Raw genomic sequence first — 55,698 nt, forward strand, 5'->3', positions numbered from 1 at the left:
GATCAAGGCGATTTCAGTAGTGGCCTCGCCGGATCCGGATCCGAGTCCCAGGGATTTGCTCAGATCGGTCAAACCTGGAATCGACGGCATCTTCGATTCCACCTGGATCACCGCGTCAGCCCGATAGATCGGAGCAGCAAGCAGGGCGTAGGCTGCGGCCACCGCAAAGAACAGCAGCGTGCTTGCCAGAATCCACCAGCGATGATCGAGAAGTGTTCCCAGAAGCTGTCGCAGATCGAGCTCGTCGCTTCCGTCTTCCTGGGTGGTGCGGGAATTGGTTTTCATTCTTTCTATTCAGTTATGCGATTTGCCGGACGGCGACACATACAGGTGCAGGCAGCAATCAAAGGTGACGCGCCCAGCTCTCCACACCCTCGGCCATCAACTTGTAGACGTGCTCGAACGCCGGGCGTTGCTGACGGTATGGATCGGGAATCTCCCGATCCTGCTGCCACTTGCCCAGCAGGAAGGTTTTTCCAGATGCCTGCGGCGCGATCTCGGCGATGCGACGCACGTGCTTGCGCTCCATGGTCAGCACCAGATCAGCGGCTCCCAGGATGGCGTCATCGATCTGGCGCGCGCGATGGGCCAGGCCATCCATGCCCTGCTCCACCAGCAACTCCTGCGCCGTGGCATCAATGCCATGCCCAACCAACGCACCGAGACCAGCGGAGGACACCTGGATCCCCTTGCCCTCGACTGCCTGGCGCAGCATCACTTCTGCGGAGGGACTGCGGCAGATGTTGCCGACACATACAAAAAGAACGTTCTTGAACACTGACCTGGATCCTGTGGCATTCCTTGCAGCGCACGCGACCAGAACATCCGGGGCCGGCGGCAGCCGCACAGCATACCTTACAAGCACACTACAGGCGATGAAATCGCCAACAGATTCATGGAATTACGTCGCAGTTCCAGAAATCGATCACCCTAGTACGCCGATTTCTGACCCAGCACCTTCAATGCTGTCAGCGCAATGATCCGCACGTCCAGCGTCGGGCTCCAGCGTCGGATGTAGTCGATGTCGTACTGCACGCGCTTCTTCATCGAGCGCAGCTCCGGGGTCTCGCCACGCAATCCGTGCACCTGCGCCCAGCCTGTGATTCCCGGCTTGACGTAGTGGCGGTGCATGTAGCGCTCGATCACCCGCTCGTAGTGGTTGTTGTGCTGGATCGCGTGCGGTCGCGGCCCCACCACGGACATGTTCCCACCCAGTACATTGAAGAACTGCGGCAGCTCGTCCAGGCTGCTGCGGCGCAGGAAGGCGCCAAACCGCGTCACGCGCGGATCACCGCGCGTTGCCTGGGTGATCTGCCCCGCGCCCTCTGCATGCACACGCATGGAGCGGAACTTGAGCATCCAGAATTCCTTGCCGCCCAGTCCGTGACGCTTCTGCCGGAAAAGCACCGGCCCCGGCGAACTCAGCTTCACGCCAATGGCCAGCACGGCAAACAACGGCGCCAGCAGGATCACCGCTGCACCCGCGACGACAATGTCCTCGACCCGCTTGAACACGCGGAATCGATGATCCACCAAGCCTTGACGTACGCCGATCATCGGCACATCACCCACCTGGTGCACGCCCGGATTAAGCGCCCCCAAACCCGTGGTATCGGGAATCAGGCGCACCGGCACCGGAAATCGCTCGATCTGCTTGAGCATGTCCTTGATCGCGGCCGCGTGCCCCATCGGCATCGACACCCAGACCTGGTCGAATTCGCCGCGGTGCTGATCCATGTACTGCGGAACGTCTTCCAGCCGCCCCAGCCGGCACGGCGCGTCCCCACCGCGACGGGTGGCGATATCGCCCGCACTGGCGAAATAGCCGATGACGTCCTTGCCAAGCTCTGGCTTTCCACGCAGCAGGCGATGCAACCTCAAAGCAGGGGCCCGCAGTCCGACCAGCAGGATCCGCTCATGGTCCATCCCGCGCGAGCGCAGGCGGTGCAACTGCACCCTCAGCAATACGCGCAATGCAGCCATTGAGCCCAGGCCAAAGGCATACCAGCCAATCAGCCAGGTAGAGGGGACCGCATCGGCAAGTCCGACCAGGACGACGTAGAGCGAGAACAACGCGAAGGTGGCAGACCACGCCAACAGCAGCAGCCAGAGATCGGCAAGCAACCCACGCATCCGCCAGTTCCGATACAGCGGCGCAACGGAGAAGCAGACGATGGCGCTGAGAATCACCGCGCCAAACACGATTCGCTGGGAAGAATCCGGCGCAGCCGCGCCATACAACACGATGTGGGAGAGCACCGCCATGCCCGGCAGCAGCAACAGATCGCCCAGGCGCAACCCCAACTCAAGGGCCGCCCGGGCTTCGACGCGGCGGCGGCCTGCCCGGGCCCGCGCTGCGGGGAGGTCTTCTACTGATCCATGTAGCAAAGCACTTCTCCATTCACGACTCGACCGAACGCTGAATTGTTCGTCTTCACGCGCATGGACTCCCCAGCCAGCACGTGATTGTCAAAGGTTTGTCAATCAGGCGTGACTGAATTGTGAATGATGTCTGGACCAAAAGATAGGAATTTCGACAGGGCAGACACCTGACCGTACGACCTTATCGGCATGTAAGTCATTGCAACTATTACGAATTTTAAATGTGTCAATCTGCATCAAAATGGGTCATTTCACGTCAAGCTTGAACCTTCCCAACGGGCTCAACGTCGGTTCTTTGACGTCCCACTCCACCCCGCACCGCACCAAAGCCCAGCGACCTCCCTCTGCTACCATCGGCGGTTCTGTTCATCGCGTCCCCCACCTGCCCGCGATGGCGCCAAACAACGTAACGAAACACAGGAGTCTGCATGTCTTCCGAGCTGCTCAAGTCCCTTGGCCTGGACGCGATCAACGCTGGCACGTACCTGGGCAACGGGGAGTGGTCGAGCACGACCGCTGGTGAGCTGATCACCCCGGTCAACCCGACCACTGGTGAGCCGATCGCACAGGTCCGCGCGACCACCGAGGCCGAGTACGAGACCGTCGTCGCCCGCGCCCAGGAAGCCTTCAAGGTCTGGCGCACCACGCCGGCCCCGCGCCGCGGTGAAGCCGTGCGCCTGTGCGGTGAAGCGCTGCGCAAGCACAAGGACGCCCTGGGCTCGCTGGTTGCGCTGGAAATGGGCAAGAGCAAGCCGGAAGGCGATGGCGAAGTGCAGGAGATGATCGACATCGCCGATTTCGCCGTCGGCCAGAGCCGCATGCTGTACGGCTACACCATGCATTCCGAGCGCCCCGGCCACCGCATGTATGAGCAGTACCACCCGCTGGGCCTGGTCGGCATCATCTCGGCCTTCAACTTCCCGGTCGCGGTGTGGAGCTGGAATTCGTTCCTGGCCGCCATCTGTGGCGACGTGTGCATCTGGAAGCCGTCCAACAAGACGCCGCTGACCGCCATCGCCTCGCTGAAGATCTGCAACGACGCCCTGCGCGAAGCCGGCTTCCCGGACATCTTCTTCCTGATCAACGATGCCGGCACCGCGCTGTCGGAGAAGTTGGTCGATGACCGTCGCGTGCCGCTGATCAGCTTCACCGGCTCGACCCAGGTCGGCCGCACCGTCAACGAGAAGGTCGCGCGCCGCCTCGGCCGCTGCCTGCTGGAGCTGGGTGGCAACAACGCCATCATCCTGGACGAAACCGCCGACCTGAAGCTGGCCGTGCCGGGCATCGTGTTCGGCGCCGTCGGCACCGCCGGCCAGCGCTGCACCACCACCCGCCGCCTGATCGTGCACAGCTCGATCTATGCCGACGTGCTGGCCACGCTGGTCAAGGCCTACAAGCAGGTCGAAGGCAAGATCGGCGACCCGACTGATGCCGCCAACCTGATGGGCCCGCTGAACAGCGATGGCGCCGTGCAGCAGTTCCTCGATGCCATCGCCCAGGCCAAGGCCGCCGGCGGCACCATCGAAACCGGCGGCACCCGCATCGACCGCGCAGGCAACTTCGTGCTGCCGGCGATCGTCTCGGGCCTGAAGAACAGCGACGCCGTGGTCCAGCATGAGACCTTCGCGCCGATCCTGTACGTGATGCCGTACGACAGCATCGACGAAGCCATCGACATGCAGAACGGCGTGCCGCAGGGCCTGTCGTCCTCGATCTTCACCCAGAACCTGAAGACCGCCGAGAAGTTCCTGTCGGCGGCCGGCAGCGACTGCGGCATCGCCAACATCAACATCGGCACGTCCGGTGCTGAGATCGGTGGTGCCTTCGGTGGCGAGAAGGACACCGGCGGTGGCCGCGAGTCCGGCTCGGATGCGTGGAAGGTCTACATGCGTCGCCAGACCAACACCATCAACTACTCGGATTCGCTGCCGCTGGCCCAGGGCATCAAGTTCGACCTGTGATGGCAACGGATCCGGCCACGTCCATGGGTCAGAGCCCCTCCGGGGATCTGATCCCAGAAAAGGGTCGGCCGCCCGCAGGGGCGCCGACCCTCGATTTCACCGGCCGCCGCGTGTTGATCGCCGGCGGCAGCAAGGGTATTGGCCGTGAAATGGCACTGGCGTTTGCCGGCGCCGGTGCGCAGGTCTCGGTCTGCGCGCGCGGCCAGGTGGGCCTGGATGGCCTGCGCGCCGATGCACGGGCGCAGGGCTTCGAACTGCACACGTTTTCCGCCGACCTGGCCGATCCCGGCCAGATCCAGGCGTGGCTGCAGGCCGCCGCCGACGCGCTCGGCGGCATCGATGTGCTGGTCAACAACGCCACCGGCTACGGCATGGCCGATGACGAGGACGGCTGGGCCGCCAGCCTGCAGGTCGACTTGATGGCGGCCGTGCGTGCATCGCGCCTGGCCCTGCCCTGGCTGCGCGCGTCCAGTGACGCCTGCATTCTCAATCTCTCTTCGATCGCCGCGCAGCAGCCGCGCCCCGGTGGCGCACCCTACGCCGCCGCCAAGGCCGCGCTTTCGCACTACACCACCTCGCAGGCCCTCGCGTTGGCCAAGGACCGGATCCGCGTCAACGCAATCGCACCGGGCTCGATCGAGTTCGATGACGGCCTCTGGGACCGCCGCCGCACCGAAGATCCCGCCCTGTACCACGGTACGCTGGCGAAGATTCCGTTCGGTCGCTTCGGCCACCCGCATGAGATCGCCGATGCCGCCCTGTTCCTGTGCTCGCCGCTGGCGCGCTGGATCACCGGCCATGTGCTCAACGTGGATGGCGGTCAGGTGTTGATGGGCTGACACCGGCACTCCGGTAGCTGCCAACCTTGGTTGGCATGCCTTTCGTCGACCAAGGTCGACGCCTACCCGGCTGAAATGCCGTTCGTCTACCAAGGTCGACGCCTGCCATCGTATCCGCCGGGCATGGGATTGCCCGGGCAGAGGCACTATCATGTGCACACTGCCAAGGAGGACCCCGATGAGCGTGGCACCCCGACAGACAAGCGCCCTGGCCGTGGTCAGCCTGGTCATGGGCATCGCCAGCTGGACCGTCCTGCCCTTCGTGGCCAGCATCGTGGCCATCATCACCGGCCACATGGCCCGCGCCGAGATCCGCCGCCGCCCGCATGAACTGGAAGGCGATGGCCTGGCCGTCACCGGTCTGGTACTGGGCTGGGTGATGGTCGGCGCCGTGATCGCCGCCATCCTGGTCTTCATCCTGTTCTTCGGCGGCCTGGCCTGGCTCGCTGCGATGTCGAACTGACTGCCATGACCACCTCCGACAGCACTGAACGCTTCAGCAGCCGCGTCGCCGATTACGTCCGCTACCGGCCCGATTACCCACCCGCACTGCTGGAATGGCTGCACGGCCCGATGGGCGTCAGCCGCGAGGCGCTGGTCGCCGACATCGGCGCCGGGACCGGTATTTCCAGTCGCCTGTTCCTGGCCAGCGGCCATCCGGTAGTCGCGGTTGAACCCAACGCCGCCATGCGGGGCGCGGCCGAGGAATGGCTGGCACCGCAGTACCCGCAGTTCCGTGCGGTGGACGGCCGCGCCGAGGCCACCGGCCTGGACGACGCCAGCATCGATCTGGTCAGTGCCGCGCAGGCCTTCCACTGGTTCGACACCGTGGCGGTGCGCGCCGAGTGGCAGCGCATCCTGCGCCCGGGTGGCCTGGCACTGATCTACTGGAATTCGCGCCTGCTCGATGCCAGTCCGTTCCTGGTCGGCTACGAACAGCTGCTGCTGGATTACGGCACCGACTACTCCGCCGTGGCCGAGCGCTACCAGGACGATGCCACCATGCAGGCCTGGTTCGGCCCCGGCCTGCGCGGCTTGGTAGAGCTGCCGAACGTACAGCATCTGGACTTCGATGCCCTGCGCGGGCGCCTGCTGTCCTCCTCCTATGCCCCGCAAGCCGGTCATCCGCGCCACGCGCCGATGATCGACGCTCTGCAGGACCTGTTCGCCACCCACGCGGTCGACGGCCAGGTTGCTTTTGAATATCGAACCCGAGCCTTCCTCGGCACGCTGGACTGAACCGACGCATGTATTCGCTTGCCCGCCCCTTCCTGTTCTCGCTCGACGCCGAGCGCGCCCACGGCCTCGGCCTGTCCGCACTGGACCTGGCCTATCGCACCGGCACCACGCCGCTGCTGGCCGCACGCATCGCGCCGATGCCCAGCACGGTGTTCGGGCTGACCTTCCCCAATCCGGTCGGCCTGGCCGCCGGCCTGGACAAGAATGGCGAGCACATCGATGCGCTGTTCGCGCTGGGTTTCGGCTTCGTCGAAATCGGCACCATCACCCCGCGCCCGCAGGCCGGCAATCCGCAGCCGCGCCTGTTCCGCCTGCCGGAACACAACGCGATCATCAACCGCATGGGCTTCAACAATGCGGGCGTGGACGCGCTGGTGCGCAACGTCGAGCGCGCGCGCAACCGCCGCGGCCTGCTCGGCATCAACATCGGCAAGAACAAGGACACCCCGAACGAACAGGCCGTGGACGATTACATCGCCTGCCTGGACAAGGTGTACCCGCTGGCCGACTACATCACTGTCAACATTTCCTCGCCCAACACCGCCGGCCTGCGTGAACTGCAGGAAGAAACCGCGCTGCGCCAGCTGGTCAGCCAGCTGCGCGACCGCCAGGAAGATCTCGTGGCCCGCCACGGTCGCCGCGTGCCGATGCTGGTCAAGGTGGCACCCGACCTCAGCGAGCGCGACATCGATGCCGCCGCCCGCGTACTGGGCGAACTGCAGGTGGACGGCGTGATCGCCACCAACACCACCATCGACCACAGCAAGGTGGCTGGCGACCCGCTGGCCAACGAGGCCGGTGGCCTGTCCGGCGCGCCGGTGCTGGAGCAGTCCACCCTGGTACTGCGCCGCCTGCGCTCGCGCCTGCCCGAATCGGTGCCGCTGATCGGCGTCGGCGGCATCCTGTCCGGCGCCGATGCCGTGGCCAAGATGGCTGCAGGCGCGGCACTGGTGCAGTGCTACAGCGGCCTGATCTTCCGTGGCCCGGCGCTGGTTTCCGAATGCGTGGAGGCGATCCGTCGCCGTCGCGAAGCGCCGAGCCGCGGCGCGGTGGCGCCGCTGTGAGCGCGCCCATGGATACCGTCGACGGCAACGCCCCGCTGCGCTGGACGCTCACCCGCAATGCGCCGCTGCAGGCCCTGAACACTTTCCATGTGCAGGCCAGCGCCGCTCAGCTGCTGGAACTGCACGATCCCGCGCTGCTGCCGGAGGTATTGGCACTGCCCGAGGTGGCCAGCGGCCCGCTGCTGGTGCTGGGTGCCGGCAGCAACGTGCTGATCGCCGAGGATCTGCCGGGCACCGTGCTGGTGTTCGGCAACCGTGACATCAGCTTCCTCGAGCATCGCGCCGACCACGCGGTGATCCGCGCCGGTGCCGGTGTGCCGTGGCACGGCCTGGTGATGTGGTCGTTGCAGGAAGGCCTGTCCGGCCTGGAAAACCTCGCCCTGATTCCCGGCACCGCCGGTGCCGCGCCGATCCAGAACATCGGCGCCTACGGCGCGCAGGTCGGTGAATTCATCCAGGCCGTTGAAGCCTGGGACTGCCACGAACAGGCCTGGGTACGGCTGGACAACGAACAATGTGGTTTCGCCTACCGCGACAGCGTGTTCAAGCAACAGCCCGATCGCTACCTGATCACCGCCATCGAACTGAAGCTGCCACTGCTGCATGACCTGCGCATGGACTACGCCGGCATCCGCGACGAACTGCAGGCACAGGGTGTGGAGCTGCCCAGTGCGGTCGACGTGGCCAATGCCGTGATCGCGATCCGCCGCCGCAAGTTGCCTGATCCGGATGTGCTCGGCAACGCCGGCAGCTTCTTCAAGAACCCGGTGCTGCCGCTGGAACAGGTCGACGTGCTGCTGCAGCACTTCCCCGACCTGCCCGTGTTCCTGGCCGAGCAGGACGACAAGCGCAAGGTCTCCGCGGCCTGGATGATCGAGTCCTGCGGCTGGAAGGGTTTCCGCGACGGCGATGCCGGCGTGGCCCCCAGCCATGCACTGGTACTGGTCAACCACGGCAACGCCACCGGCGCTGAACTGCTGGCGCTGGCGCGACGCATCTCTGCTTCCGTGCTGGAGAAGTTCGGCGTGCCGATCGAACCGGAGCCCCGCCTGCTCGGCGCACAGTGGTGAACACCCCCGCCCTCTCCCCCAGCGCCACCCCGATGCGGGCGGCGCTGCTGATGCTCGGCAGCACGATGGCATTCGGCCTGATGGCGGTGGCGATCCGCTATGCCACGCGCTACGTGCCAACCCAGGAAGTGGCGTTCTTCCGCAACGCCTTCGGCCTGCTGGCGTTGCTGCCGATGCTGCTGCGGCCAGGCCACGCGCCGCTGAAGACCCAACAGCTGCCACGCTATTTCGTACGTAGTGCGATCGGCCTGGGATCGATGCTGTGCGCGTTCTGGGCCCTGGGCCACCTGCCGTTGGCGCAGGCGGTGTCGCTCTCCTACTCCACGCCGCTGTTCGTCACCATTGCCGCCGTGCTGTGGCTGGGCGAGACCGTGCGCGTGCGCCGCTGGGCGGCGGTGGTGGTGGGCTTCATCGGCGTGCTGGTGATCGTGCGCCCCGGCACCGCCGGCTTCACCGCCGGCAGCCTGGTGGCCGTGGGTGCGGCCGTGCTGAGTTCGCTGGTGGCGATCCAGATCAAGCAGCTCACCCGCATCGACAGTGCCGATACCGTCGTGCTCTACACCTACGTGTTCTGGGTGCCATTGTCGTTGGTGCCGGCAGTGTTCGTATGGGTCTGGCCCACCGGCACCGCATGGCTGTGGCTGCTGGCCACCGGCGTGCTCGGCACCATCGGCCAACTGCTGTGGACACGTGCGCTGCGCCTGGGCGAAGTCTCGGCGCTGACGCCGATCAGCTTCCTGCAGTTGCCGCTGGTGACGCTGTTCGGCTGGCTGCTGTTCAACGAAAGCGTGGATCGCTGGACGATCATCGGTGCCGGCATCATCCTCGCCGCCAACGCCTACATCGCCCACCGCGAGGCCGTGTTGTCGCGTCGCGCCGCGAGCGCGGCGGCCTCGGCAGCGGCCAAGCCCGCCGAGTAGATCCGCGCCCTGCGCAGACACCGGGGAACCCTGTAGAGTCGAGCCATGCTCGACGCATCGCGCAGCGCGAGGATTCATCGTAGAAGATGCCATCCACGCATGGCGTGGATCTACAACGCCCGATACACCCGCTCCGCCGCATCGAACACATTGCCCGGTGCGAACTGCTCGCCCAGGTAGTGCAGTGACTGCCGGCGCAACTGCGGCGAACGCTCCTCCCCATCGCTGCCCAGCAGCACCTGCTGGAACTCGATCAGGTCCTGCAGGATGCGCCAATGCCGGTACCAGGTGATCCAGCGCGGATCCCCCAGGTCGCTGCCATAGCCTGCTGCGAAATCGAGCGGATTCTCGCGGCCCCAACGTCCGCCCACGGCACCACCGATGAACATCAGGTCACGCTCGCGCGGCGCCAGCGACAAGCCATCCCAGTCGATCAGGTGCAGGCCCCCGTCATTGCCCATCAGCAGGTTGCCAGCGTGCAGGTCGGTGTGGCACAGGTGCAGGTCCATCGGGGCATCCTGCAATGCAGCGTGCAGTTCCCGTGCCTGTGCATGCAGCGCTGTGATGCGCGCATGCTGCTGGTCCCATACCGAAACGAATGCGCGGCCCAGCCCGTCCTTCGCGGCCGCCAGGCCCTCGCCGGCCAACCACTGCCCGACGGTCTCCAGCGCCGCGGTTTCCAGCCGGACGATCGGCAGCGCCTGCTGCAGTTCCGCTGGCAGCTGCGCGCCGTGCAGGCGCCGCAGCACCTCACCCAGTCGTTTCCACTGGGTGCGGCTCAACGCCGCCTCGAACCCGGACTGGCCTTCCACGTAAGGGAACAGGGTGAACTGCAATCCCCAGCGCTGTACCGACGCACCACCGGTCAGTGCCGGCCACGGCGCGACGATCTCATCGATACCCAACGTGCCGCGCATCCAGTGCAGGCTGTCCCACACCGATGGGTCGACCTGGTAGGTGCGGCATTTCAACCACCACTGCCCGTGCCGCGCATCGACGCGATACACGCTGGCATTGGCGTCGGCGCCCACCGGGCGTGGCACCACGGCGGTGGGGGTGATGCCATAGGATTGTTGCAGGACTTCGCCGAGATGCTGCGCCGAAGCGAATGACATGGATGCAAGCGGAAAGTGTTACCTGCCGCCACTATCGCAGATGCGCTCGCCACGACACAGACATGTCCGTCACAACATCACCTCGGCACGACCAAAGCACTAGCCTGCAATACGGCGCATCACCGCCTCCAGCGGACCGCGCGCGAACTGCCATGACCACAGCCACGCCGCGCCGGTCGCCAGCATCAGGAACAGCAGCGCCCACAGCAGCACCGACGCAAGCGAGGCACTGCCATCAAGCAGGCCCAGGCTTTCCAGCGTGCCCATGCCCAGCAGGATGTGACCCACATACAGGGTCAAGGTCATGCGCCCGGCCGCGGTGAACGGCTCCAGCCAGTCGCCCGGTCGCACGCGCGTCAGCCACAGGCAGGCGGCGATGACACTGCAGGCCGCGCCCGCACCAGTAAGCACGTAGGCGGGTCCCGGCGGCATCGGCTGCGTTCCCAGCCACGCCTGCCAGAGCGTTCCCTGTGCGAGCTGCTGCACGCCATGTCCAGCCGCGATCAGCAACAGGCCCAGCACCAGCAATGCATGCTGCACCCGAGGCTGCGACAACTGAAGGCGCGCCAGCAGCATGCCCAGCAGGAAGAAGCACAGCCACGGCATCAACGGGTGGAAGCCATTGAACAGCAGGTTGCGGGCCGCGCCCGGCCATTGCCACAGACCGGCGTATTCCAGCGTCTGCCAGTTCCATCCCTGGCTGTAATCCCAATGCAGCAGCGCCCAGAACGAACAGGCGGCAATGGCGACGATGCTGGCCAGCAGCACGCGTGGCGAGGCACGCAGCCACAGCACCGCCAGCGCGAAATACACCGCGTAGTAGTGCAGGATGTCGGCCGGGAACAGGGTCAGGTTGAGCAGGCCCAGCACCAGCAGGAACGCCGCGCGGCGCCAGGTCTGCACACTGGCCGGCCACCACCCTTGCCGCTGCGTGGCCAGCACCAGGCCCAACCCGGCCAGCGTAACGAACGTCGCCGAAGCCTTGCCTTCCAGAAGGTGGAAGAAGCCTGCCAACCATCCTGTGCCTTCTGCTGGCACGGCCATCGCCAGGCGGAAATTGACCAGCACCATGCCGGCCAGTGCCAGGTAGCGGGCCAGATCCAGGCCATGCAACCGCCGGTCCACGACGCTCATGCGCGTGCCCCGAGCAGCAGCGCGAGCAGGCCAAGATCCAGCGATGCCTCATTGGTGCCCTCGGCTTCGCCCAGCCCCCGACGCAGTGCGTCGCTTTCGATGGCGTCCAGCAGCACCTGCGCCTGCAGTGCCGGCGCCAGTACGGGACGCCGACGTTCGCGCTGTGCCATCTGCTGCAGGGCTTCGGCCAGTGTCGCCTGCAATTGCCTGCGGTTGGCCGCGAAGGCCTCGGCCACGGCAGGGTTGCGTGCACTCTCGGCCAGCACCTCCACCGCAAGCGTTGCCCATTCCGGCTGCCTGCACAACGCGTGGAAGTCCTGCAGGAAGGCCATCACCTGTGCCCGGTCGCCGTCGGCGCCCGCCAGGCGCTGCAGCATCGGGGCCAGCTCCTCGCTTTCGGCCACCGCTACCGCAAGGATGATCGCCTCCTTGCCCGGGAAGTGGTTGTAGAGATTGCCCAGGCTGACGCCAGCCGCCAGCGCGATGTCACGCATGCTGGTCTGGTGGAACCCCTTGGCGAGGAAGCACCGCAGGGCCGCCTGCAGGATCAGGGTCACGCGCTGCTCATTGCGGTCGATTCGGTTCATGCCACAAATAGTGAACGAACGTTCGTCCACTTTAAAGATGTCGACCTGGCCACCATCGGGCTCCGTTCAGCCAGCCTTGACCTCAACTGCGGTTGAGGCCCGATGCTGCGCGGCCCGTCCCAAGCTCAACCCGGAGTAGCTGCATGCCACGGATGATCACTACCCTGCTCGACAGCCGCGTGCTGTGGTTCCTCGCGCGGCTGTTGCTGGCCGTGGTGTTCCTGTCCTCGGGCCTGGCCAAGCTGCTGGCGTGGGACAACAGCGTGGCCGAAATGCAGGCGGCCGGATTGCAACCGCCTGTGCTGTTCAACATCGCCAGCGCCGTGGTGCTGCTGGGCGGCGCACTGTGCCTGCTGCTCGATCGCCTGCTCTGGCTGGGCAGCGGCGCGCTGGGCGTGTTCATGCTGCTGACCATCGTGATCGTACACACCTTCTGGAGCAAGCACGGCGCCGAACAGCAACTGGCCCTGTTCTTCGCGTTGGAGCACCTGAGCGTGGTCGGTGGCCTGATCTGCGCGGCCATCGCCAGCCATGCGCGGGCTCAGAAGAACTCGTCGAGCAACCGGTAGAACGCCAACTGTCGTTCGTCGGCAACCATGCCGTAGCGCTTGAACAGCGGTGCTACCCAACGCGTGTTGTCGAAATTGTAGACAAGGCTGCGCGCGGCCAGCGCAAGGTCCTGGTAGCGGTCGGCCACTCCCAGCCGGCCACAGTCGATGAAACCACTGAAGCGGCCCTCGACCGCCATCAGGTTCGGCAGGCAGGCGTCTCCGTGGCTGACTACCAGGTCTTCATGGTCGGGCCGGGTGCTGCACAGTTCGGCGAAGACCTGCTGCGGACTCTGCCCCAGGCGCTCATCATCGAAATCATCGGCATCCACCAGGCCCGCTTCGACGCGGGCCTGCGCGGCCTGCAGGCGCGAGACCAGTCGCTGGTCGAACGGGCAGGCTGTCACCGGCAACCCATGCAGCCCGCGCAGCGCGTCGGCCAGCAGATCCACCAGCTGCTGCGGCGTGAGTTCCGGCGACGAGGCCAGGTCGCGGCCAGGCAGCGCGCTCATCAGCAACCAGCGCCGGCCCGCCTCTTCGGCAGTGGCAATCACCGTTGGCGCCGGTTGTCCCTGTGCCTGCAGCCAACGCAGGCGCGCGATCTCATCGCCCAGCTCACTGAAGGCGTCGATCACTTCCGACTTCAGGAAGGCATCGGCCTGGCCCGGCCGATGCACGCGGGCAACATCCGCACGCGACACACCGATCGATTGCCGCTGGATGCGCGCATCGGCCAACGCCTCCTGCCACGCCCACGGCAGCGGCATGCCATCAGTGGTGGGGTTGGGCGCTTCCATGTCGAGGTGTTCCTGTTGCCGGTGACCCCACGGATTCTCGCTCATCCTGCACGGACCGCGGCCAACAGCAGCGCGGAAAAGTACATGCCCGCACCGAACACGCTGTGCGTCACCAGGCTGCGCAGGCGCGCCTTGCCCGGCGCCGGGGACTTTGAAGCGGCAATGCCCGCGCCCATGCCCGGCTGCAGGATGAGGAACGGTGCGGCGACGCTGAGGAGACCGAAGGCCAGCGCCGGCCACAGTGTCGGCGCCTGCACCCAACTGTTTCCCACCACGGCAAGCAACAAGGCGGCGAAGGTCACCCCGGTCACGTAATGCGCCGTCCAGCCCAGCGCGCGCTCACCACTGACCGCTGCCGAGCGGCCGATACCGTCGTGGCGGAAGCGTCCTCGCGGCAGGTGGCCCAGCCAGCGCCCTACCATCGCAAAATCCAGCGAGGGAATGCCGAGCAACCGTCGCAGCAGCAGGGCCCACAGATCCATCACCGCGGTCGCGCCCACGCCGATTACCACCGCATCCATCACGAATGTCCCCAGGCCAGCCATATCGCATACCTTCAATTATTTGCTTGAATGATAGAGCGATGCTAGCGTGCCGGCCATGAACACCGCAACCGAGCCGCCACCCTCACCGCTGGAGGCCTTGGCCGAGATCGCCCGCACGCTCGGCCACGCCCATCGCCTGGCCCTGCTGGAGCACATCGCCCAGGGCGAGCGCGCAGTGGAGCGCCTGGCCGAACTGACCGGACTGTCGGTGGCCAATACCTCCCAGCATCTGCAGCAGCTGCGCCGTGCCGGCCTGGTTCAGACGCGACGCGATGGCAAGCGCATCCTCTACCGCAGTGGTGAGGGTCCGCTGGGCAACCTGCTGGCCGCGCTCCGCGACTATGCCGACCACCAGCGCAGCGAGATGCACGGTGTGATCCACGACAGCCTGCAGCGCCGCGATGCTCTGGAAGGTCTGACTGTCGAGCAGTTGCTGGAACAACGCGGCAGCGTGGTGCTGCTGGATGTGCGGCCGCGTGAGGAATTCGATCTGGGCCACCTGCCCGGCGCGCTGAACATTCCCGTTACGGAACTGCGTGCACGGATGGACGAACTGCCGCGTGCCGTCCACATTGTCGCGTACTGCCGCGGTCCCTACTGCGTGCTGTCCAACGATGCGGTGGCGATGCTGCGCGAGGCCGGACTGACCGCGCAGCGGCTCGCTGCCGGTTACCCCGAATGGAAGGCGGCCGGCCTGCAGGTGGATCTGCCCCGGCCCTGAGCGAGACCGTTGTCATGGATGATGCGTTTGCCCCGTTGATCGATGCGACCTGGCGCGGCATGTTCTCCGGGCAGCGCACGCTGCAGGACGATTCACAACTGCAGTTGGCGTGCAGCGATGACCTCGATGAGGGGGAGGACGGCATGCTGCTGCAGCCGGTCGTGGGCCCCGCGCGCGCACTGCTGCGCCCCGCCCTGGCCACTCGCCTGCAACTGCACGCGCAATCGCACTGGACGCTCCCGCAGCTGCAACAGCGCCTGCAGCAGCTCGGCCAGCGCACGCACGGCGCGGATCGCGTCTTCTACTTCCCTAGCGCCGAACTTGCGGCCCTGGCCGAGCGGCCTGCATCGCCGCATATCCGCCGTCTCGGCCCGGCCGACGCCGTCGCGTTCGATGTGTTCCAGGCCAGCGCGAGCGAGGAGGACCTCGATGCTGCCTGGGTCGAGCTGGACCACTGGCAGGTGTTCGGCGCCTTCGACGGCGAACAGGTGGTCGCGGCCGGCAGCCTGTATCCGTGGAGCCTGGGTCCGGCACTCGCCGACATGGGCGTACTGACACAGCCCGGAGCCCGTGGCCGTGGTCATGCACGCCTGCTCGTGCAGGCCATGGCGGTATCCGCCCACGCCGCCGGGTTGCAGCCACAGTACCGCTGCCAGCTCGACAACACGGCCTCGATCATCACCGCTGAGCGCAGTGGTCTGCGCGCGTTCGGTGACTGGGACATCATTCTGGCGGCCGACTGAGGCCGCCGCAGTACAACAAGGAAGCAACATGAAATTGATGGTCATCGGCGCCAGCAGAGGCCTGGGGCGCGCATTCGTGGAAGGCCTGTGCGGCCCGGGTGACACTGTGATTGGTGTCTCGCGCAGCCGCCCGGGCGACATTGCATGCCCCGAAGGCGTCACCCTGCACTGGATCGAAGCCGATCTGTCCCAGCCGACCGTGGCTGCCGACCACATCGCAGCACAGGCACCTGCCCATCTGGATGTGCTGATCCACAACCTGGGCATCTGGGAAGAGACCGCCTTCAGCGACGAGTACGCCTTCCTCGACGAAACCGATGCCGCGCTCACCCAACTGGTCGACGTCAACATCACCGCCACCCTGGTGCTGCTGCAGCGCCTGCTGCCGCGGGTGCTGGGCGCGCCACGCCCGCAGCTGGTGCTGACCGGCTCGACCTCGGCACTGCCACGCAGCGGCCGCCCGGAAGTGGCGTTCGGCGCATCCAAGTTCGCGCTCAACGGCATCGCCGATGCACTGCGCGAGGGCTTCCGCGATCGCCGCCTGGCGGTGACCAGCCTGCAGCTGGGCTACCTCAACACCGACGATGCACTGTCAGTGCCGGTGGCCGAGGCCGCAGCGCGCGGCGACGGCGAGCTGGTGCCGGTGCACGACGTCGTTGCGATGGTGCGCGCGTTGCTGCAGTTGTCACCGTCCGGCTTCGTGCGCGAACTGGTGCTGCCGGCCATCGCCGACCCGCGCTACTGACCGCGCCTGCACAGGCCAGGCTCGACCTCTTCGCGCAACAGGTACCCGAGCACGATGGCGGTCAGCACGGTCGCCATCGCCAGGACAAACAGCTGGCCACGGACGGCCTCCATGTATGCCTGGGCCAGCGCCGTTCTCGAAACGCCGGGCAATGCCTCCACCGCTCCGCCAAGGTCGCCCATGGACAGCCGGTGCACAGCTGCACGGGCCACGACGCCGGCTTCCAGCGCTACGCTCCCGCCAATCCGGGCAGAAAGCATGATGCCGACAAGCGCGAGGGCAATGGAATCGCCTGCCAGTCGCATTGCGTTGAAGATGCCCGCGGCCATGCCTGCCTGCTCTTTGCCAACCACGCTGACCGCCAGGCCATCCATGATCCCCCAAGGCAGACCGATGCCGATCCCGATGACCAGCATCGGCATCCAGCGCACCGAAGGTAGCTGGAACACCTGCGCCAGCCATGCCAGCCCAAGCGCGCCGATCAGCAGGCCAGCACAGCACAGCGTCCGCGCCGGAATCCAGCGCAGCAGGTAACCGGCAACCAGGGGCACAACCAGCAAGGGTGCAGACAATGCTGCCATCGCCAGTCCGGCTTCGGTGGGCCGCAGCCCTTCAACACCGATGAACCCCGCCGGCAGCACCACCAGAAGGACGACGTACGAGAACGCAGGCGCAGCGGCGAGAATCTGCACGCCAACAAAGCGCCGGTTGCGGAACAGGCCGAGATCCAGCAGGGGTGTTCGATGGGAGCGCTCCACGGCAATGAACACGCCCAGCAACACCACCGGGAGCGCCAGCAGTACCAGCGTCTGCGGATGCAGCAGGCCGCGTTCCGGCAGCACGATCATGGCGTAGGTGAGTGACCCCAGCGCCAGCATGAAGGTGACGGCGCCAAGCCAGTCCAGGCGAGGCGAACCGGCGCTCTTCGATTCGACGGATGACAGGGCGACCAACGGTACGGTCAGGGCAGCCAGCAACGCAGGCAGGAAGAACACCCATTCCCAGCCCAGCGCATCGATCAACCCGCCTGCCAGCAGCGGACCGCCTGCGGCTCCTGCACCAAAGGTGGTGCCGATCAGGCTGAACACCCTGGCCCGCGCCTGGCCGTCGAACACCTGCGCCAGCGACGCCATCGCACCGGCAAACGCCGCCGCCGCGGCCATTCCCTGCAGCAGCCTCATGGCATTGATCCACGCCACATCGGGCATCAGGGGAATCAGGCCGGTAACGATCGCGAACAGCAGGCCACCCAGGATCCAGATCCTGCGCCTGCCATACATATCGGCCAGTCCGCCGGCCACCAGCGTCGTACTGCCGTAGGTCAGCAGGTAGGCGTTGATCACCCAGGACAATTCTGCGGGAGACCCGCCCAGCGCGGCCCGGATTGCAGGAATGCCCACCGCGGGGCTGGCGATGCTCAGTGGAATGGTAAGGGCCGTCAGACAGCCTGCAAACACCACTCCAAGGCGTGATGATCCGGCCGTCCCAGCAGAAGCAACAGACATGTCGAAGAAGCTCCAGCGTGGCCAAGCGCCACGGCATTGATGCTATCGACGACGCTATTGCAGAAGAATCCACCCATATGTCCATGCTTTAATGACTCAAATGTCATCAATGGCCACCCATGGACAGCTTTGCCGGTCTCAGCATCTTCGTTCTGGTCGCCGAGGCACGCAGCTTCGCGGCCGCAGCGCGACAGCGTGGCATCACCCCTTCGGCGGCAAGCAAGACCATCGCCCGGCTGGAGGAGCGTCTGGGCGCCCGCCTCCTGAACCGCAATACCCGCAGCGTCAGCCTGACTGCCGAAGGCGAGCAGTTCCTTGAACGCTGCCGTCGCATCATGACCGAGGTCGCCGCAGCGGAGCGCGAGCTGACCGACGCCCATGCCGCGCCCAGCGGTCGTCTGAAAGTCAGCCTTCCGCTGGTAAGTGGACTGATGCTGCCCGTGCTTTCGGCGTTTGCACGCCGCTTTCCCGCCGTCGAACTCGACCTGCACTTCAGCGACCGTCTTGTCGATGTCATCGAAGAGGGCTTCGACGCCGTCGTTCGCACCGGCAGTCCCGCCGACTCCAGACTGCACGCCCGCAACCTCGGCAGCACCCGGCTGCTGTGCGTCGGTGCCCCTGCGTACTTCTCGAACCGCGGCACGCCACAGCACCCGGACGAGCTGGGTGGACACGCATGCCTTCTCCATCGTTTTCCCGGCACCGGCCTGATCGAGCGATGGCCGCTGCAGGCAGACATGGGTGGCCATGACATGCGGCTGACGCCCGCGATGACCGCCAATCATCTTGAGACCATCCTGCACATGAGCCTTGATGGCCACGGCATTGCGTGCCTGCCGGACTTCGCCGTTCGGGATGCGCTCGACCGCGGCGCGCTCGTCAGTGTTCTGGACACCTGGAATACCGAACAAAGCACCTTCTGGGCACTCTGGCCAAGCCATCGCCATCAGCAACCGCGGGTGCGCGCCTTTGTCGATTTCATGGCCGATCACCTCCTTCCCCAAGGCGGCCGGTGCAATTGAACCCGCGCGCGGCTGCGACTACCCTGCTCGTCACTGGCCGTCGGTCACAGGCGGGAACCTGCTATGGATGCGCTTTCAAGGGTCTCGGCCCAGGTCCTGGACAGCGCCCTGCCCAGCCTGCCGCTGTACCTGCTGCAGGCCACGGCGGTGATCGGCATGATCGGCGTGCTGCTGATCGCCACCCGTCGCGCCGGCCATGCCATTGAAGGCCGTCGCCTGTATGTGGGCGTGGCACTGGGCCTGATCTACCTGTTCAACTCCTGGTTCGTGGCCCGCTATAGCCAGGGCGTGGTCAAGCTGCACCTCGGCTTCGACATCCTGCTGGTCAGTGGCCTGCTGGGCGGTTGGCGCGGCGGCCTGACCTGCCTGGCCGCCAGCCTGCTGGCCCGCTACCAGTTCGCCGGCGCCCAGTTCTTCCTGCCTGCCGGCCTGGAATCCCTGCTGCAGATGCTGGCCGGCATCTGGCTGCGCAGGCGCCTGCACCCGCGCATGCTCAACGAACTCTCACTGCGCATGATCCTGCAGGCCTGGGGTGTGCGCATCGGCGTGACTGCGCTGGGCCTGGCACTGGGCGTGGCGATCATCGGCGCCGATCAGCTGCCGGTGGCTGAACTGGCGATCCAGCGCCTGCTGGCGCTGCCGGTCTCCCTGCTGATGCTGGGCGCGGTGTTCGCACTGGTCTACAACGACGCGCAGATCGACGCCCAGCGCCAGCGCGAGCAGGCCTGGCTGCGAATCGACCCGATCAGTGGCCTGCCCAACATGCGCGCGCTCGGCGAACGCCTGCAGCATTACTGGCGCGACAACGACGGCAGCGGCAAGGCCTGCCTGGTCGTGGCCGAGATGGGCAACCTGCGCGACCTGCGCCTGCGCTATGGTCCGTTGCAGGACAACGGTCTGTGGCAGCGCGACAGCACCGATGAGGTGCATCGGCTGCTGCCGTCGCTGCCGGCCGGGCAGCTGGAGATCTACCAGTTCGGTGATGCGGCGCTGGCAATTCTGGTGCGTGACCTGTCGCTGTCCGAACTGCGTACGCAGCCACAGATCACCGAGTTGGCCAGCAACCTGGCCGATCGGGTCGGCCGTGACTGGCCAGGGTTCCGCCCGCTGTTCCGCTGCGCAGTGGTCGAACTCAAGCCCCCCACCGATGCAGACGATGGCCATCTTCCGTTCCGCGCGATCACCCTGGCACTGAGCGCGATCGAATCCGGTGTCGTGTTCTTCGATGACCCCATCCAGCGCGACAGCGAGATCGATGCCTTGATTGAAGTCGCGCTTGAACGCTGGCTGCAGCAGGGAGATGCCCCCCTGTGCTACCAGCCCAAGCATCGCCTGCAGGATCGCCAGCTGGTCGGCGCCGAAGCGTTGCTGCGCATGCGCGATGGCGAAGGCCGTCTGATCGCACCGATGCGGGTAATCTCGCTGCTGCGCCGGCAGGGCCGCCTGGCCGACCTGGAATGGGCCACGCTGCAGTCCGCCCTCCACTTCCTGCAGCAGTGCCGGCGCGATGGCGCGCAACTGACCGTAGCAGTCAATGTCTCCGCCGAGTCACTGCGCCTGCCCGGCTTCGGCCTGCGCCTGCAGGAACTGCTGCAGCTGCATGACGTGCCCGGAACGATGCTGCGCCTGGAGATCGTCGAGTGGACCGAGATCGTCGAGCGCGACGTGGTCGACGCCAACATCGCGCAGTTGCTGGCCGCCGAGGTGACGCTGTCGCTGGATGACTTCGGTGCCGGCTACTCGACCCTGATCCTGCTCTCGCAGCTGGCCATCGCCGAGGTCAAGATCGAGCAGGCGTTGATTGCCACCCTGTCCGATGCCAAGTCGCAGTCGATCGTGCGTTTCATCGTCGAAGTCGCGCACCGCTGCGGCGCCATCGTGGTGGCCGAGGGCACTGAAACCCTGGCACAGGAACAGCAACTGCGGGCACTGGGCGTGGATGTCGGCCAGGGTTATCTGTACTCGGCCGCGTTGCCGGCCGACGAGTTCCGCCGCTTCGCGGCCAGCTAGACCGCGTAGTAACCCAGGAACATCGCCACCGCCGACTCGGCCACGCGTGCGCGCTCCTGTTCGTTCAACGGCGCCTGCCCCATCGTCACCTGCGGCCAGAACGCAAAGCTCTTCACCAGCCCATGCAGCTGGTGGCCGGCGAACTCCGGATCGACCTGGCGCAGCCGGCCATCGGCGATCGCCGCGCGGATCCACGCGCTCTCGCCACTTTCCTTCTCGCCCATGCGGCAGACGATGGCCTGCGCCCGTTCCGGCGAATGGATGATCTCGGCCATTGCCACCCGTGCCAGGTCGATGAAGTTGGCATCACTGAGCAGCTCCAGCTTCTGCCCCAGCAGCTGCATCAGCTGCGCCTGCAACGGCAGATCGGTGCGGTACGGCAGCGCATCACTGGCCACGCTGCGCTCCCACAGCTCCTCCAGAATCATCGAGAACAGCGCTTCCTTGCTCGGGAAGTGATTGTAGACGGTGCGCTTGGAGACCCCGGCCACCTCGGCAATGCGGTCCATGCTGGTCGCCTCGTAGCCCGATGCACGGAACTCCTCCACCGCCGCGCGCACGATGGCTTCGCGTTTGCGGTCGGTCAGGCGTTGCGGGGCACGGGACATGGCGGAAACCGGATAGCTGAACGGACGCCACCATTTTACACCCGGCAGTGTACTTTTGAAAAACACGAAACTACACTGTGCAGTGTACCCTGCGGACGTCACCCATGAAGCGCCTGCTCCTTGTCCTCCTGCTTGGAATCCTCGCCGTGACCGCCTACACCTTCTGCAAGTCCTGGTCCCTCCCCGACTTCCCCGATTCGCCGCAGTACCGCGACGGCAAGTTCCGCAATGCCCTGCCGCGTCCGGCGATGGGCCTGCGCGACGGTGCGGAGATCTGGTGGACGTTCCTGTTCAACAAGCCCAAGGGCACCGTGCCCGCCCACCCCATTCCGGTGCTGCCGCTGGACCGTGCAACCCTGGACGCCGCGCCTGATCGCAGCCTGTTCCGGCTCGGGCATTCCACGATCCTGCTGAAGCTGCGTGGCCAATACTGGCTGACCGATCCGGTGTTCTCCGAGCGCGCTTCGCCGGTACAGTGGCTGGGCCCGGCGCGCTTCCACGCACCGCCGATCAGCATCGACGAACTGCCGCCGATCGCCGGCGTGATCCTCTCGCACAACCACTACGACCACCTGGACCATGCCGCGGTGATGCAGCTGGCCGGCAAGACCGCACGCTTCATTGCCCCGCTCGGCGTGGGCGACCAGCTGATCGCCTGGGGCGTGGACGCCAGCAAGGTCGAACAGCTGGACTGGTGGCAGTCCACCGAAGCCAGCGGCCTGCGCCTGACCGCCACCCCGGGCCAGCATTTCTCCGGCCGCGGTCTGGGCGACAGCGATCGCAGCCTGTGGGCGTCGTGGGTGATCCAGGACGATGACTTCCGCATCTTCTTCAGCGGCGACACCGGCTACTTCGACGGCTTCAAGGTCATCGGTGAGAAGTACGGCCCGTTCGACCTGACCATGATCGAAACCGGTGCCTATGATCCGCGTTGGGCGTTCGTGCACATGCAGCCCGAGCAGACCCTGCAGGCGCACCTGGACCTGCGCGGCAGGTGGCTGCTGCCGATCCACAACGGCACCTTCGACCTGGCCCTGCACGCATGGCAGCAGCCGTTCGAGCGCATCACCGCCCTGGCGGCCGCGAAGAATGTTCCGGTGGCCACGCCGATGATGGGCGAGGCGCTGGACATGCAGGCGCCGCAGGCGGGCACGCGCTGGTGGGAGACGGTGGAGCTGTAATGGGGGATGCCGCTTGACCTGCCGGAAGCCATATAGAGCCGAGCCACGCTCGGCTGCTTCTGAGAAGTGCGCCGTGGAAGTCAAACAAGCTCAGCTTTGGAGGCACCGCAATTGGAGACCCCGGCAGCATTGCTGACATCGACATGCACGGTTATCAATTCGGCTTCCGGTAGCGCACTCTGAACCTGCACGCATGCGGCACGCGCGACATCGTCTGCGGCTGTGCCTTCTCGCTGGAATCGCAACGCCAACACGCCCGGCAATCCACTGCCCAGCAGCGCATCGTCGCATCCCGCCTCTGCAAGACCTCGCTCAAATGCACTGATATCTTTTCCAGTATCAGGCACTCGGTACATCAGCGTGAAACTGAATTCCATCATCAATCCATTTCAGATCGGTGGTCACTGCCAGTCAGGATAGGGGCCAACCGGCAGCCATCCAGAGCCACATCCGTCAGTGCTCCCGCGATGGCAGCGCCAACGTCCAGCGGCGCTGCAGCGCGTCATGTAACCGATTACATCCCTTGCTAGCCTAGCGCTCGCCCGAATCCGGTCGAACCTGCGAGGCTGTCCGCAATGACGTTGCGCACCGAACGCTCCAAGGTCTCCCGCCCACCTGCCCCATGGCGACCTGCCGCCACTCTGATGCTCGCCGTCCTGGCATCCTCCGCGCAGGCACAGACATTGCCACCACGCAGCCAATGGCAGGCCAGCGCCTCCTCGCAGCAGGTACCGGCGATGGCGATCAGCCACCTGATCGACGGCGACCCCAAGACCGTCACCGGCGGTGCCTTCAGTCCGGGCCACTGGTTCCAGATCGATATGGGCGCACCGACGATGCTGGCGGGCGCACGGCTTACCTGGGATGTCTCCAATCCAGAGGGCTATTCACTGCAGACCTCGCTGGACGGCACGCAGTGGCAGACCGCGTACACCATGGCCGATTCGCTGGGCGACGTGGAAACGCTGTACTTCGCGCCACGCCAGGCGCGCTACCTGCGGTTGGCCAGCCCGCAGCGCACGTCCGACTGGGGCGTGTCGATCTTCGAGATGGAGCCGCTGGACAGCACGCTCAGCGCACGCATCAGCGGTGTCGATGCAACGCAGGCAGCGGCGCTCTGGCAAGGCGGTGGCACCGTCGCGGTTCCAGCCGGAAAAGGTGGATCCCATACGCTCGAGATCATGCTGCCTCGCGCCCAGTCCACGGCCGGTCTCGCGGTCGACTGGGCCGATGGCGGGCGCGGCGCCGCCCGCTTGCAGGCGCAGGACGCACAGGGCCGATGGCAGGACCTCGCACACGATGCACAGGCGGCCAGCCATCGGCAGAGTTGGCTGGCTGCTGACACGGCACACCCTCTACGTGCATTCCGCCTGGCCGTGGACGGCGCTGCCCCGCAGATCGCGCGCCTGCGCCTGCTTGGCCCGAAAGCCGTGATGACGCCGATGAAGCGCTACCAGATTGCCGCCAGCGGTGCGCAGCGTGCGTTGTTCCCGGCGTCGCTGCAGATGCAGCAGACCTACTGGACCGCAGTTGGCGTGCACGCAGGGCGGCAGAAATCCATCTTCGACGAATACGGCAACCTGGAAGCGTTCAAGGGCGCACCGCTGGTGCAGCCGATCTGGCGCAATGCCGATGGCAGCGCAGCCGGTGCCGCCGGGCAGAAGGTGCAGCACGCACTGCGCGACGGCTGGAAGCCAATGCCCTCCGCCACCTGGTCACCGCAACCCGGGCTGGAGCTGCGCAGTGAGGTGTTCGCCATCGAGCGCGATGGCCAGCCGGTGACCTTCCTCCGCCATCGACTGCACAACACCGGCACCACGGCGATCGACGGCACGCTCAGCCTGGTCGTCCGCCCCATGCAGATGAATCCGCCGTGGCAGAACGGCGGGCTGTCGCCGATCCGCGAGGTGCGCATCGACGGACAGGCGGTGCGCATCAATGGCCGCACGCTGCTGCAATCGCTCACGCCGATGGCTGCGTCCGGCGTGGCGCCGTTCGGGAAGGACGGCGCAACGGAGATCACCGCGGACATCGCTGCCGGCGAACTGCCTTCCTCGCAGCAGGCACGTGATGACCAGGGTCTTGCCGCCGCCGCGCTCAACTACCGCGTGTCGCTGGCGCCGGGAGCCAGCGATGCCATCGTGGTCGCGTTCCCACTCGGCACCGCCGCTGCCGATGCCAGTGGCGTGCTGCCCGAAGCGCCTGCGCTTGACCTGGCCACGCTGCCCCGTGATGCCAATGCTGCGTTCGACGCGCTGGCCACACAGGCCTCCGCGGACTGGCAGGCAAGGCTGGGCCAGGTCGGGCTGCGCCTGCCCGACCCCTCACTGGTGGACATGCTGCGCGCGCAGGCCGCCTACATGCTGATCAACCAGACCGGCCCGGCCATGCAGCCTGGTCCGCGCAACTACAACCGCTCCTTCATCCGCGATGGCATGGCCACCTCGGCGGTGCTGCTGCGCATGGGCGAAGCCCGCGTCGCGCGTGATTACTTGGCCTGGTACAGCGCGCACGGCGTGCATGCCAACGGACTGGTTTCGCCGATCCTCAACGACGATGGCAGCGTCAACACCGGCTTCGGCTCGGACATCGAGTACGACAGCCAGGGCCAGTACGTGGCACTGGTGGCCGATGTCGCCCGCCTCGATGGCGGGCCCGAGTCGGTGCGTGACTACCTGCCGAAAGTGAAAGCAGCGCTGCGTTTCCTGCAGGAACTGCGCGAGCGCACGCTGGTACCCGGTTACATGGCCGACCAGCCGGCGCCGCAGCGCTTCGCCGGCATCCTCGCGCCGTCGATCAGCCATGAAGGCTATCCGTCGCCCACCCACAGCTACTGGGATGACTACTGGGGCCTGAAGGGCTGGCACGACGGTGCATGGCTGGCCGAATCGCTGGGCGATCATGAGACCGCGCGCTGGGCGCGTGAGCAGTACAAGGCGCTGTACGACGCACTGCATGCCTCGATCCGCGCCACGATGGCGTGGAAGGGCATCGACTTCATCCCGTCCTCGGCGGATCTGGGCGATGGTGATCCCACCGGCGTTTCGATTGCATTGGACCCCACCGGTGCGCAAAGCGTGCTGCCGGCCGTGGCACTGCGGACGACCTTCGCCCGCTACCTGGACGACGTGCGCAAGCGCAGCCAGCCCGGTGCGCTGTATGCCTACACGCCGTACGAGATCCGCAACGTGCTGAGCTATGTGCACCTGGGCCAGCCGCAGGTGGCCGATGAGCTGCTGCAGGGCCTGCTGCGTGATCGACGCCCGCGCGAGTGGCAGGTGCTGGCCGAGGTCGTGCACTCTCGACTGCGTTTTCCACGCTATCTCGGCGACATGCCGCATACCTGGATCGGTGCCGAGTACGGCCGCACCCTGTTCGGTATGCTGATGCGCGAAGACGATGATGCGCTGTCATTGCTACCGGGCACACCGCCTTCGTGGGTGGCGGGCGATGGCTTGGCGGTGGAGCGTCTGCCGACCGCGTATGGCACGTTGCAGATGCAGGCGCTGCAGCGCGACGGCACACTGAACGTCACCCTAGGCGACGGGTTGCGCAGCGGGACGGCGGTGAAGGTCTGGTGGCCGGCGCGCACGATGCCGAAGACGGTGCGTGTGGATGGACGCAGCGTTTCCGATTTCGATGCTGAGTGCGTGCGCGTGGCGAAACCGTTCAGAACGCTGGAGGCGCGTTGGTAGAGCAGCCGAGCATGGCTCGGCTCTACAAAAGCGGCGTTAGCGCCGGGCCATGCTCGGCGTCACAGCGTCGGCAACCCCGGCGGGTTGGTCTGCGACTGCGGCACCGCTTCCTCGGTCACGTTCCAGCGCGCCAATGCCTGCGCATAGGTGCCGCTGCCGATCTGGGTGTTCAGCGCCTGGGTCACCGCATCCGCCAGGCCGCTGCCCTTGCGCGTGGTCACCGAGATCGCCGCGGCGTTCGGCCAGCCGCCCGGGAACAGGCCCACACGCCGCACCTTGCCATCGCGCGCCGAATAGGCGCCGGTGGCGTTGGGCTCGAACGAGACATCGGCGCGGCCGGTAATCACTGCCAGCCGCCCAACCACGGCGTCATCGAAGTACTGGTACTCCACCGGCTTCAAGCCAGCGGCGATGTTCTGCTGGTCCCACTGCCGCAGGATCTGGTCCTGGTTGGTGCTGGCACCGACCACCACCTTCAGCCCGGCAACGTCGGCCGGCTTTTCGATCTTCTGGATCGGCCCATCAGTGCGCGTATAGATGCCCAGCAGATCGTAACGGTAGCTGGAGAAATCGAACTTCTTCTTGCGCTCCTCGGTAACCGTCACGTTCGACAGCACGGCATCGTACTTGCCTGATTCCAACCCCAACGGCCAGTCCGCCCACGCCACCGGCACGATCACCAGCTTCAGGCCCAATCCATCGGCAATCAGCCGTGCGATGTCCGGCTCGATGCCCACGACGTCCTTGCTGTCGGCGCCGTAGTCGGCCAGCGGCAGCTGCCCCGGATGGGTGGCCACGGTGAACGTACCGGGCGTGACAAAGCGATAGTCGGCCGGGATCAACGCCTGCGCCTTCGGATCGAGCGTGCCCTTCAGGATGGCGGTGTTTGCACCCGCCAGGCTGGCTGCGGCCACGGTGCTGGCATCCGGTGCCTGACGCACGCGCGAATAGACGATGCCGGCGATGCCGATGACCAGCACGCCCACGATCAACAGGGTGCTGCGCGAGGGGCGACGCGGTGCTGCAGGGCTCATGGTGTTCCTTCCGGGGTCACAGGGTCTTGGCCAGGAAATCGGCGGTGCGTTGCTGGTGCGGACGCTCGAACAGGGCTTCGGGCGTGCCCTGCTCGATCACCCGGCCCTGGTCCATCATCACCACGTGGTAGGCCACGCGACGAGCGAAGCTCAGCTCATGGGTGACGATCACCAGCGTGGTGCCGGAACGGGCCAGCTCCTCGATCACGCTGAGCACTTCGGCCACCAGCTCCGGGTCCAGCGCCGAGGTCGGTTCATCGAACAACAGCACCTTCGGTTGCAGGGCCAGCGCGCGGGCAATCGCGATGCGCTGCTGCTGGCCGCCGGACAGCTGGCGCGGGAAGGCATCGGCCTTGTCGGCCAGGCCGACCCGTTCCAGCAGCGTGCGCGCCTGCTGTTCGGCCTGCGCACGCGGCACGCCGCGCACCGCGATCGGCGCCTCGATGATGTTCTCCAGCGCGGTCAGGTGCGGGAACAGGTTGAAGCCCTGAAACACCATGCCCACTTCCGCACGACGGCGGCGGATCTCACGCTCGGGCAGCTCGTACAGGGTGTCGCCGTCGCGGCGGTAGCCGATCAGCTGGCCGCCGACGGTCACAAAGCCACTGTCGGCACGTTCCAGATGGTTGATCAGCCGCAGCAGCGTGGACTTGCCGGCGCCGGACGGGCCGATCAGCACCGTCACGCTGCCAGCGCGCAGGTCCAGGTTCACGTCTTCCAGCACCGGCTGGTCGCCGAACACCTTGCCTACGCCATGCAGCGACACCGATGCCCCCTCGCCCGCTTCAACCTGCGCGGCGATGCGCGGGCGATTGACTACGCGCGGTGCGGCATCACCTGTGGCGCGCGTTGGCGACGAGACACGCGATACCGAACGCTCGCGCTGCAGTTGGCCGCGCGCGAACCGCTGCTCCACACGCCGTTGCAGCAGCGAAAGCACGGTCAGGATCACCAGGTACCAGACCGTGGCCACCATCAGCAACGGCACCACTTCCAGGTTGCGCCGGTAGATCACCTGCACGGTGTAGAACAGCTCCGGCAGCGCCAGCACGTAGACCACCGACGTGCTCTTGGCCAGGCCGATCACATCGTTGAACGCGGCCGGCAGGATCGAGCGCATCGCCTGCGGCAGGATGATGCGGCGCACCTGGCGGCCACGTGGCAGGCCAAGCGCCGCTGCGGCTTCGTACTGGCCATGGTCGACCGAGAGAATGCCGCCACGGATCACTTCCGCCGAGAACGCGGCCTGATTCAGGGTCAGGCCCAGCACCGCGGCGGTGAACACGCCGATCAGCTGCGTGGTCGGGTACGAGAACAGGCTGATGCCGGTGAACGGCACCCCCAGCTCGATGGTGCTGTACAGGTAGCCCAGATTGTTCAACAGCAGCAACAGAACCAGCAGCGGAATCGAGCGGAACAGCCACACATAGCCCCACGACACCGCCGACAGCAGCGGCGAACCGGAGACGCGGGCCAACGCCAGCAAGGTGCCCAGCGCGAAACCGAGGCCAGTACCCAACGCGGTCAGCAGCAGCGTGCGACCCAGGCCTTCCAGCACCGGGCGTGCGAAGAACCACTCGGCGAAGGTGCCCCAGCCCCAGCGCGGATTGCCCAGCACTGATTGCAGCCCGATCAGGATCAGCGCCAGCGCCAGGAGGGTTCCGACCACCTGCAGCGGATGCCGGGCCGGCACGATCTTCAACGCCGGAGCTGGCGCCGGGCGTGCGGCAAGTCCATCCAGCGCGGTCGAAGGCGTGCTCATGCGTGGGCTCCATGCAGCTGGGCTTGCGCAGGCGCGATGACGGGCGCGGAGGCCCGCAGGTGTTTTTCGAACGGCAGATGCGCGATGGTTTCCGGGTCGGCCTGCAGATCGAACAGCGCGGTGTAGCCGTGGCTGAGGTACAGGCCGACGGCTTCAGGTTGGCGGAAGCCGGTGGTCAGGAACACCCGCCGGTATCCTTGCCGCGCTGCCTGGTCTTCCAGCTCCTGCAGCACGCGCCGCGCGATGCCCTGGCGGCGCAGCCCTGGCAATGTCCAGATGCGCTTGAACTCGGCGGTATCCGGATCGCGGTGCGGCATGAACGCACCGCCGGAGATCGCCACACCATCGCGCAGCAGCAGCACGAACGCCCCTACCGGCGCCGCGAATGCCTGCGCCGGGTAGCGCTGCAGTTCCTCGCGGGCGCTACCGCCGATGCGTCGACGCACGTCGGCGTAGCGGCTGTCGTACTCCTGCTCCAGGCCATCGAACAGCGGCCGCGCCAGTGGATCATCCACCGAGGTGTAGAGGAAGCGTTCGTTGCTGCTCATGCCACGTCCTTCACCAGATAGTCTTCGGCCAGCCGCGCCCACAGGCTGGCGGCGGGTGCGATGGCGGCGTCGTTGAACACATAGCGCGGGCTGTGCAGCGGTGCGCTGTCGCCGTTGCCGACGAACACGAAACTGCCCGGCCGTGCCTGCAGCAGGAACGCGAAATCCTCACTGGCAGTGCGCGGCGCGAATTCGGGCACCACCTGTTCGCTGCCGAAGCCCTGCACAGCCACCTCACGGATGTAGGCGGTCTGCTGCGGATGGTTGATGACGCTGGGGAAGCCACGCGGAAACGCGATCTCGGCGCGCGCGCCGAACGCGGCCGCGGTCTGCTCGGCGATCTCGGTGACCCGGCGCCGCAGCGTGTCGCGCACTTCCGGCAGGTAGGCGCGCACGGTCAGCTTCAGCTCGACGACGTCCGGGATCACATTGGCGGCCTGCCCGCCGTGGATCGAACCGACGGTGACCACGCCCATCTGCCGCGGATCGACATTGCGCGACACCACGCTCTGCAGCGCGGTGACGATGTGCGCTGCCGCCAGGATCGGGTCGACGCTGCCCTGCGGCTCGGCACCGTGGCCGCCCTTGCCGATCACCTTCAGCCGCGCCCAGTCCACCGACGCCATCGCCGGGCCATCGACGAAGCCAAAGTGACCCACTGGTACGCCCGGCCAGTTGTGCAGGCCATAGATCGCATCCACCGGGAAGCGTTCGAACAGGCCGTCGGCAATCATCTTCGAGGCCCCCGAACCGGTTTCCTCGGCCGGCTGGAACACCAGCTGCAGGGTGCCATCGATGCGGCCGTGATGGGCCAGGTAGTGCGCCGCAGACAGCAGGATGGCGGTGTGCCCATCGTGGCCGCAGGCATGCATCAACCCCTCGGTCTGGCTGGCGTACGCCAATCCGGAATCCTCGTGGATCGGCAGTGCATCGATGTCGGCGCGCAGGCCGAGGCGACGGCTGCCCTGCCCGCGCTGCAGCGTACCGACCACGCCGGTGCCGCCGAGGCCGGTGGTGACCTCATAGCCCCACTGCTGCAACAGCTCGGCCACGCGTGCGCTGGTACGGTGTTCCTCGAAGGCCAGCTCCGGATGCTGGTGCAGGTCATGGCGGATCGCGATGGCCGCCTCGGCGCGTGCCGCGATGTCGGGCAATATGCCCGTCGTTCGGGAATTCCGCCGGGCATGGCCCGGCGCTACCGTGCTTTCTCCGCTCATCGCCTTACCCCGCCTTCCGCGCCGGCTCGGCATCGGTCGCATGGCGGCTGGCCTTGTACGGCAGGCCCAGATGCGCGCGCAGAGTCTGCCCTTCCAGCTCGCGCTGGTGGTAGCCGCGCGCCTGCAGGATCGGCAGTACCTGGGTCACGAAATCGTCCAGGCCTTCGCGCTGTGCCGCGAATCCGAGGATGAAGCCGTCGCTGGCACCGGCATCGAACCAGCGGATCAACTCGTCGGCCACGTGCTCCGGCGTACCGATGAAATTCGGCCGTGGGCTCACCGTTTCCAGCGCCACCTGGCGCAGGCTCAGGCCCTTCTCACGTGCATCCTGCTTGATGCGGTCGGTGGTGGAACGGAACGAGTTGCTGCCGATGTCACCCAGCTCCGGGAACGGCGCGTCCGGGTCGTACTGGCTGAAATCATGGTGGTCGAAGAAGCGGCCGAGATAGGCCAGCGCGTCCTCCAGCGTGGCCAGCGCAGCGATCGCCTGGTACTTGGCCTCGGCCTCCTCGGCAGTGCGGCCGACGATGGGGCCGATGCCCGGGAAGATCTTCACGTCATTGCCGCTGCGGCCGTGGGCGATCGCCGAGTTCTTCACCTTCTGGGTGAACGCGCGGGTCTCCTCCAGCGATGGCGAATGGGTGAACACCGCATCGGCGTACTTGCCGGCCAGCGCGATGCCATCGTCGGACGAACCGGCCTGGAAGATCACCGGCTGACCCTGCGGCGAACGCTGGATGTTGAGCGGCCCTTCCACCTGGAAGAAGCGGCCCTTGTGGTCGAGCCGCCGGAACTTCTCCGGTGCGAAGAACGTGCCGCTGTCGCGCTCGCGCACAAAGGCATCGTCATCCCAGGAATCCCACAGTCCCTGCACCACCTCCAGATATTCGTCGGCGATCTGGTAGCGCAGCGCGTGCTCCGGGTGTGGCCGGCCGTAGTTGCGGCCAGAGCCCTCCAGTGGCGAGGTCACCACGTTCCAGCCAGCGCGGCCGCCGCTGAGCAGATCCAGCGAAGCGAACTGGCGGGCCACGGTGAACGGGTCGCTGTAGGAGGTCGACAGCGTGCCGGCCAGGCCGATCTTTTTCGTCGCCGTGGCCAGCGCCGACAGCAGCGAGATCGGCTCGAAGCGGTTGAGGAAGTGCGGGATCGACTTCTCGTTGATGTACAGGCCATCGGCCACGAAACCAAAGGCGATGCCGTTGTCCTCGGCGGTGCGCGCGATGTCGATGTAGAACTGCAGGTTGACGCTGGCGTCGGCCGGGTTGGAGGGATGCTTCCAGGCATGCATGTGGCTGCCAGGGCCCTGCAGCATGATGCCGAACGGAATGTGGCGCGGGGTCGCGCTCATGGGAATCGCTCCAGCAGGTCAGGCCACCGCCGCGCGCGGCGCGGGCGACAGCAGTTCAAGGGATGTCAGGCGTGCGTCGAGGTCGGCCACCGGCGCATCGAGGATGAACTCGCCCACGCCGAAGCGCCGGTGCAGCGCATCCAGTTCGTCACGCACGTGCTGCGCATCACCGGACAACACGCTCGGGCGTGTCTCCTCGATGCGGAAGTCAGCCACGCCCACCTGGCGCGCGTACTCGGCAGCCGCCTCGGGACTGGGCAGGTTCACCGTCTGGCCGGGGCCGAGGTGCAGCTTGTAGACGCGCAGCGCGCCGATATGACGCGCTGCGGCTTCGGCAGTTGGTGCGGCGAACGCCACCGTGGCCAGCAGCGGCGGCTGCGTTGAAACGCTGCGGTAGGCATCGAACGCGGCCTCGATATGCTTCGGGTCACCATCGAAGTGCGCGGCGTAGACGAAGCGCCAGCCGAGCTCGGCCGCCTGCTGCGCGCTCTGCGGGCTGGCCCCGAGCAGGAAGCGCTCCGGTGCCTGCTGCGGAACCGGCCGAGCCTGTGCCTCGGTTTCGGCGCCGGACAGATAACCTTCCAGGTCGCGCAGTTGCTGGTCGAAGTCGGCGAACGCCGGACGCCCGGCTGCCAGCGCCGCGGTCGAGGCCGGCAGGCCACCGGGGGCCTTGCCCACGCCCAGATCGACGCGCCCTGGCGCCAGCGCCGACAGCAGGTTGAAGTTCTCCGCCACCTTGTACGGTGCGTAGTGGCGCAGCATCACCCCGCCACTGCCAATGCGGATGCGCCGGGTCTGCGCCAGCACCCACGCAGCCAGCACTTCCGGTGCAGGGCTGGCCAGCGTCGGCGCAGCATGGTGCTCGGCAAACCAGTAGCGGTGGTAGCCCAGCTGCTCGGCGCGCTGCGCCAGCTGCAGGCTGTTGCGCAGCGCCTGCTCTGCCGAGGCACCTTCGGCCACCGGGCTCTTGTCCAGCACGCTGATCTGATAGCTCATGGTCACGTCCTCGCTCAGGGGTGGGCCACGGGAATGCCGAGCAAGCCGTTCAACGCGGCCAGGATCGGCTCGGCACCGGAGACGTACTGGCGATCCTGGTGCGCGCCACTGGCCAGTTCGCTGCGCACGCCCTGGGGCAGCACCAGCTTGGGTAGTGACTGGTCCTGCTCACCGATCTCGGCGATTACCTCACGGCGCGGTCGCGCGAAGCCGATGCGGCGCACGTCCAGCTGCGCGTCCAGGCCATCGATGCTCGACAACGCGCCCTCCAGCAACAGGCTGTGCCGGCAGAAGAAGCGCTGGCCGGGAATCTGGCCGTCCTCGAACTCACGGTCGAGCAGGAACAGGATGGGTTTGCTTGCTGCGTCGAAAGTCACAGGGGTCGTCCTCATCGGGGCCGGCAATGCGATGCCGCTTCGATATCGATGCTAGAGATGCCAGCAGCCGCAGCAGCGACGGCTGGCGACAATCGGCGGTCAGATCCGGCCACGCAGATGCGGCGTGGCCATAAGCAAAGCGCCGCCGGTTATGGCGTCAGGCAATACGCCGCAGCGGCGCCGCTACCGCCAGCGCCTGCGTGGCCAAGTGCCCGGCCGCACGCTCGGTCGCCAGCTCGATGCGCGCCTGCAAGGCCGCACTGCTGATGTGCTCGCCGTCGAAGTCGGCGGGCGTGGCATACACCCCGATCGGCAGCGTGTGCGCCTGCAGGAAACTGAACAACGGCCGCAGCTGGTGATCGATCACCAGCGCATGGCGCTCGCTGCCGCCGGTCGCTGCCAGCAGCACCGGCACATCCACCAGCGCCTCCAGCCCGATGAAGTCGACCAGGTGCTTGAACAACCCGGGATACGAGCCGCGATAGACCGGCGCTGCCACCACCAGCAGCTCGGCGGCCTCGATGGTCTGCAGTGCCTGTTCCACCGCCGGCTCCGCCTCGCCGCGCGACAGCGACTGACCCAGCGCGCGCGCGATCGGCGCCAGCTCCACCAGCTCCACGCGGGCGTGCACCCGCTGCTGCAGCGACACCAGCAGATGCCGCGCCAGCAACAACGTGCGCGACGTCGCCGAGCTGGTCGGTGACCCCACCAATGCAACCACCTTCAATGCAGAAGACATGAACTGCTCCTCGATGATGCCGAACTACGTCCGGCCGCCTTTCGCCTTTTGTAGAGTCGAGCCATGCTCGACTGCTCCAGATCAGAACCGGTAACTGACCCGGCCAAACCAATACGCACCCACATTGCTCAGCACATCGCCGCTGTCCCAGGTGGTCTCGATACTCGCCACATCGGTGGCACTGCGCGCGTACTCCGGCACCTTGCGCGTGCGCTTGTCGAACACGTTGTTGATGCCCAGCGCCGCGCTCCAGCCCGCACCCAGCTCCACGCCACCGGACAGGTTGGTCACCAGCACCGGCGGCTGCCTGTACTCCACGCCGTTGTTCAGGCGCTTGATCGGGCCGTAGTAGGTGAAGTCCAGATTCGAGCGCCAGCGCCCGTTCTGCCAGCCCAGTCCCGCCACCTGGGTGTAGCTGGGCGTGCGGAAGCGCAGCGCGTACTCGCTGCTCTTGGTCAGCAGGTTGATGTTCGGCAGACCCTGCAGTGCCGCCGGAATGTCGCTGACTTTCTGGATGGTGGTACGGCCGACGTTGGCCGCGTAGCTCCAGCGCAGCTTGCCCCACGCCGCTTCCTGGTTCGCTTCCAGGGTCAGCTCGACACCGCGTGTCCGGGTATTGCCCACGTTGGTGAAGTAGCTGGCGTAGAACGCATCACCCGGCAGGATGCTGATGCCGGCCGAACCCAGCAGTGCATCGATCGTGTTCTTCTGCGCCGCACTCAGCACCGTGCCGCTGTTGTCGGTGACGCGCGCCGGATCCTGCGCGTTGTAGCCGATCTGGCTGGACTGGCCGAGCTGGCCGCGGATGTCGATCTGATAGGCATCCACCGCCAGATGGAACGCCGGGCTCGGGTCCCAGGTCAGGCCCAGGCTGTAGTTGGTGGCCTTCTCCGGCTTCAGCGGTGTGGCACCCAACGCAATCGCCGCGGGCGAAGACACCTGCGCCACCAGCGTGGTCCCGCACGGGCAACTGCCGGTGGCCTGGTAGAACTGCGCACCCAGACTGGGCGCGTGGAAGCCATTGCTGACCGTGGCACGCACACCCAGCGCGTCGGTGAAGTCGAAGCGCGTGGTCAGGCGGCCGGTGGAGACACTGCCGAAGTCGGAGTGATCTTCCCAACGCGCGGCTGCATCCAGGTACCAGCGTGAGGTGATATTGGTGGCCGCACCCACGTACACCGCCTTGCTGTTGCGGGTCGCCTTCACCGCGTCGGCGGTGGAATAGCCGACGAAGGCAGCAGCGCCGAAGCCGGTGTACGACTCCCACTGCCCTGCTCCACGCTCGTACTGTTCGTGCTGATACTCGGCGCCCGCGCTCACCTCCAGCGGCGAAGCAAACGCCGCCACCTCGAAGCCACGGCGCAGGTCGAGGTTGGCAATGCCCTGCTGGTAATCCAGCTTGCCGTCATAGAAGTCGGTGGGCGAACCGGGATACGGCAGCGAGTAGTTCACCGAGTTGCGGGTATAGGTGCGCACCGTGCTGCGGTTGCCGGTCAGGCTGGCGTCGTAGTCCCAACCCGCGATCTGGCCTTTCACGCCGGCGGTGCCGGTGTACTGCTTCTCCTTGGTTTCCAGCACCGGCAGGAAGCCGTCGGGAAACACGCTCAGCACGCCGGGGGCCTTGTAGGTGGTGAAGATCGTCGCCGGCAGGCGGAAATTCTGGATCGCCTGCGCGGTGCGGTCACTGGCCGTGGCGTTGGCGTAGAACTGCGCCCTCTCACCCAGGCCATGGCCCACGTTCACCGCGAAGGCCTTCAACGCATACGACGGCGAGCTGAGGATGGTATTGGCCTCAGCATTGCGGTTGGCCTCGGCCGGGTTCGGCGCAGCACCTGCTGGCAATCGATTGTTCGGCCGCAGCGCCACCAGATTGCCGCTGCCATCCACGGCTGGATAGCTCAGGTAGCCGTCGATATAGCGGCGGGTGCGGATCGCATGATGCTGGCGGGTAGTCTCACCGGACAGGTTGACGAAGCCATCCTCGCCCCACGGCAGGCCGACGTTGGCGCGTACACTGGTACGCGAACCATCACCATCAATGCTCTGCCCGCTCTCCACCGACACATCACCACCGTGCGCCTGCGATTTCAGAATCACGTTGACCACGCCGGTGATCGCGTCCGAGCCGTAGATGGCGGAGGCACCATCACGCAGCACTTCCACATGGTCGATGGCCGAGACCGGAATCAACGCGAGGTCCGCCCACGCATGGCCGGGGAAGCCGCCCCCATTGGCACCGCTCACATAGGCACTGGCATTGCGGCGCTTGCCGTTGACCAGTACCAGTGTGTAGCCCGGCGACAGGTTGCGCAGCTGGTAGCCGCGGATGAGGCTTTCCTGGTCGCTCTGGTAGCCGCCGATCTGGCTCAGCGACGGCAGGCTGCGCTGCAGCGCTTCGAGCAGGTTGCCCTGGCCGGTGGCGGCAAGGTCTTCGGCGGAAATCACATCGATCGGCGTGGAGCTGTTCTTCACCGTGCGCGTGCTGGTGCGTGAACCGGTGACCACCACCGCATCCAGCGTGGAGGCCGCCACATTGGCGGTAGCTGCAGTGGTGGCAGGATCTGCATCGGCTTCCGCCGCATGGCTGGGCGATGCGGCGAGGGCGACCGCGATCAGGACGGCAAGAGTGCTCAAGGCTGGGGCGTAGGCGGCAGGCATGGGGGCTCGTGGGGGTGGGCCGGAAACACGCTTCCATTCAAGGGCCTGTTCACCCACCGCGACAGGCGGGATCGCGTCACCCAGCCGTAACATCCGGCCACCCACATGACCGCTGGTAATGACGTTAGGCGGCCTGAACACACGGGGTCGGATCCCTTTCCAAAGGAAAGGGCTCTGACCCCAGGCACGCATCCCTCCACGGGGTCAGAGCCCTTCCTGCGGAAGGGATCCGACCCCGGCCTCCATATGCCCGCCCGGCATCACCTCATGCCCGCGCACCACTCAGCGCCACGCACCGCCACCCGTAGCATCAGGCCATGCCCAACCCACCCGCCGATCCCACCGCGCCGCTCGTCGCCATCGTTGCCTGCCACGGCCAGGGGCTGTTCGAGTTCGGCTGTGCGGTGGGCCTGTTCGCGCCGATAAGGCCTGAACTGGGCGTGGCCTGGTACCGCACCCAGCTATGCGCCGGCGAGCCCGGTGCGCTGCGCATGCTCGGCAACACCCAGGTGCAACTGCCCTACGATCTTGGCAGCGTCGATGACGCCGACATCATCGTCATCCCCGGTTGGCGCGAACCCAGCGAGCGTCCACCGCAGATCCTGCTCGATGCACTGATCCGCGCCCACGCACGCGGCGCACGCATCGCCTCGATCTGCTCCGGTGCGTTCGTGCTGGCCTGGGCCGGGCTGCTCGATGGCCGCCAGGCCACCACGCACTGGCGCCTCACCGAAACGCTGGCACGCCAGTTCCCACGCATCGACGTGCGCGAGGATGTGCTGTATGTGGACACCGGCAGCATCATCACTTCGGCCGGCTCGGCCACCGGCATGGACATGATGCTGCACATGGTGCGCAAGGATTACGGTGCCCGCGTGGCCAACCTGGTGGCCGAGCGGCTGGTGCTGGCGCCGTGGCGTGATGCCGGGCGCAGCCAGCGTGTCAGCCGGGCCATTCCCCATGGCGAACCCTCGCGCCTGGCAAAACTGATGGAATGGATGCGCCGCAACCTGCGCGAGCCGCATTCGCTAGGCAGCCTCGCCGAGCAGGCCGCACTCAGCCAGCGCACCCTGCAGCGGCAGTTCCTGGAAGCGACAGGGCTGTCACCGATCGACTGGCTGATCCGCGAGCGCGTGGCCCTCGCCCGTGAGCTGCTGGAAACCACCGACCGGCCGCTGCAATGGATCGCCGAGCAGGTGGGTTTTGGTTCGCAGGAATCGTTCCGCCGCCACTTCCGTGGCCAGGTCGATGCCAGCCCCACCGAGTACCGCAGCCAGCACCGCAGCGGCATCGGTGCGGACCGCCTGATCGGCTGCTGACTCCCGCCCCCCCCTGTCCCCCACTCCCGGCCTTTCCACGCAGGCACCTGCGCTGCAAGATAGGGGCATGCCCCGCAGTGCCGACGGAACGGTGATGACCGACAGCCCCTACAGGACCTACCGCGTTGGAATCGGCGTATCGCTGGTGTTGGCTGCGCTGATCGCCACGCTCTCGTTGATTGCCGTCGCTACCCCCAACCTGGGTTGGGGCGTCGTGGCGCTGGCCACCATCGCGATCTGGGTCGGCGTCCCGTTGCTGCTGGTGCTCCTGCTGGCCTGGCTGCGCTACATGGTGCGCCAGCGCGGGCAGGTGCCGGGCCGCATACACGTGCTGATGTTCGTGCCAACCGCCGCCTCCATGCTCATCATCCCACTGTGGCACGCCCTGCAAGGCAGTGTGGACAGCCTGGCCGGCGGCTCACGTGCATCCATCGCCGAGCTGCACGTCAACCTCAGCGGGCACCCCCTGTGGCTGGACACCTCGCCGCATGCATCCACCGGCTCTGGCGCTGGCCCGGACCTGCCCATGCAGGGCGACACCCCCGAGCGCTTCCTGGCCTTCCACCGCTACCCCAACGCACAGTCCGATGCAGACAGGGGGTTCCCGTATGAAGATGCGCGCCTGAAGCGCGCCGTCGACCACTACCGCTACGCCACTCCGTCCGGAGATCGCGCCGTCACCGATGTGCCACTGGTCCGTCGGCCGTATCCCGACCTTGCGCCATTCAACGCGGCCTGGCGACGCACGGGTACACCCGAGCTCGTGCATATCTACTACCACTACAGCGATCACGTAGAGGTCGCGCCGGCACTCGCACGCCTCAGTGGCTTCACCACCGATGATCTGGAGCGCAGCCGCTTCGAAGGCCTGGCGCTGTTCAAGATCCACAACTACGGCAGTGCGCCCATCCTGCGGATGGAAATCAATGGCCTCACACTGGACATCGGCGACGGGGCCATCGCGAACATCCCGGAAGCGCCCCAGGATTGCACGGCCTACGGCTACCCTGTCAGCGCCGCGCTGTTGCCACTCAACCTGCCCCTGCAGGTGCGCTGGCAGACTGCAGACGCGCCGACGCGGTGGCACAGCGCGCGCGTGCAGGTGCCGGCATTCCGGCAGCCGCAGCCACTGCAGGGACAATCCACGTTGCAGCGCGTCCTGCTGTACATGCTGCCCGATGATGCGCTGGCCGCAGAGCGCTACGCCGAGGTGTTTGATGGCGATTCGCAGCGCGGCATCAAGGCCACTGGCCTGCCAGCCAGCGCTGCCACCTACGCGGTGTGTGGCAGCGCCAGGGCGACCTATCGCGAAGGTGCGGGTACCGTGCTGGCCGACTGATCCGCGGTGTTGCCAGGACACTCCTCCACGCCGACGCCCGCTCAGTCCTCCTGCACCAGCTTGAACTCGCGCAGCAAGCCACCGATCTGGGTCTTGTCCAGCTTGTTCATCAGCAGGTTGCGCAGGAACGCCGGGCCGGGAATATCCAGTTCCTTGCCATCGCGCAGGCGGCCGGTCGCCGCCAGCAACGAGCGCACGTCATAGGTGGAATTGAACACCTCCGGCACGCCGCGCTCGATGCCCAGAAGGGTATACACCGCTTCCATCGGTGTGCGCACCGAATACTCGGTGGTGAAGATGCAGTCGCGCTGCTTCGATTCGGCAAACTGCCCGATGAAGGCGAAGTTCACCGCCCCCTCCGGCACCACCTCCGGGCGGTCACCGGCCTGGCGCGGCATGAAGAACGCGGTGATGTACGGCATCATCACCGGCACCGTCTTTGCGCCCGTGGCAGCCAGTTCGTCGATCTCCTCCACCGGCACGCCCAGGTGATACAGCCACTCGCGGGTGATCTCCTCGCCGGTGCAATCCTGCATCGGCTTCTTCACGTAGTCGCCAGGCGTATCGACGAACAGCGAGTACACCCAGACCACGATCTGGTCCTTGGGCTGGTTCTTGAAATGCGGCTGGCGGTTCACGGTCCAGCTCATCAGCCAGCGCGAATCGCGCACGCTGACGATGCCGCCAGTCACCACCTTGCCACTGAACGGGTCACGCTTGGCGATCTTCTGGATGTAGGCCGGGATGCGTGCATCCAGCGTGGTCACCGTCGCCGACTCCCACTTGGTCTGCGGAATGTGCGCACCGAACACATCCGGACGCCCGAACGCAGGATCCCTGGCGGCAATGCGTCGCCACAGGTCCCAGGCAGGCGCCGGTCCCTCGTTCAATCGCGCAGCCGTCTGGTGATCGCCATTGTCCGAGTTCTCGGTCAACGAACCGATCGTCATGAATACAAGGTCATCCGCGCCCAGATCCACGCCACCGGCTACACCGTCACGCGTCCAGTGGATGCGCGTGGCCTGCTTGCGGCCGGCCGCCAGATCGAAGTCAACATCGGTCACTTCGGTGGCGTACTGGAACACCACGCCGTGGTCCTGCAACCACTTCACCAGCGGCAGCACCAGCGATTCGTACTGGTTGTACTTGGTGAACTTCAGCGCCGAGAAATCCGGAAGCCCGCCAATGTGGTGAATGAAGCGATGCAGGTACAGCTTCATCTCCAGCGCCGAATGCCACTCCTCGAACGCGAACATGGTGCGCCAGTACAGCCAGAAGTTGCTGTCCAGGAAATCACGGCCCAGCACCTCGTCGATGCGCTTGTTCTCCATCTCCTGCCGGGTGGCCAGGAACAGCGCGATGATGTCCTTCTGCGCCTGCTCGGTCAGGGTGAACAGGCCGTCGGTGTGCGCATCCTCGCCGCGATTGATCGTGGCGCGCTGCAGGGAGTAGTTCGGGTCGTCCTTGTTCAACCAGTAGAACTCGTCCAGCACGCTGGCATCTTCAATCTCCAGCGACGGAATCGAGCGGAACAGATCCCACAGGCACTCGAAATGGTCTTCCATCTCGCGGCCGCCGCGGATCACGAAACCCTTTTCCGGCACTTTCAGGCCATCCAGCGCGCCGCCGGGAATCTGCTGCTGCTCGAGAATGGTGATGCGCTCACCGGCCATGCGGCCGTCGCGCACCAGGAACGCGGCGCCAGCCAGCGAGGCCAGGCCCGAACCGACGAACCATGCGCGCTTGCCGTCGACACCGGCGGGCTTGCGCGGGCGCGCAAAGGCTTCGTAGTTGCCACTGCTGTAGTACATGCGCTGCTCCTTCCTGGAGGGGGTCATCAGGAACCCGCAGTGGAATGACATAGCCATTCCATGCAGGTCATGGCCCTACTCTAGCGCCGAACCGATGTACCGTTTCCTGCACGCACGCTGCGACCGAATGACGCAGCCACTTCAGAGCTGTCGCCCCAGCAGCATGCCCGGCCAGCCGTCCACGTTGAAAGGCGCGATGCGCGTATAGCCGCAGGACTCATAGAAGCGCACCAGATCACCACTGCCACCGCCGTAGCAGTCCACGCGCAGATGGTCGAGCCCGGCAGCGCGCGCCTGCTCATCCGCAAAGGCCATCAGGCGGCGGCCGATGCCACGCACGCGCACGTCACGCGATGCCACCAGTACCCGCACATACAGTTCCGGGCCGGTTGGCGCAGGCACATACGGCATCGACTCGCCCAGCGCCAGGAATGCGCGCACCACGCCGTGCTCGTTATGCGCCACCCACGCGCCGGGCAGCGCGCACGCATCGGTCACCTGGGTGATCCGGCGCGGCACCGTGGACCACGGCTCGCTGCCCCATTGCTGCAGATTGCCGATCGACACGAACCATTCGATCACCTCATCGAACAGCGCCAGCACCGCAGGGGCATCGGCCACGCTGGCGCGGCGGAGGGTCAAGATGTCCTTTCCTGTTTCAGTCATGTGCGCACTCGTTTCAACGCGTCAATCAGCTGCCACGAGGATGCCGGCCAGCGGCCGGCACTACCAGGGCCGGAAGTCCGTGAGCCGGATTTGACATGCAGGCATTTACCTGCCTATAGTCCACCCAAGGACGGCGCCTGTCCGCCCACGCGAGGAACCTGCAATGGTCGATATCGCACACAGGGTCGGCATCAAGGCCCCTGCAAGCCAGGTGTACCAGGCGCTGGCCACGCCCGAAGGCGTCGCCGCCTGATGGGCCGAAGACACCCAGGGCGACCGCGAGGTCGGCGGCACGGTCAAGGCGCGCTTCACGAACAACGGCCAGGAAATCGGCGCGATGGAAATGAAGCTGGAACAACTCATTCCAGGTGAGCTCGTGCTCTGGCGGTTCCTCGCCGGTCCCGCCGAATGGATCGGCACCCACGCGCGCTTCGTGCTGAAGCAGGAGGGCGACTACTGCATCGTCCTGTTCACCCACGAGGGCTGGAAAGAGCGCGTCGAGTTCACCTCCCACTGCAGCACCAAATGGGCGGTGTTCCTGATGAGCCTGAAAGCCCTGCTGGAGACCGGCAAGGGCCAGCCCAACCCGCACGACGTCAGGATCGACAACTGGAATTGAAGACATCCCCATGGCGGTAGACAACGTGCGCGACGCAGACAAGGTCTTCAAGGCACTGGCCGATCCCACGCGCCGGACGCTGCTGGACCTGCTCTGCGAAGACAACGGCCAGACGCTCGGCCAGCTGTGCGAGCACCTGGACATGGCCCGGCAATCGGTCACCCAGCACCTCGGCCTGCTGGAAGACGCCAACCTGATCAGCACCGTGCGCCGTGGCCGCGAGAAGCTGCACTTCATCAACCCGGTGCCCCTGCATGAAGTCTACGAGCGCTGGGTACGCAAGTTCGAGCAGCAGCGCCTGAGCCTGCTGCATGACCTGAAACGAGAACTGGAAGGAGAATGACGATGTCCGCAGAGTCCACCCGCTTCATCCACGTGATCTACATCGCTTCCACCCCGCAGAAGGTGTTCGAGGCGATCACCCGCCCCGAAATCGCCAGCCGCTACTGGGGCCACGAAAACGTCTCGGACTGGAAACCCGGCTCGCGCTGGCAGCACGTGCGCGCCAACGAAACGCGCTCGGTCGAACTGGTGGGCGAGGTGGTGGAGAGCACCCCACCCTCGCGGCTGGTCATCACCTGGGCCGCCGCCTCGCAGGCCGACAACCCGGGTGCCTACAGCCGCGTCACCTTCGACATCGTGCCCTACCAGGACATGGTCCGACTGACCGTCACCCACGACGAACTGGAACCCGGCAGCGGCATGGATACCGGCATCCGCCAGGGTTGGCCGATCGTGCTGTCGAGCCTGAAGTCGCTGTTGGAGACGGGCAAGGGCTTGGATGTGTTTGCGAAGCCGAAGTGAGCCCCGGTGCAACTGGCGGCGGAGAGCAGCCCGCCGCCAGCACTCCCTGTCCGCTCAGTCGCTCAGCCTGCGCGAACGCCCATAGCGCCCACTCACCTCCTGCTTGATCCAGTCGGCCAACAGGCGCAGATACCCGTCGGTGATCCGCGTCGACACGCGGTTGCCTTCGGCATCGGTGCGGAACTCCACCATGCCGTGGTCGGTGTCCGGGAACAGGTAGGTATCAATCGGCTGCCCCGACGCGCGCAGGCGTTCCAGGATGGTGCGCGTGGCCGCAATCGGCGCGGCCCGGTCCTGCTCGGCCAGCACCCACAGCAATGGCACCTTCAGGCGACGCAGCGCGGCCTCGGCGTCGTAGTCCCAGATCAGTTCCAGATTGTCGAAGCGCGCGCGACCGATGCGGCGCAGATCAGCATCGCTCATCCGCAGCATGTCACCGCTGTATTCGCCACTGATCGTCTTTGCCCACGGTGCGGCACCGATCTGCGCACGCACCCGGGCCAGTGCTTCGTAGCCCTGGCTGAAATGCGTGCGCATCAGCTGCGCGGTCGCTTCCGATAGCTGGCCGACCTGCTTCATCGCCGCTGCGTCCAGCCGCATGCGGCGTGCCTCGTCGAACAGCTGCTCGCGGTCCTCCTCGATCGGTGACACCACCAGGCCGAACCCGATCGCCACGAAATCCGCCTGCGAGCGCGTCGCCGCCAGCGGCGCGATCCAACCACCCTGGCTGCCACCGAAGTAGCCGGCCCGACCGAAACGCCCCGCTGCCAGCTCACGCGCCTTCGCCAAGGCCGCCGCTGCATCGTCAGCCAGCAGCTCGAAGTTCTGGGTGTATTCGCCTTCCGAATCGCCGGTGCCACGCTTCTGGTAGGCGAACACCGAAATGCCCTGGGCCACCAGCATGCGCTGGTAGATCGCCGCCACCGCCATCGTGCGTTCCGAGCCGTGCACCAACACCACCAGCGGCCGCTTCGGGTCAGCTGGGCCAGCCGGTTCGATCAACTGCCCTACCAGCGTGGTTCCGGCACTACTGAAGGTTGCAGCGGTATCGCGGGTCTGCAGGCGCTGCCAGCGCTGCGTGGTTCCGGCGGGTGTCCTGAAGCTGACCACATCGCCGCTGCAGCTTACCGGTGCGTTGGCATCGCCGGTGGCACCGCGTCGCCCGTCCAGCATCAGATAGCGTTGGCCCGTGGGCGGTGCCGCAGCGGGTGCGCCCAGCACCACGATGTTGCCCTGCCCGTCACCATAGGCGCTGGCCGTGCACAGCTCCGCTGCCGTTGCCGGCAGGCCCCAGGACAACAGCACCGCCCACAACAACGAACGCCCCTTCCACCCTGCCATGTCCTTCCCCACCACCGTAGACCCGCGCAGTGCGGGGATCGTCGCAGCCTAGCGCGTTCATTCTCCAAGCGCATGCTGCAACTGCTCGCCGTCATATCGTTGCACGACCATACTGGAAGGACGACACGGACTTCAGAGCACCCTCATGCACCCACACCTGGAACAGATCGGCAGCACCCGCATCCTGCGCAGCCCAGCGCAGGGCCCCGCACTCGATGTCAACGGCCTGCGTGATCTGGTCGGCGACGCTCTCGGGCATCAGGCCGAGTGGATTGCCATCCCAGTGCAACGCCTTTCGCCGGACTTCTTCGAACTGCGCTCCGGCATGGCTGGGCAATGGCTGCAGATGCTGGTGAACTACCGCCTGCGCTTCGCCGTGCTGGGCGATGTCAGTGCCTACCGCGCGCAGAGCGAGTCGCTGGACGCATGGATCACCGAGTGCAACCGCGGCCGCGACGGCTGCTTCGTCGCCGACTGGGATGCCTTGCTGGCACGCCTGCCGGCCCCGGCCCGCGCCGGCTGAACGCCGCCCCCACGCTCACCCTCGCCGAACCCGTTTCCGACCGCGCTCCGACGCCCGCCGCCACAGCATCGCCCGCAGGCATCCCTGGCGACCCTCGATGAGTGCTTCAGACGCAGATTCCCTGCACAGCAAAGTGGCGGCAGTCACCCTCGGCTTCTGGGTGATGAAGATCGCCGCCACCACCCTCGGCGAGACCGCCGGTGACCTGCTGTCGATGACGCTCAACCTGGGCTACGTGGCCAGCTCGGCCATCCTGCTGGCGATCTTCGCCGGCCTGCTGGCCGTGCAACTGTCCGCGCGGCGCTTCCACCCGGTGCTGTTCTGGTCGGTAGTGCTGGCCACCAGCACCGCCGGCACAACGATGTCCGACCTGATCGACCGCACGCTGGGGCTGGGGTACGCCACCGGCGCCAGCCTGCTCGCCGGCTGCCTGGCGCTGGTGCTGTTGGCCTGGCGCCTGTCTGAAAAGTCGATCTCGGTCAGCAACATCGCATCGCGCCGCGCCGAAGGCTTCTACTGGACCGCCGTGCTGTTCTCCAACACGCTGGGCACCGCATTGGGCGACTTCGTCGCCGACGATTCCGGGCTAGGCTTCACCGGCGGCGCGCTACTGATCGGCAGCCTCATCGCGCTCACCGCGCTGGCCAGCCGCATCAAGGGCATCAACCGGGTCATCCTGTTCTGGATCGCCTTCGTGCTCACCCGCCCGTTCGGTGCCACCTTCGGCGACCTGCTCACCAAGCCGCTGGAAAAAGGTGGCCTGGGCTTCGGCACGGTGGGCTCGTCGCTGGTGCTGTTCACCATCCTCGCCACACTGGTGGCGCTGCCGATGCTGCAGCGCCGGGCGCAGCCGGTCCAGTGACTGTAACGCCTGAATATCCCTGGCCGCTGACTCCCAACTGTCGTCCCCATTGGTGAAATCTGTAGGGGAATCCCCGATTGTGTGCGGAACATAAGACGCACATTGTTGACATTCCATGGAGGAGCGAGAGCAATTGCAGAATGAAGATTGTAGATACGGTACTCAGCTACGCAGGCGACTACCACCCGCAATCCAAAGGCATGTGCCGTCTCCGCGTGTTCTCCGGAGATGACGGCCCCCGCGTTCTCATCACGGATCTTGGCCCATGTAACAACGGGCGGTCCGTCACCAATGCCATTGAAACGATCGTGGAGCGAATCGAGGACAGCGGACTGGCCCTCGGTGCGACGGTCTATATCGAACACTATGAGAGACCTGACCCAGAGCATGACACCTTTGACCAGGTGCGAGTCTCTCCAGGGGTGAACTGGCAGTCGATCTCGAAAAAGACGGCGATTGCCCTTCTGGGTTGTAGTCCGGACGAGCTTGAAGACCGTACCGAACACAACAAGCGAATCGTCGGCAGGACCGAAACGCTCAGACTCTCCACAAGGCGATTTGATGGTTCACCCTGGCCCGAGTCTCCCGAGGTCACCAAGCGCAAGCTGGAGATCGCAGACACCATGATCTCGCGCTCCTCCGTGCGCGCACTCGTCGAGGCTGGAAGTGGTGAACGCGAGCTCCAACGCTTGCTCAAGAGCGATCTATCGATTGTCGCCGAAGCGTTCACCTCGCCAGATGACGAATACATCTGCTTTTCGGAATTTCCCTTTGGCGACGGCTATGTGGATTTCGCCGTGTTCACCGGTCGCTCGCGCATGGATGTCATTCTGATCGAGGTCAAGGGAGCCGACTTCAACCTCGTCAATAGCAACCACTACGAGGAGTTCAACCACAAAGTACTGGAAGCCGCAGGCCAGCTCCGCAAACGCCTCGGATTGTTCTATCGCAACCAGGAACCCATCCGCTGCGAGCTGCACCGTATCCGCGCAGAAGCCGAGCGCGGGAGTTCGCTCCACAATGCATTTCTCGGCCCCGAAGCCCCTCTTGAGGTCGATCCCGATAAGGACATCAACATCCGCCCGGTGATCATCGGTGGGAGAACCCAGAACGACCTGGAAGAGAGCCGCAAACGCCACGATTACGAACGCGGAACGTCACCCCGAGTGCGGCTCGAATCGTGGGACACTTGGTTGCGTCGAATCCAGCGGGACTGAACCCGCCATCCAGCTGGCTGTCTTATCCTGTCCCCTCTTTACTCCGAACACCTGCAGTTAGCGCGCCGTCCAGCCTCCATCCACCGGCAGCGCCGTGCCGGTGATCTGGGCCGCGGCGTCCGAGGCCAGGAACACCACCATTTCTCCCAGCTGCTCGGGCGTCACGAACTGCAACGAGGGCTGCTTTTCGGCCAGCAACGCGCGCGCGGCGGTTTCTTGATCCGTGCCTTCGCGCTCGGCCAACGCGGTGATCTGCTGCTCGACCAGCGCGGTCCGCACCCAACCCGGACAGATCGCATTGGCGGTGATGCCGGTGCCCGCGTTCTCCAGCGCGGTTACCTTGGTGAACCCCACCACGCCGTGCTTGGCCGCCACATAGGCCGACTTGTTCACCGAGCCCACCAGGCCGTGCACGGATGCGATGTTGATGATGCGGCCGGCGCCCTGCTGCTTCATGTGCGGCAAGGCCGCCGCCGTTGCATGGAACACCGCCGAGAGATTCAGCGCCAGGATCGCATCCCACTTCTCTACGGGAAACTCGTCGATTGAAGCGGTGTGCTGGATACCCGCGTTGTTCACCAGGATGTCGATGCGGCCCATCGTCGCAACGGCGTGGGCGATCATTTCGCGCACTGCCTCGCCACGGGACAGGTCTGCGCCATCATGCGCCACCCGTACGCCGAACTCGGTTTCCAAGTTGGTACGGATACGTTCGATCTCCGCTGCATCGCCAAAGCCATTCAGCACGACGTCGGCACCCTGCCGCACCAGTGCGGTGGCAATGCCAAGACCGATACCGCTGGTGGAACCGGTAACCACCGCAACCTTTCCACTGAACATGGGCGAGCTTCCAACGGGCACAGGCAACCAGTGTAGCCCTCTGGGTCCACGCCATGCGTGGATGCCCCCCCTCTCGGCAGACTTTCACATTACCCCTATAGTCAGCGCAATCCACCCATGGCTGGCCCGATGAACCCCTGCAAGGCCCTGCTGCCCGCCGTTGTTGCCGCACTGCTCGCCCCTGCCATCAGCCAGGCCACGCCGCCCGCTCAGGCCGCGACGCCACTTACCACCGGCAGCGCGCGGCTGGACATTGCCAGTGGCCGCGTCGAGGGCGACGTCTGCGTGTCCAACCGCCCTGCCGGGTCACTCAACACCTTCGTGCTCAACGCGGGCCTGAATGTCGCGCGGGTGACCGATGGCGATGGCGCGCCGCTGGATTTCGAAGGATGGTACGCCCCCGGGGTGGATGGCGAGGCACGCGTATACACCGTGGCCAAGCCATCCGCTACGCTCTGCGTGCAGTATGTGGGTGCCTTCCCGATCTACGCCCGGCACGATGCCCCAACCGATTTCAAGGGCCTGATGGCCTTCAACGGCGACAGCGCCCGCTTCACCGAACAGTCCGCCTGGCTGCCGCAGGCATTCGACCCCAAGGCCCGCGTACGCAGCAGCGAAAGCCGCTACGACCTGCAGGTGGACTGCGCCGGCTGCCGCTTCCTGTATCTCAACGGCAGCCCCGCCATCGAAGGCGCGCAGGGCCGTTTCCGCAGCGAGAACGCACGGCCGATCCTGCTGTTCGGCGGCAGCGGCCCGATCACCCGCACCGCGCAGGTCACGGTCCTCAACGAGACCCTGCCCAAGGCCAAGGTTGATGCATTGTCCAGCACGGTGCAGAAGATAGCCGACGTGCACAGCCGCTACATGGGGGTGCCGCTGGCCGACCGCCCCACCTTCCTGCGCATGGTCACCCTCAACCAGATCGAGCGCGACCGCGAGGGCAGCGAATGGGGCTTTGCCACCTGGCCGACCATCGCCATGAGCGGCAGCATCGGCAACGTGGCCGACTCACTGCTGGCTGGTAGCGAAAAGGCCGAGCGACGCGTGCAGTACATCGCGCACGAAATGGGCCATTACTACTTCGGCACGCTGAACCGTCCGCACGGCCCCTACTTCTGGGTGCTGCTGGAATCCAGCGCAGAGTTCCTGTCGATCAAGGCGCTGCGCGAGATCAGTGGCGATGCCGCGGCGGATCGCTACATCGCGCGACTGCAGTCGGCCATCGATAAGCAGGAAAAGCCGCTGCCCGCGTTCGATGCCATCGACGGCAACTCGGATCTGGGCGAGAGGTATCGTTACGTCTATGCGCCCTTGCTGTTGCTCTCGCTGGAAAAGCAAGTGGGCGAAGCGAAAATGCAGGCCTTCATGCGCGGGCTGCTGGCCGCGCCTTCGCCGGGGAATTGGGCGGAGCTGCAGGCCATCGCACTGAAGGCCGGCATCGATGCCAAGGCCTGGGAGCATTGGCGGGCAAGCTGTGTGACTGGCGGCAGGCCAAGCTGTAGATCCACGCCACGCGTGGATTCACTGCCTCAACGTCCGCATATCTGAATCATCCAGCACTCAGAAGAACAGACTCGCTCGCTCAACGGTCGCGAGCGGATTAGCCTTCCGCACCGCCTCCAGAAAGAGCAGAAAGTCGCGGTTGAACAGCGAAAGGTTGTTAGTGAACGTCACGCACTTTCTACCCGATGCTCTGCTGAAGCATACCTGCCAGACATAGCGCGCATAGATGACGTCGGACGTTCGTGTGACTGAGGTGATCTGCGAGAGCGGAACCGCCGTGGGTACCGGGCCCCGCCGCAGGTAAAAGAATTCTGTGTCGAAGAAGTAGTGCTCCCGATCCTCTTTGCCATCCACCATCACCAGGGTCATGGACGTGCCGGAGATCCGGCGCGGGGGATTCAGACGCAACCCTGATCCCAACGCCGAACGGGCTCTCGCTGACATTTGCCGAAGGATGAACCAAAGGATCACCAACGGAAGTGCCGCGAGGACAATGAAGCCTGCGGTCTTCAAAACAACCTCCAATGTGCTTGGCACACAGATCTCCAGGATGAACGTTCAGGCACTAACGACGCCCGAATAGGTCCACGCCACGCGTGGATGCTTCGGCTTCAACGCCCCATCACTTCCAATGATCCGGCCCCAGGAACGGCAGGCTCAACACAAACACCGGAACCGCCACAGGAATCAACGCCGCGCCCAGCACCTTGCCGGCCGCTGTCCCAACACCCGGCTTGTCCTCCCGCTCCGGCAGGATCCGCTGCGCCCTAGCACTGATCGGCTGCGCCAGCTTCCCCTTCTCCGCCAGCGCAGCGGCATCCGGCAACTTCACCCGCTCGCCGTCGCCCTCGAACAGCGCGCTGTAATAGCTGCCGCCCTTCTTGGAAAGATTGCAGGCCCGATCAAACGCCAGCGCATAACGGCTCCGGTCCTGCGGCAGGTAGTAGCGCGCACGCTCATCCACATACTTCGCCTCGCGCGGGAGCACCTCAATCCGTTCCAGCTTGAACTGCGCGGCCTGTTCCGGTGTCACCTGCTCCGGCCGCAGCAGCAGCGCATAGCTGCCGTGTACCTTGGCCTTGTTGGCCGGGTCGCGCCAGTCCTCATGGAAGTACATCTGCGCGCAGGCCACCGCCTCGCGCAGCGGGCTGTCCATCAGCGCGCGGTACTCGCGGAACGGTGCAGCATTGAAGCGCATCGGTTCTTCAAAGCGCGGCAACAGGTACAGCTGGCCATCGTCGGCCACGAACGCACCGGTGATCTCGCGGCTTGAGGCGTGCTCCTCCGGGCCACTGGCACAGCCAGACAGCAGGCCAAGGCACAGGGCGGAGAGAATGAAGAAGGACGTTCGCATGTCGTGTTCGAGGGCTTCCCTGGGAAAACGGCCCCGCCCGGAAGGACGAGGCCAGTCCACCATGGTGCCACGGCACCGCATGCGATGCAGAGCCCGCCCTACTTCAACCGCTCCACCAACCGCTGCCCCACCTCCAGCGCCGAAGCCGGGTTCTGCCCGGTAATCAGCTCGCGGTCCACCACCACATGCCCGGTCCACGGCGCGGCATTGCTGCTGAACTTCGCACCCGCCCGCTGCAACGCGGTCTGCGGGTAGAACTTCATCTCGCCACCACCCAACTGCGGTTTAGCCAGCGCTTCTTCCTGGTTGCTGATCACCGTCATCTGGTAGCCGCTGTAGATCCATTTCGGCATAGCCGGCGTCGCACCGCCCTCCAGCTTCGCCACGAAACCCGGAGCATCCGGCAGCGTGGACAGCAGCGCGATCGGCCCGTGGCAGACCAATGCGGTGGTCTTGTTGCGCTGGTGGAAGTCGGCCAGCAGCCGGCCCAGCGCCGGGCTCTTCAGCAGATCCTGCATCGGCGCGTGGCCACCGGGAATATAGACCGCATCGAAACGCGCATAGCCCTGCTGCTCGACGCGCGCCAGGCTGACCACGGGCGAGGCCGTCGAAGAGGTCAATGCCAGCTTCTCCAGCAGGTCCTTGTGCAGCTTCAGCTGCGCGGCATCGTTGCCGAAGTACATCGGCATCACCGAAGACGCGTCCACCGTCGGCGCGCGCCCCTGCGGCGTGGCGAAGGTCACCTCGTGACCCGCGTCCAGCAGCAGCTTGACCGGCTGCATCAGCTCGTTGAGAAAGAAGCCGGTAGACAGCACCTTGCCGTCCTTCAGTTCCAGGTGGTTTTCGTCGGACAGCACCACCAGCACGTTGGCGGCATGCGCGCCGGTAGCGGCCAGGGTCAGGGCCAGGGTTGCGGCCAGTCGAGTCATCAGGTTCACGGGAGCTCCTATCGGGGATTGATCACCACTTTATTGATCGCCGCAGCGGCGATAAATTGGCCCCATCGCAAAACATCTGTTCTCCGGAGAGCCAAATGAGCCGAAAGTTCGATTACCTTGGCGATGTGGAAGTGTTCCTGGCGGTGGTCGAGCACGGCTCATTCACCGCCGGCGCCGTGGCGCTGTCCACCACGCCCTCGGTGCTGAGCCGCGCGGTCACCCGCTTGGAAGCGCGGCTGGGCCGGCAGCTGCTGCAGCGGACCACCCGCCGCGTGGGCCTGACCGACGCCGGGCGGCTCTATCGGGAACAGGTGCGCACTGCCTTCGGCCTGCTGGATGACGCCGAGCGCGACGTACTGGCCCAGGACGGTGCGCTGGCCGGCCGCGTGCGCCTGAGCGTGCCCACCACCTATGGCCACTACCGGCTGCCGCCCGTGCTGGCGCGCTTTGCGCAGCAGTACCCGCAGGTGCAGGTGGAACTGAACATCACCAACCGCAACGTGGACCTGGTGGCCGAAGGCTTCGATCTGGCCATCCGCCTGGGCCAACTGCCGGACAGCGGGCTGGTGGGGCGACAGCTGGAGGATGCCCCGCTGCAGCTGGTTGCCGCGCCGGACTACCTGCAGCGCCGCGGCACGCCGCAGACGCTGGACGATCTGCAGCAGCACCTGTGCCTGCCCTTCGTGATGCCCCGCACCGGGCGGCTGGCGCCGTGGATCTTCCGCGACGGCGGACGCGACGTGGACTGGCTGCCGCGTTCGTCCATCGAGACCTCCGACGATGTGCTGGGCGTGGTGTCGCTGGCCGAACAGGGCATCGGCATCTGCCAGAGCTTTGAGTTCATCGTGCGCGAGCGATTGCAGCGTGGGGAGCTGGTGGAAGTGCTGCCGCAGTTGCGGGGGCGGTCGCGGCCGTTCTCGGTGATCTATGCCCCGCATCGGAGGCAGTCGGCTGCGGCAAGGGCGATGATTGAGTTGCTGGTGGGGAATGCGGCTGAGGATGGCGTTGGTTGAAGCCGGGTGGCTTGTCAACGGTGTCGGGTTTGAACCGTTTTTCGGAGTGTGCGGCTGATCGGGCGCCGTTGCTTGGCGAGGCGGACTAAGAACTGTTGCAAAGGAGGCCGTCGCGCTATTCGCTTGTGGCATGGGCGATTGCGCCACTTTGATTCGCTATCAGCAGAGCAGCTGCGCGAATGCGTCTGCTGGCGTCGCGTGCTGCACGAAGGGGGCGTGCAACAATAGTTCTTCGCTCTCGGATTCGACGATTCCTTCGCGAATTTCTATTGGCATTCGAAGCGGCTGCGTAAACACCATGGTGCGCCACCGACAACGGGTGGCTCCGGGTCTGCAAACCCGCGATGAGCAACGACTGTTGTTTACGCTTGCCCGTCGGCACCGTCCTTAACCGGTGCCGGCGGGCAATCCGTCGGCCTATCTGGCGGGCGGTGCGTGGGGGTCTTCGGACCCACCGGTCATTCGTTGCTTCGTCCCGGTTTGCAGCCACGCATCGTCCGCCACCTCTTCGCGGTGGCGCTGTTAAGCACAGCCACGGAAGCCGACGCCATGAACGAACCCGACACCTTCTCCTCGTACACCGTTGTTGAGCCCATCAACGACGACACTCCCCTGCCCGACCTGAACTCCCTGCTCGGCATCCTCAAGCGCATGCGCGGCTGCGAGGGGGCTGACGGGCATCCTTGGCCGGAGAACGACGTATCACCCGGGCGCCGCGTGAGCCTGGCGAGGACCGAGCGGGCAATGGTGGGGGCGCTGACGGTGCTGGAGCTGCTGCACGCGGCAGACCGCTGCCGGGTGGCAGCGGAGCCAGAGCGGCATTTGGATGAGGGGGTGGTGGATGGGCTGTTTCTGGCTTGCCGAGGGTTAGTTGAGTGGGCTTGTCGGGAGGTTAGGCCGGAGTAGAGCAAGCTCTCGCAAGTCGAAACCGTAGCGCAACTAGCATCGAGCAAATGATGTGGCGAAGGACCAATCATCGGATGCCACGCAAGTCAGCAGGCAAGTCATTCGGTTATGCCCGATCCAGCGCGAACAAACAACCTCCACTCATCCACCCGAAACGCAGCGCATGGTCGAGCCAATGAATTTGGTCGCACTCGACCAAGGAAACGTCTTACAGAAGACGATGAAGTGGAGAAGAAAAAAAACCCATGGCACCCAACTTTCAATGTGCGAAATTGGTCTATATAGCTTCGGATTTGTTCCTCTTTGAACAGCATCCCATTCAGCGCCATACGGACTGATCGGCAGTCTCTTCTCAATATCCTGCACTACCTGCCATTTAGCAGTATTCAAATTCTTATAAGCAATAATTATGTTGTACCAAAACAGAGTAAGCATGCCACCAGCCACAGCAAGAAGCCACATGTACTCAGGACTATCTTTTGAGGTCAGATATCCGACAAAAGCGAGAATTGCGGAATTCACACTGAGAAAGTACGTGTTAGCTGTCGTTCTCCGCTGGCTGATACGGTCCGCCATTTCAACGTACAGCCTGTACTGATCAAGAAGGTGGGAGTACCACTTTTCATTTGATGGATAAGTGGCCCCCTCTGGAATTTCATTCCATAACTTTCCCTGAGGGACGTCAACCATTTATCGAGCCCCTCCAATAAGGACCTTCAAATTATCCCAGGTCCAGCTATAAATCTTGTCGTCCGCGCTAGCACTAGTTGGCTTAGTACATTTGTTGTCGTTGTACGCGGCAAGCAGGAAGTATGGTTTGCCTTTTTCCTTTGCGATACGCAATTCAGCCGCGACACCTTCTGCAGTATGCGTGCGATGCCCACAGAGAACGATCACCACATCAACATTGTCAAGCCGACGCCTCACCTTCTCCTTCCAATCACCCGTGAGATGATCATTAACCGAATTGTCCTTAAATTCAAAAGGACTATCAGGGAGCTTAGCTTGACCTGCCAACATGACTTTAGTCCCCTCGTCATTGTGGTAGTCAAAACTAATGAACGCACGCTTCTTTGCCATTTCAGCATCTCCTTTAGCTGATTATAAAAATCACTCCGCCCCAACGAATGCACGAAGCCGTCGGAACAGTGCCATTAGGCACTGATCGAACACGCGAGCACATAGCAACCGAGCCCCCCTTAGTCGAAAACATCCCCGACTCAACCTTCAAAAATCATTCAGCCGACAGGTTCGACCTGATCTTATGGCGATTGGCAGTTGTCAGCAAGTGCCCTCACACCAAGGCACAAATGGCCGAAGATCAATCGATTCCGACCCATCGAGTACGCCTGAGCGCACAGCATTGAAAGGAGACGGTAGCAATCACAGTCCGACTCCTAAGACATAGATTCACCTGCCCCAAAAAAGCTATCAATCCCTAAGAATCAGCGGCCTCCCGACTGCCGACCGGCCGGCACTTCAACATTTCGCCGCTTCAGCATCGAAGATCGAGCAATATCAACTATTCCAGAA

At 65.5% G+C, this 55,698-nt stretch carries 55 protein-coding genes and 1 pseudogene (2 of these 56 cut by a window edge); 26 read left to right on the plus strand and 30 right to left on the minus strand.

The window, feature by feature from the left end:
* From N5D91_RS02930 to N5D91_RS02940, 3 genes are all read right to left on the minus strand, one after another.
* Positions 1-285: the beginning of a polysaccharide biosynthesis tyrosine autokinase gene (locus tag N5D91_RS02930; RefSeq protein WP_153854956.1), read on the minus strand. The gene continues 1,926 nt to the left of window position 1, outside the view; 285 of the gene's 2,211 nt are visible here — the first part of the coding sequence; it begins with the start codon at positions 283-285; its stop codon lies off the left edge, out of view.
* 58 nt (positions 286-343) lie between these two features.
* Positions 344-778, minus strand: a complete 435-nt coding sequence (locus N5D91_RS02935) for a low molecular weight protein-tyrosine-phosphatase (RefSeq protein WP_099589757.1) — start codon at positions 776-778, stop codon at positions 344-346.
* Between the two features lie 152 nt (positions 779-930).
* Positions 931-2,388: an undecaprenyl-phosphate glucose phosphotransferase gene (locus N5D91_RS02940; RefSeq protein ID WP_110712082.1), complete on the minus strand. Its 1,458-nt coding sequence runs from the start codon at positions 2,386-2,388 to the stop codon at positions 931-933.
* A 422-nt stretch (positions 2,389-2,810) separates the two neighbouring features.
* On the opposite strand from N5D91_RS02940, the gene N5D91_RS02945 reads away from it, so the two are divergent.
* The 7 genes from N5D91_RS02945 to N5D91_RS02975 all read left to right on the plus strand — a co-directional run bounded on the left by N5D91_RS02945 (position 2,811) and on the right by N5D91_RS02975 (position 9,475).
* Entirely contained in the window at positions 2,811-4,343 is a 1,533-nt protein-coding gene (locus N5D91_RS02945; RefSeq protein WP_180854725.1) for an aldehyde dehydrogenase family protein, read from the plus strand.
* Positions 4,343-5,182 (plus strand): SDR family NAD(P)-dependent oxidoreductase, encoded by an 840-nt coding sequence (locus N5D91_RS02950; protein ID WP_180854726.1) that lies wholly within the window; start codon positions 4,343-4,345, stop codon positions 5,180-5,182. Before N5D91_RS02945 ends, N5D91_RS02950 begins: the two co-directional genes overlap by 1 nt.
* A 178-nt stretch (positions 5,183-5,360) precedes the next feature.
* A complete protein-coding gene (locus N5D91_RS02955; RefSeq protein ID WP_010484694.1) occupies positions 5,361-5,645 on the plus strand; it encodes a DUF4190 domain-containing protein in 285 nt (94 codons plus the stop codon).
* Positions 5,646-5,650: 5 nt separating this feature from the next.
* Complete coding sequence (locus tag N5D91_RS02960) at positions 5,651-6,421, plus strand: class I SAM-dependent methyltransferase (RefSeq protein ID WP_180854727.1); 771 nt, start codon at positions 5,651-5,653, stop codon at positions 6,419-6,421.
* 8 nt (positions 6,422-6,429) lie between these two features.
* Positions 6,430-7,485: a quinone-dependent dihydroorotate dehydrogenase gene (locus N5D91_RS02965; RefSeq protein WP_153854961.1), complete on the plus strand. Its 1,056-nt coding sequence runs from the start codon at positions 6,430-6,432 to the stop codon at positions 7,483-7,485.
* An 8-nt stretch (positions 7,486-7,493) separates the two neighbouring features.
* Positions 7,494-8,555: a UDP-N-acetylmuramate dehydrogenase gene (gene murB / locus N5D91_RS02970; protein ID WP_180854728.1), complete on the plus strand. Its 1,062-nt coding sequence runs from the start codon at positions 7,494-7,496 to the stop codon at positions 8,553-8,555.
* A 32-nt stretch (positions 8,556-8,587) separates the two neighbouring features.
* A complete protein-coding gene (locus tag N5D91_RS02975) occupies positions 8,588-9,475 on the plus strand; it encodes a DMT family transporter (RefSeq protein ID WP_180844127.1) in 888 nt (295 codons plus the stop codon).
* Between the two features lie 110 nt (positions 9,476-9,585).
* Here N5D91_RS02975 and N5D91_RS02980 read toward each other — a convergent pair whose 3' ends face one another.
* The 3 genes from N5D91_RS02980 to N5D91_RS02990 all read right to left on the minus strand — a co-directional run bounded on the left by N5D91_RS02980 (position 9,586) and on the right by N5D91_RS02990 (position 12,311).
* Positions 9,586-10,590 (minus strand): aminoglycoside phosphotransferase family protein, encoded by a 1,005-nt coding sequence (locus tag N5D91_RS02980; RefSeq protein WP_180854729.1) that lies wholly within the window; start codon positions 10,588-10,590, stop codon positions 9,586-9,588.
* A gap of 99 nt (positions 10,591-10,689) precedes the next feature.
* Positions 10,690-11,724 (minus strand): heparan-alpha-glucosaminide N-acetyltransferase domain-containing protein, encoded by a 1,035-nt coding sequence (locus N5D91_RS02985; protein WP_180854730.1) that lies wholly within the window; start codon positions 11,722-11,724, stop codon positions 10,690-10,692.
* Positions 11,721-12,311 (minus strand): TetR/AcrR family transcriptional regulator, encoded by a 591-nt coding sequence (locus N5D91_RS02990; RefSeq protein WP_180854731.1) that lies wholly within the window; start codon positions 12,309-12,311, stop codon positions 11,721-11,723. Before N5D91_RS02990 ends, N5D91_RS02985 begins: the two co-directional genes overlap by 4 nt.
* Positions 12,312-12,454: 143 nt before the next feature.
* Between N5D91_RS02990 and N5D91_RS02995 the strand changes: the two genes are divergently transcribed.
* Positions 12,455-12,880: a DoxX family protein gene (locus tag N5D91_RS02995; RefSeq protein WP_153854966.1), complete on the plus strand. Its 426-nt coding sequence runs from the start codon at positions 12,455-12,457 to the stop codon at positions 12,878-12,880.
* Here N5D91_RS02995 and N5D91_RS03000 read toward each other — a convergent pair.
* Together N5D91_RS03000 and N5D91_RS03005 are read right to left on the minus strand one after the other, a co-directional pair.
* A complete protein-coding gene (locus N5D91_RS03000; protein WP_164161365.1) occupies positions 12,853-13,656 on the minus strand; it encodes an APH(3')-II family aminoglycoside O-phosphotransferase in 804 nt (267 codons plus the stop codon). The genes N5D91_RS02995 and N5D91_RS03000 overlap by 28 nt on opposite strands.
* Positions 13,657-13,697: 41 nt before the next feature.
* Positions 13,698-14,201, minus strand: a complete 504-nt coding sequence (locus tag N5D91_RS03005) for a DUF2938 domain-containing protein (protein WP_180854732.1) — start codon at positions 14,199-14,201, stop codon at positions 13,698-13,700.
* 55 nt (positions 14,202-14,256) lie between these two features.
* On the opposite strand from N5D91_RS03005, the gene N5D91_RS03010 reads away from it, so the two are divergent.
* From N5D91_RS03010 to N5D91_RS03020, 3 genes are read left to right on the plus strand one after another with little or no spacing between them, the layout of a single operon-like run.
* Positions 14,257-14,922, plus strand: a complete 666-nt coding sequence (locus N5D91_RS03010; RefSeq protein WP_180847244.1) for a metalloregulator ArsR/SmtB family transcription factor — start codon at positions 14,257-14,259, stop codon at positions 14,920-14,922.
* A gap of 14 nt (positions 14,923-14,936) precedes the next feature.
* Positions 14,937-15,665: a GNAT family N-acetyltransferase gene (locus N5D91_RS03015; protein WP_180854733.1), complete on the plus strand. Its 729-nt coding sequence runs from the start codon at positions 14,937-14,939 to the stop codon at positions 15,663-15,665.
* 28 nt (positions 15,666-15,693) lie between these two features.
* Complete coding sequence (locus N5D91_RS03020) at positions 15,694-16,410, plus strand: SDR family oxidoreductase (RefSeq protein WP_180854734.1); 717 nt, start codon at positions 15,694-15,696, stop codon at positions 16,408-16,410.
* Here N5D91_RS03020 and N5D91_RS03025 read toward each other — a convergent pair.
* Positions 16,404-17,915, minus strand: a complete 1,512-nt coding sequence (locus N5D91_RS03025; RefSeq protein WP_180854735.1) for an MFS transporter — start codon at positions 17,913-17,915, stop codon at positions 16,404-16,406. The two genes, N5D91_RS03020 and N5D91_RS03025, sit on opposite strands and share 7 nt — an antisense overlap.
* Before the next feature lie 119 nt (positions 17,916-18,034).
* Between N5D91_RS03025 and N5D91_RS03030 the strand changes: the two genes are divergently transcribed.
* Both N5D91_RS03030 and N5D91_RS03035 read left to right on the plus strand, forming a co-directional pair.
* Complete coding sequence (locus N5D91_RS03030) at positions 18,035-18,937, plus strand: LysR substrate-binding domain-containing protein (RefSeq protein WP_180854736.1); 903 nt, start codon at positions 18,035-18,037, stop codon at positions 18,935-18,937.
* Between the two features lie 63 nt (positions 18,938-19,000).
* The gene (locus tag N5D91_RS03035; RefSeq protein WP_180854737.1) at positions 19,001-20,947 is read left to right on the plus strand and encodes an EAL domain-containing protein; all 1,947 of its coding nucleotides are present in this window, start codon (positions 19,001-19,003) and stop codon (positions 20,945-20,947) included.
* On the opposite strand, the gene N5D91_RS03040 is transcribed toward N5D91_RS03035, so the two are convergent.
* Positions 20,944-21,555, minus strand: coding sequence for a TetR/AcrR family transcriptional regulator (locus tag N5D91_RS03040; protein WP_180854738.1), 612 nt, complete (start codon positions 21,553-21,555; stop codon positions 20,944-20,946). The two genes, N5D91_RS03035 and N5D91_RS03040, sit on opposite strands and share 4 nt — an antisense overlap.
* Positions 21,556-21,659: 104 nt before the next feature.
* Between N5D91_RS03040 and N5D91_RS03045 the strand changes: the two genes are divergently transcribed.
* A complete protein-coding gene (locus tag N5D91_RS03045; protein WP_180854739.1) occupies positions 21,660-22,736 on the plus strand; it encodes an MBL fold metallo-hydrolase in 1,077 nt (358 codons plus the stop codon).
* Between the two features lie 80 nt (positions 22,737-22,816).
* Here the strand turns inward: N5D91_RS03045 and N5D91_RS03050 are convergent, their stop codons facing one another.
* Positions 22,817-23,113, minus strand: a complete 297-nt coding sequence (locus N5D91_RS03050; protein ID WP_180854740.1) for a hypothetical protein — start codon at positions 23,111-23,113, stop codon at positions 22,817-22,819.
* 198 nt (positions 23,114-23,311) lie between these two features.
* On the opposite strand from N5D91_RS03050, the gene N5D91_RS03055 reads away from it, so the two are divergent.
* Positions 23,312-26,431 carry a discoidin domain-containing protein gene (locus tag N5D91_RS03055; protein ID WP_180854741.1) on the plus strand — a complete coding sequence of 1,040 codons (3,120 nt, stop codon included), beginning with the start codon at positions 23,312-23,314 and terminating at the stop codon, positions 26,429-26,431.
* A 59-nt stretch (positions 26,432-26,490) separates the two neighbouring features.
* Here the strand turns inward: N5D91_RS03055 and N5D91_RS03060 are convergent, their stop codons facing one another.
* From N5D91_RS03060 to N5D91_RS03100, 9 genes are all read right to left on the minus strand, one after another.
* A complete protein-coding gene (locus tag N5D91_RS03060; protein ID WP_180847252.1) occupies positions 26,491-27,465 on the minus strand; it encodes an ABC transporter substrate-binding protein in 975 nt (324 codons plus the stop codon).
* A 16-nt stretch (positions 27,466-27,481) separates the two neighbouring features.
* Positions 27,482-29,227, minus strand: a complete 1,746-nt coding sequence (locus N5D91_RS03065) for an amino acid ABC transporter permease/ATP-binding protein (RefSeq protein ID WP_180854742.1) — start codon at positions 29,225-29,227, stop codon at positions 27,482-27,484.
* A complete protein-coding gene (locus N5D91_RS03070; RefSeq protein ID WP_110712060.1) occupies positions 29,224-29,775 on the minus strand; it encodes a GNAT family N-acetyltransferase in 552 nt (183 codons plus the stop codon). Before N5D91_RS03070 ends, N5D91_RS03065 begins: the two co-directional genes overlap by 4 nt.
* Positions 29,772-30,992 carry a M20 aminoacylase family protein gene (locus N5D91_RS03075; protein ID WP_110712059.1) on the minus strand — a complete coding sequence of 407 codons (1,221 nt, stop codon included), beginning with the start codon at positions 30,990-30,992 and terminating at the stop codon, positions 29,772-29,774. The genes N5D91_RS03070 and N5D91_RS03075 overlap by 4 nt, the downstream gene beginning before the upstream one ends.
* Before the next feature lie 4 nt (positions 30,993-30,996).
* Complete coding sequence (locus tag N5D91_RS03080) at positions 30,997-32,340, minus strand: LLM class flavin-dependent oxidoreductase (RefSeq protein WP_180854744.1); 1,344 nt, start codon at positions 32,338-32,340, stop codon at positions 30,997-30,999.
* 18 nt (positions 32,341-32,358) lie between these two features.
* Positions 32,359-33,336, minus strand: a complete 978-nt coding sequence (locus N5D91_RS03085) for an MsnO8 family LLM class oxidoreductase (RefSeq protein ID WP_153854983.1) — start codon at positions 33,334-33,336, stop codon at positions 32,359-32,361.
* A 14-nt stretch (positions 33,337-33,350) separates the two neighbouring features.
* On the minus strand, positions 33,351-33,713 hold the full coding sequence (locus N5D91_RS03090; protein ID WP_110712056.1) for a DUF3088 family protein: 363 nt from the start codon (positions 33,711-33,713) through the stop codon (positions 33,351-33,353).
* 157 nt (positions 33,714-33,870) lie between these two features.
* On the minus strand, positions 33,871-34,452 hold the full coding sequence (gene msuE, locus N5D91_RS03095; protein ID WP_180854745.1) for an FMN reductase: 582 nt from the start codon (positions 34,450-34,452) through the stop codon (positions 33,871-33,873).
* 81 nt (positions 34,453-34,533) lie between these two features.
* Positions 34,534-37,110, minus strand: a complete 2,577-nt coding sequence (locus N5D91_RS03100) for a TonB-dependent receptor (RefSeq protein WP_180854746.1) — start codon at positions 37,108-37,110, stop codon at positions 34,534-34,536.
* Positions 37,111-37,427: 317 nt separating this feature from the next.
* On the opposite strand from N5D91_RS03100, the gene ftrA reads away from it, so the two are divergent.
* Entirely contained in the window at positions 37,428-38,429 is a 1,002-nt protein-coding gene (gene ftrA, locus N5D91_RS03105; RefSeq protein WP_180854747.1) for a transcriptional regulator FtrA, read from the plus strand.
* A gap of 67 nt (positions 38,430-38,496) precedes the next feature.
* Positions 38,497-39,768, plus strand: a complete 1,272-nt coding sequence (locus N5D91_RS03110) for a hypothetical protein (RefSeq protein WP_258011566.1) — start codon at positions 38,497-38,499, stop codon at positions 39,766-39,768.
* 41 nt (positions 39,769-39,809) lie between these two features.
* On the opposite strand, the gene N5D91_RS03115 is transcribed toward N5D91_RS03110, so the two are convergent.
* Positions 39,810-41,579 carry an oleate hydratase gene (locus N5D91_RS03115; RefSeq protein ID WP_180854748.1) on the minus strand — a complete coding sequence of 590 codons (1,770 nt, stop codon included), beginning with the start codon at positions 41,577-41,579 and terminating at the stop codon, positions 39,810-39,812.
* Between the two features lie 141 nt (positions 41,580-41,720).
* A complete protein-coding gene (locus tag N5D91_RS03120; RefSeq protein ID WP_180854749.1) occupies positions 41,721-42,245 on the minus strand; it encodes a GNAT family N-acetyltransferase in 525 nt (174 codons plus the stop codon).
* A 163-nt stretch (positions 42,246-42,408) separates the two neighbouring features.
* On the opposite strand from N5D91_RS03120, the pseudogene N5D91_RS03125 reads away from it, so the two are divergent.
* From N5D91_RS03125 to N5D91_RS03135, 3 genes and pseudogenes are all read left to right on the plus strand, one after another.
* Positions 42,409-42,864, plus strand: a pseudogene (locus tag N5D91_RS03125) (SRPBCC domain-containing protein).
* A gap of 10 nt (positions 42,865-42,874) precedes the next feature.
* Positions 42,875-43,207, plus strand: a complete 333-nt coding sequence (locus N5D91_RS03130; protein WP_005409330.1) for a metalloregulator ArsR/SmtB family transcription factor — start codon at positions 42,875-42,877, stop codon at positions 43,205-43,207.
* 2 nt (positions 43,208-43,209) lie between these two features.
* Entirely contained in the window at positions 43,210-43,668 is a 459-nt protein-coding gene (locus N5D91_RS03135) for an SRPBCC family protein (RefSeq protein WP_180854750.1), read from the plus strand.
* 54 nt (positions 43,669-43,722) lie between these two features.
* On the opposite strand, the gene N5D91_RS03140 is transcribed toward N5D91_RS03135, so the two are convergent.
* Positions 43,723-45,009 (minus strand): alpha/beta hydrolase, encoded by a 1,287-nt coding sequence (locus N5D91_RS03140; RefSeq protein WP_180854751.1) that lies wholly within the window; start codon positions 45,007-45,009, stop codon positions 43,723-43,725.
* Positions 45,010-45,154: 145 nt separating this feature from the next.
* Here N5D91_RS03140 and N5D91_RS03145 point away from each other — a divergent pair, with 145 nt between their 5' ends.
* The 3 genes from N5D91_RS03145 to N5D91_RS03155 all read left to right on the plus strand — a co-directional run bounded on the left by N5D91_RS03145 (position 45,155) and on the right by N5D91_RS03155 (position 47,611).
* Positions 45,155-45,532: a DUF4180 domain-containing protein gene (locus N5D91_RS03145; protein ID WP_180854752.1), complete on the plus strand. Its 378-nt coding sequence runs from the start codon at positions 45,155-45,157 to the stop codon at positions 45,530-45,532.
* 97 nt (positions 45,533-45,629) lie between these two features.
* A complete protein-coding gene (locus tag N5D91_RS03150) occupies positions 45,630-46,394 on the plus strand; it encodes a hypothetical protein (RefSeq protein ID WP_180854753.1) in 765 nt (254 codons plus the stop codon).
* 140 nt (positions 46,395-46,534) lie between these two features.
* The gene (locus N5D91_RS03155; protein ID WP_180854754.1) at positions 46,535-47,611 is read left to right on the plus strand and encodes a Shedu immune nuclease family protein; all 1,077 of its coding nucleotides are present in this window, start codon (positions 46,535-46,537) and stop codon (positions 47,609-47,611) included.
* A 57-nt stretch (positions 47,612-47,668) separates the two neighbouring features.
* Here the strand turns inward: N5D91_RS03155 and N5D91_RS03160 are convergent, their stop codons facing one another.
* Complete coding sequence (locus tag N5D91_RS03160; protein ID WP_180854755.1) at positions 47,669-48,451, minus strand: 3-hydroxybutyrate dehydrogenase; 783 nt, start codon at positions 48,449-48,451, stop codon at positions 47,669-47,671.
* A 129-nt stretch (positions 48,452-48,580) separates the two neighbouring features.
* On the opposite strand from N5D91_RS03160, the gene N5D91_RS03165 reads away from it, so the two are divergent.
* Positions 48,581-49,999, plus strand: a complete 1,419-nt coding sequence (locus tag N5D91_RS03165) for a hypothetical protein (RefSeq protein ID WP_180854756.1) — start codon at positions 48,581-48,583, stop codon at positions 49,997-49,999.
* Positions 50,000-50,011: 12 nt separating this feature from the next.
* Here N5D91_RS03165 and N5D91_RS03170 read toward each other — a convergent pair whose 3' ends face one another.
* The 3 genes from N5D91_RS03170 to N5D91_RS03180 form a co-directional block, all read right to left on the minus strand.
* Positions 50,012-50,467: a hypothetical protein gene (locus N5D91_RS03170; protein WP_258011568.1), complete on the minus strand. Its 456-nt coding sequence runs from the start codon at positions 50,465-50,467 to the stop codon at positions 50,012-50,014.
* A 109-nt stretch (positions 50,468-50,576) separates the two neighbouring features.
* Entirely contained in the window at positions 50,577-51,308 is a 732-nt protein-coding gene (locus N5D91_RS03175) for a hypothetical protein (RefSeq protein WP_088025737.1), read from the minus strand.
* 98 nt (positions 51,309-51,406) lie between these two features.
* Complete coding sequence (locus N5D91_RS03180; protein WP_180854757.1) at positions 51,407-52,246, minus strand: type 1 glutamine amidotransferase domain-containing protein; 840 nt, start codon at positions 52,244-52,246, stop codon at positions 51,407-51,409.
* Between the two features lie 95 nt (positions 52,247-52,341).
* Here N5D91_RS03180 and N5D91_RS03185 point away from each other — a divergent pair, with 95 nt between their 5' ends.
* Complete coding sequence (locus N5D91_RS03185; RefSeq protein WP_248860385.1) at positions 52,342-53,259, plus strand: LysR family transcriptional regulator; 918 nt, start codon at positions 52,342-52,344, stop codon at positions 53,257-53,259.
* A gap of 549 nt (positions 53,260-53,808) precedes the next feature.
* Positions 53,809-54,165, plus strand: a complete 357-nt coding sequence (locus N5D91_RS03190) for a hypothetical protein (RefSeq protein ID WP_180855629.1) — start codon at positions 53,809-53,811, stop codon at positions 54,163-54,165.
* A 141-nt stretch (positions 54,166-54,306) separates the two neighbouring features.
* On the opposite strand, the gene N5D91_RS03195 is transcribed toward N5D91_RS03190, so the two are convergent.
* From N5D91_RS03195 to N5D91_RS03205, 3 genes are all read right to left on the minus strand, one after another.
* Positions 54,307-54,855 carry a hypothetical protein gene (locus tag N5D91_RS03195; RefSeq protein ID WP_279907081.1) on the minus strand — a complete coding sequence of 183 codons (549 nt, stop codon included), beginning with the start codon at positions 54,853-54,855 and terminating at the stop codon, positions 54,307-54,309.
* Positions 54,856-55,245 (minus strand): TIR domain-containing protein, encoded by a 390-nt coding sequence (locus tag N5D91_RS03200; protein ID WP_180855627.1) that lies wholly within the window; start codon positions 55,243-55,245, stop codon positions 54,856-54,858.
* Between the two features lie 365 nt (positions 55,246-55,610).
* A protein-coding gene (locus N5D91_RS03205) for a hypothetical protein (protein ID WP_180855626.1) crosses the window boundary here: on the minus strand, positions 55,611-55,698 show its 3' portion. It continues 674 nt past the right edge of the window; the window shows 88 of its 762 coding nt (coding positions 675-762); its start codon lies off the right edge, out of view — the gene reads right to left on this strand; the stop codon is at positions 55,611-55,613.

It is taken from the genome of Stenotrophomonas sp. GD03794, from assembly GCF_029842145.1.
GTDB classification, from domain to species: Bacteria; Pseudomonadota; Gammaproteobacteria; order Xanthomonadales; family Xanthomonadaceae; genus Stenotrophomonas; species Stenotrophomonas riyadhensis.

What these genes read in the sequence shown, in the direction of transcription:
- N5D91_RS02945 (WP_180854725.1), top strand. Translation starts at nt 2,811, where the DNA reads ATGTCTTCCGAGCTGCTCAAGTCCCTTGGCCTGGACGCGATCAACGCT.
- N5D91_RS02950 (WP_180854726.1), top strand. Translation starts at nt 4,343, where the DNA reads ATGGCAACGGATCCGGCCACGTCCATGGGTCAGAGCCCCTCCGGGGAT.
- N5D91_RS02955 (WP_010484694.1), top strand. Translation starts at nt 5,361, where the DNA reads ATGAGCGTGGCACCCCGACAGACAAGCGCCCTGGCCGTGGTCAGCCTG.
- N5D91_RS02960 (WP_180854727.1), top strand. Translation starts at nt 5,651, where the DNA reads ATGACCACCTCCGACAGCACTGAACGCTTCAGCAGCCGCGTCGCCGAT.
- N5D91_RS02965 (WP_153854961.1), top strand. Translation starts at nt 6,430, where the DNA reads ATGTATTCGCTTGCCCGCCCCTTCCTGTTCTCGCTCGACGCCGAGCGC.
- murB (WP_180854728.1), top strand. Translation starts at nt 7,494, where the DNA reads ATGGATACCGTCGACGGCAACGCCCCGCTGCGCTGGACGCTCACCCGC.
- N5D91_RS02975 (WP_180844127.1), top strand. Translation starts at nt 8,588, where the DNA reads ATGCGGGCGGCGCTGCTGATGCTCGGCAGCACGATGGCATTCGGCCTG.
- N5D91_RS02980 (WP_180854729.1), bottom strand. Translation starts at nt 10,590, where the DNA reads ATGTCATTCGCTTCGGCGCAGCATCTCGGCGAAGTCCTGCAACAATCC.
- N5D91_RS02985 (WP_180854730.1), bottom strand. Translation starts at nt 11,724, where the DNA reads ATGAGCGTCGTGGACCGGCGGTTGCATGGCCTGGATCTGGCCCGCTAC.
- N5D91_RS02990 (WP_180854731.1), bottom strand. Translation starts at nt 12,311, where the DNA reads ATGAACCGAATCGACCGCAATGAGCAGCGCGTGACCCTGATCCTGCAG.
- N5D91_RS02995 (WP_153854966.1), top strand. Translation starts at nt 12,455, where the DNA reads ATGCCACGGATGATCACTACCCTGCTCGACAGCCGCGTGCTGTGGTTC.
- N5D91_RS03000 (WP_164161365.1), bottom strand. Translation starts at nt 13,656, where the DNA reads ATGGAAGCGCCCAACCCCACCACTGATGGCATGCCGCTGCCGTGGGCG.
- N5D91_RS03005 (WP_180854732.1), bottom strand. Translation starts at nt 14,201, where the DNA reads ATGGCTGGCCTGGGGACATTCGTGATGGATGCGGTGGTAATCGGCGTG.
- N5D91_RS03010 (WP_180847244.1), top strand. Translation starts at nt 14,257, where the DNA reads ATGAACACCGCAACCGAGCCGCCACCCTCACCGCTGGAGGCCTTGGCC.
- N5D91_RS03015 (WP_180854733.1), top strand. Translation starts at nt 14,937, where the DNA reads ATGGATGATGCGTTTGCCCCGTTGATCGATGCGACCTGGCGCGGCATG.
- N5D91_RS03020 (WP_180854734.1), top strand. Translation starts at nt 15,694, where the DNA reads ATGAAATTGATGGTCATCGGCGCCAGCAGAGGCCTGGGGCGCGCATTC.
- N5D91_RS03025 (WP_180854735.1), bottom strand. Translation starts at nt 17,915, where the DNA reads ATGTCTGTTGCTTCTGCTGGGACGGCCGGATCATCACGCCTTGGAGTG.
- N5D91_RS03030 (WP_180854736.1), top strand. Translation starts at nt 18,035, where the DNA reads ATGGACAGCTTTGCCGGTCTCAGCATCTTCGTTCTGGTCGCCGAGGCA.
- N5D91_RS03035 (WP_180854737.1), top strand. Translation starts at nt 19,001, where the DNA reads ATGGATGCGCTTTCAAGGGTCTCGGCCCAGGTCCTGGACAGCGCCCTG.
- N5D91_RS03040 (WP_180854738.1), bottom strand. Translation starts at nt 21,555, where the DNA reads ATGTCCCGTGCCCCGCAACGCCTGACCGACCGCAAACGCGAAGCCATC.
- N5D91_RS03045 (WP_180854739.1), top strand. Translation starts at nt 21,660, where the DNA reads ATGAAGCGCCTGCTCCTTGTCCTCCTGCTTGGAATCCTCGCCGTGACC.
- N5D91_RS03050 (WP_180854740.1), bottom strand. Translation starts at nt 23,113, where the DNA reads ATGGAATTCAGTTTCACGCTGATGTACCGAGTGCCTGATACTGGAAAA.
- N5D91_RS03055 (WP_180854741.1), top strand. Translation starts at nt 23,312, where the DNA reads ATGACGTTGCGCACCGAACGCTCCAAGGTCTCCCGCCCACCTGCCCCA.
- N5D91_RS03060 (WP_180847252.1), bottom strand. Translation starts at nt 27,465, where the DNA reads ATGAGCCCTGCAGCACCGCGTCGCCCCTCGCGCAGCACCCTGTTGATC.
- N5D91_RS03065 (WP_180854742.1), bottom strand. Translation starts at nt 29,227, where the DNA reads ATGAGCACGCCTTCGACCGCGCTGGATGGACTTGCCGCACGCCCGGCG.
- N5D91_RS03070 (WP_110712060.1), bottom strand. Translation starts at nt 29,775, where the DNA reads ATGAGCAGCAACGAACGCTTCCTCTACACCTCGGTGGATGATCCACTG.
- N5D91_RS03075 (WP_110712059.1), bottom strand. Translation starts at nt 30,992, where the DNA reads ATGAGCGGAGAAAGCACGGTAGCGCCGGGCCATGCCCGGCGGAATTCC.
- N5D91_RS03080 (WP_180854744.1), bottom strand. Translation starts at nt 32,340, where the DNA reads ATGAGCGCGACCCCGCGCCACATTCCGTTCGGCATCATGCTGCAGGGC.
- N5D91_RS03085 (WP_153854983.1), bottom strand. Translation starts at nt 33,336, where the DNA reads ATGAGCTATCAGATCAGCGTGCTGGACAAGAGCCCGGTGGCCGAAGGT.
- msuE (WP_180854745.1), bottom strand. Translation starts at nt 34,452, where the DNA reads ATGTCTTCTGCATTGAAGGTGGTTGCATTGGTGGGGTCACCGACCAGC.
- N5D91_RS03100 (WP_180854746.1), bottom strand. Translation starts at nt 37,110, where the DNA reads ATGCCTGCCGCCTACGCCCCAGCCTTGAGCACTCTTGCCGTCCTGATC.
- ftrA (WP_180854747.1), top strand. Translation starts at nt 37,428, where the DNA reads ATGCCCAACCCACCCGCCGATCCCACCGCGCCGCTCGTCGCCATCGTT.
- N5D91_RS03110 (WP_258011566.1), top strand. Translation starts at nt 38,497, where the DNA reads ATGCCCCGCAGTGCCGACGGAACGGTGATGACCGACAGCCCCTACAGG.
- N5D91_RS03115 (WP_180854748.1), bottom strand. Translation starts at nt 41,579, where the DNA reads ATGTACTACAGCAGTGGCAACTACGAAGCCTTTGCGCGCCCGCGCAAG.
- N5D91_RS03120 (WP_180854749.1), bottom strand. Translation starts at nt 42,245, where the DNA reads ATGACTGAAACAGGAAAGGACATCTTGACCCTCCGCCGCGCCAGCGTG.
- N5D91_RS03130 (WP_005409330.1), top strand. Translation starts at nt 42,875, where the DNA reads ATGGCGGTAGACAACGTGCGCGACGCAGACAAGGTCTTCAAGGCACTG.
- N5D91_RS03135 (WP_180854750.1), top strand. Translation starts at nt 43,210, where the DNA reads ATGTCCGCAGAGTCCACCCGCTTCATCCACGTGATCTACATCGCTTCC.
- N5D91_RS03140 (WP_180854751.1), bottom strand. Translation starts at nt 45,009, where the DNA reads ATGGCAGGGTGGAAGGGGCGTTCGTTGTTGTGGGCGGTGCTGTTGTCC.
- N5D91_RS03145 (WP_180854752.1), top strand. Translation starts at nt 45,155, where the DNA reads ATGCACCCACACCTGGAACAGATCGGCAGCACCCGCATCCTGCGCAGC.
- N5D91_RS03150 (WP_180854753.1), top strand. Translation starts at nt 45,630, where the DNA reads ATGAGTGCTTCAGACGCAGATTCCCTGCACAGCAAAGTGGCGGCAGTC.
- N5D91_RS03155 (WP_180854754.1), top strand. Translation starts at nt 46,535, where the DNA reads ATGAAGATTGTAGATACGGTACTCAGCTACGCAGGCGACTACCACCCG.
- N5D91_RS03160 (WP_180854755.1), bottom strand. Translation starts at nt 48,451, where the DNA reads ATGTTCAGTGGAAAGGTTGCGGTGGTTACCGGTTCCACCAGCGGTATC.
- N5D91_RS03165 (WP_180854756.1), top strand. Translation starts at nt 48,581, where the DNA reads ATGAACCCCTGCAAGGCCCTGCTGCCCGCCGTTGTTGCCGCACTGCTC.
- N5D91_RS03175 (WP_088025737.1), bottom strand. Translation starts at nt 51,308, where the DNA reads ATGCGAACGTCCTTCTTCATTCTCTCCGCCCTGTGCCTTGGCCTGCTG.
- N5D91_RS03185 (WP_248860385.1), top strand. Translation starts at nt 52,342, where the DNA reads ATGAGCCGAAAGTTCGATTACCTTGGCGATGTGGAAGTGTTCCTGGCG.
- N5D91_RS03190 (WP_180855629.1), top strand. Translation starts at nt 53,809, where the DNA reads ATGAACGAACCCGACACCTTCTCCTCGTACACCGTTGTTGAGCCCATC.
- N5D91_RS03195 (WP_279907081.1), bottom strand. Translation starts at nt 54,855, where the DNA reads ATGGTTGACGTCCCTCAGGGAAAGTTATGGAATGAAATTCCAGAGGGG.
- N5D91_RS03200 (WP_180855627.1), bottom strand. Translation starts at nt 55,245, where the DNA reads ATGGCAAAGAAGCGTGCGTTCATTAGTTTTGACTACCACAATGACGAG.